Origin of the sequence: Polynucleobacter sp. es-EL-1, assembly GCF_018687975.1 — a bacterium.
Classification (GTDB): domain Bacteria; phylum Pseudomonadota; class Gammaproteobacteria; order Burkholderiales; family Burkholderiaceae; genus Polynucleobacter.
In genome coordinates this window covers 576,048-633,718 of sequence record NZ_CP061310.1, presented here as the reverse complement: position 1 = coordinate 633,718, position 57,671 = coordinate 576,048, and the positions used below count along the sequence as shown (strand labels likewise).

The window sequence follows — 57,671 nt, the reverse complement described above, 5'->3', positions numbered from 1 at the left end:
GATGTCAATGCAGTTGTTGCGTCATACGTTTTGCTAGGGCTCGAATTATTACTTACCGTAAGCGCTAATGGAGTGATATTAGCGATACCAGCAACATAAATCACAGGATTAGTTGCGCCCTCAATCGTGGCATTTGATGCACCGGTTGGGGTAAAAGTCTTATTGCCGACATTCAAGAAGTTGCCGCCGCTAAATCCGAGAGTGGCATCTGCAACAACCTTAATATCGTAAGAGTTGGCAGCAGAGTCTGTGGCTACCCATGTTGGCGTTGTTGAGGAGGAGCTTGTAATCTGAGATACGGTAGAAGCAGGAACGGTCATATTCAGGGTAATGATGGTCCCTGAATTGCAGTTGGAGCTCACATTGCAATATTGTGCAACTAAATTAACTGCTGAATTGGCGCTGGAATCGCCTGAAATTGCCCCATAGGTATTACTTGAGTTAGCAGCCGTTACGACAAGCTGATACTGCTGTGCTTCCGTATATGTACCGGTCACAACCATAGGCGTTCCATAGTTGCCCACTAAATTCGATGCCATTACAGCAGATGGCGTTAATGTATTTACGCCTGGAGCACCAGATGCACTTGAGGCAATGCTCACTGAAATACTATCTGAGCCTTTAGCACCTAAAACAGAACCGGTAAATGTCGGTGTTTGACCAGCAAAACCTGCATAGGAATTAGCGCTCACCGTTAATGGTGCAGTAGTAATTGTTCCTGCTCCTGTTGCGCTAGTGGGTAATACGTAGTTTGTGAGCGTGGTGCCTGCATTGGCCGTGAAATGACTCGGTGTTAGTGTTGCTGTAACAGTGCTAGCAGGAGAGTACCCAGTATTGGTGCTTGCATTGACAGAATCAAAAACGCCTTCTGTTTGGGTAATACTGGCACCCTCACCCGCTACAAAATTAGCAATTGAAAAATTATTTGCCGCTAACGTCACGGCAGCTGTAGTGTCATAGACCTTGCTTGGGGTATTGGCAATGGAGGCAGTCAGCACCACAGGATTAATGAGTACGCTGTTGGTACTTGCAGGCAATACATAGTTCGCTGCCAAGCCCCCATTACTGCCATTGCCGAGAGTTAAGCCTGAAGTGGATAAAGAACTCACACCAAGGACATTGGCGTTATCGGCTGTAGCGCTACCGGTAAGGGTGAGTGTTTGAGTGCCGATACCTGTAGTAAGGGTAATTTGGTTGGCGGCAAAGCTTCTAGATCCATCGTAATCCTTCACCGCAGAAATAGACAAGGTAGCAGGCGTAATGACATAAGCATTATTAGCTGCATTGGCAAAACTGACTTCATAGTTTGTATTGCTTGTAGTTCCTACCAAAGATCCCACAGTTAATGCATAGCTATCAGCATTTTGTACGGTAGTGCTTGTGCTGCCATTAAATGCCATTGAGCCAGATAAACTCACTGGAGCATCAGCAGCAACATCCGTATTTTTATATCCAGCAATACCATAGTTGGCTGTATTTGTAGAATAAGTTGTCTTATTTAATGCGTTTCCACTGTAGGTAGTTTCTACTGCATTGGGCGTTAGGGTAAGCGTAGCCTTTCCAACTACTAAATCACCAGCCACATAAGAAATTGCATAATTACTTAATCCCGTGCCCACAGCTGAGCTGGCAATAATTGCAGACGAATAAGTAGCAGCAGCCACAGTAGGCGCCACATTATCGTTACCACTGTAACGTAGAGTCACACTAGTTACCCCATCGCTATTGACCAAACCACTGGTAGCAAAAGAAGAGGTGCCTAAAGATAGTGAGCTTCCATAAGTACTATTTTGAGTGCTAGCAGTTATGGTTAAAGCCTTAGTAGCTACCACTAAATTTCCGGATACGTATGAAATTGCATAGTTGCCAAGACCAGAACCTGAAGCTGCACTAGGCACAATTCCGCCTGTATAAGTTCCAGCGTTGGTGGTGCCAGGAACTGTTGCGGAGCTGGCGTATTTAAGGGTAACGCTACTCACCGCATCTGTATTGACCAAACCATTGGTAGTGAAAGAACTTGTACCTAAACCGAAGGAAGTGCCATAACTAGTATCTTGATTAGAGGCAGTAATTGTCAGGGCACGCTGGGTAATAGCCATTGCCCCATTGGAATATGTAATATTGTAGTTAGCAATTCCACTGCCGCTTGCATTGCTAGGGGTAATGGAAATACCAGTCCCAACTGATGCAGTTGCAGCACCACCAAGACTGCTTAATGTAACCCCGGTAAGGGTGTCGCTACCCAATAAAGAACCTGATGTAATGGAGTAACCGACTCCAGCAGATGCAGAGGCGCTTCCAGAGCTATAAGTGATTCCAGCATTGGTGGTGGTATTGCCATAGACCTTGCTATCAGCTGCAGCACTAATAGTTAAGTCGGCTTTATTGACTGTGTATGCAGTGCCAGTATATGTGATTGAGTAATTAGATAGACCTGAACCTACCGCTGAACTAGGTACCGCATTAAAAGAACCATTTTGCGCGGTTCCAGAAACTGCTGATCCTGACCCTACGGTTGAACCAGACTTTGTCGTTTGTGTCACTGATGAAACAGCATCTGTAACTGCTACTCCACCAATGGAAGTCACTAAACCAGTAACTGTATAGCCTGAACTAGAAACCAGACCAGCGTAGGTACTAGCCCCATCATATGTAGTGGTACTCGAATTATTGGCAATCGTTAGAGATTTTGTAGTGATCGTATAAGTGCGTGAACTACCCGATAAAGAAACGCCCTGCCCGCTTCCAGTCGATATATTAGCTGCAATGATCGTTGTACCCGCTTGCACTACATTGGCACTAATAGCTGCAGTACCGATAGTGCTATTCCACACCAAACCTGCCTTGACGCCAGCAGCTGAAACACCAAATGGCGTTGCACTTAAAGTGACAGTGGCGTTATTGCGCAACCAAGTTAAAGCGCTAGAGTCGGTATAGGCCGTTCCATAAGCAGCTGAATAATTAGCCCCGAGCGAAACGGTTACGGTATAGCTGGTTGCTCCAGCGCGGTAGTCAATGTAATTACCAGAGCTATACGATGTTGGTGTTGTAAAGTTACCGCCCTGCACGCTATAACGAATATTGGCATCCGATGCATTTGAAGTCGTGATACCAATCTTGCCTTCAATGTCATATGAATTCGAAGAACGTGGACTTGCCATAGACAACGCAACAACCCCACCACCTGAGTTGGTAACAGTGCCCAAAGCAGTAATAGTTCCGCCTGTCGTAGTACCAGCAGCAATTCCATTACCACCCGTAATCCGAATTCCATCTGCCCCAGAGTTTGTCACTGCACCAATGCTAGCATTACCAACCGCATTGATAATGATGCCACCCGTTGTGCCAGTATTACGAATAAGACCAACCGTAGTAACAGAACCTGAAGTGCCTCGACCATAAATTGCTACACCAGTTTCACCAGTGACAGTTCCCGAGGTATCTAAATAAGTTGCATAACTACTGGTTGATGCTCCATTGATGGTGACTGATCCTGCAGTAGATTGAATGACGGAGTTACTGTAAATGCCATACCCACCATTCGATGTACCAGCAATTGAAATATCTCCGGCTGCCTTATATCCAGCATAGGTAATGCCACCATACGCTAGACTTGCTGAGGAACGAAGATCAACAGCAAAGAAAGACATTGATGATCCAGCTGCTACTGCTGTTCCCGGATTAGCTAGAGCAATACCACTTGTAACAGTAGCGCCCTGAATCGTAAAGTCACCACCAGAATTAATCACCACACCTGCCGTATAGAAGATTTGACTAACGGCGCCGTTACTATTTACACCACCTCTTGCTGATAGGGTGATATCCCCGGAAGCGGTTCTCATTAATATATTTTGAATATTCAACGCAGAACTATAGGTTGTGCTGTAACCAATCAAATCAATATTCCCGGAGGCAATATAGTTCTTTTGAGATCCCACTTGAGCGTAATAAGCCCAACTACTGCTTTTAGCGTAGGCACTTGCCGATATGTTTCCAGCGGCTGCTATCAAGCTACCCATCTGATAGATGCCATGCGCGCCAACGCCAACCAAGGTGATATCACCAGCGTCTGAAGTTAATGTATATGAATTATTTTGAATACCCCAGCTACTTGCCGTAACCCCTTTAACAGTCAAATCATTGCCAGCAGTCAAGACGCCACTAACCAATACACCAGCTGAACCAGTAACATTGGAGGTTGTATTGTTAGTTCCGTTGAAATATCCGCTAGATTTAGTGCCGCTTGCAGAGCCGTATGTATTATCAATATTGATATAGCCAGATACAGCTGCACCAGCTACGGTAATAGCAGATCCAGCTGACTTAACGAGATAGTTAATCGCATAAGTAGATCCGGATGTAGTTGTTACTACACCAGCACCAATAGTAGAGAGTCGATTTCCACTGGTCGCATCATATGTAATGCTAGAAATTGCGTTGGTATTGGCAGCCATCGTAATAGCGCCATTCTGGTCAATAATATTGTTTGAGGTAAAACTAATATCAGAGCCATTAGCAGCGCTAATTGCGCCAGCCTGATAGATACCGTTGTCACTTCCTGCGCTTGTACCAATAGCAGAAATCGTGATATCTCCACCTGTTGCACCCGAATTAATTGTCATGGGACCAAGGTAGGCAATATATGTGGCATCCACAGTCGCCTTAGCATCAATGGTGATGTAATGAGCAGTAATCAGTGATGAAGCGGTATAAACGCCGTAACTGTTATAGGTGGTACCTGTCAACTCCACCCCACCCTCACTAGAATTGATTGCTGCGGTGTACTGCACCCCGTGTGAGGCATAAGAGATGCCCTTAACGCTAATCAACTTGGTGCTGTGTATTGCATTGTTGACCGTAACACCAACACTCGAAGTTGCAAAAGATGAATTATTGCTAGTAGTGATATATCCAGAGGCTGGAGAAACGCCGCCATAGGTATTATCTAAGGTAACCGTACCGGGAAAGCGAACCGAGCTAGTGCCAATTAGATTTGGGTTGATTGCGCTTCCAGCAGATTTGATCAGTAAATTCACATCACTGGTTGATCCAGAAATAATTGCCAGAGATCCTGTAGTAATGTTTGAAGCTTTTGTGCCAGAGGTAGTGTCGTAGGTGATGCTTGCAGAATTGACGGTAGTATTTGCCGCCAAAGTGACAGCTCCAGTTTGGTTAATCAGATTATTGGAAGTGAAGGTAATGTTGCTTCCTGCCACATTGTTGGTGATGGCGCCAGTTTGACTAATACCAGTATTACCGCCGCCAGCTGTATTGTTGGCAGTTACGGAAATATTACCTGACGGGGCATTCAAGGAATAACCAGATCCATTGAGTGACAAATTGGCTGCACCATAGCCAGTAGCAGAGGACGTGGCTGCAACATACTGGTTTGTTCTGCCGCTCCAGATAGTGGCTAAGTTAGTGGTACCTCCAAATACGTTAGCATCACTACCTGAAGCTAACTGTGTTGCCTTGTATCCCGCTAGAGACTCTCTTGCATATATTTTTCCATCACTTAAGGTAAGCACGACCTGCACCATCTTGGTATAGGTCCCATCCCAGAAACCAACTAGGTAGGTAGCTGTTGTTGAAGTTGAACTCTGCAAAATGGCAGCGGTAGCTGAACGCGGTGTGCCAATCGATCCGCCAGTTAAATCTGCCGATGCTATTGTTGGAAGAGTCGAACCAATCAGATCGCCCATCAAGCTACCCGAAGCTCCGGTAGCAGTAGAAATCATGCTTGGGTTAGTGTCATCACCCGAGTAATAACCATAACCCAAAGTCAAAGCGTTTACTGTTGCAATAGTGCCTGCACTTGTGCCAGTTCCAATAATGGTGATTCCGGTATGCGAGGTGACTTCAGCACCCAAATTGACAGCTTGTCCAGTGGTAGACGTTCCGGTGATACTCACAGCACCGGAGGCAGCAGTAATTATTCCGTTGCTATTGGTATAGATGCCGTAATTGGTAGCAATACCAGTCAAAGTAATATCCCCACCAGTTGAGGTAATAGCCGCAACACCATAGATAGAGTAATTACCATTAGAAACACCATTGACAACGATGTTCCCTGTAGCAGTTAATGCGTTGTTAATCGTAACGCCTGCAACGCCGCTTGGGCCTGAGGCAATATTGGAGGCTACGATGTATCCACTAGCGCGCGTGCAACTTGCTCCAGAGCATCCATAGGTGTTATCTAAAGTAATAGTTCCAGGCACATTGATGACGCCTGGATCTAAGTTAGCACCAGCACTCTTTTGAACGTAATTGATTGCACTTGTAGATCCTGAAGTAACAGTGAGATTACCTCCAGTAATCGTTGATGCATTTGTGCCACGTGTAGTGTCATACATTACTGTGGCGGTGTTGCCACTGGTATTGGCTGCCATGGTAATAGCACCAGTTTGATTAATCAGATTGTTTGAGGTGAAGGTGATATTTCCACCGGATGCGTTAGCAGTAATTACGCCAGATTGCGTAATGCCGGTATATCCGCCGCCCGAGGTGTTATTAGCAGTAACGGTGAGGTCTGAACCGCCCGAATTAATTGTTAAAGCACTTAAGGTCACGATCGTTGATGCTGCTGTGCCATTACCAACGATCGTGATGCTATCTCCCGTTACCAGGGCACCAAGATTTACCGCTTGTCCAGTAGTTGAATTGCCTGTAATAGAAACATCGCCCGCTGAAGCGGTGATAAGTCCTGCACTATTGCTATATACACCGTAATTAGTCGCCCTACCCACCAAATTAATGTTTCCAGCAGTAGATGTAACGGCTGCAATTCCATAAATGGAATGGTTACCATTGGATACAGCATTAATAGAAATATCACCAGTAGCTGTCAATGCATTGTTAATAGTGGCGCCAGGAACTCCGTTAGGTGCAAGAGTAATATTAGAGGCAACAATATATGCGCTAGCTGGCGTGCAGTTCGTGCCAGAACAACCATAAGTATTATTTAAAGTAATACTTCCGGGGACATCGATCACTCCAGGATCTAAGTTAGAACCAGCGCTTTTCTGAACATAATTGATTGCACTTGTTGATCCCGAAGTAATGGTGAGATTACCTCCGGTAATCGTTGATGCATTCGTTCCACGAGTAGTGTCATAACTCACGGCTGAATCAGTTCCACTGGTATTGGCTGCTAATGTGATGGCTCCAGTTTGGTTAATTAAATTATTTGAAGTAAACGTGATATTGCTACCGGGGGCATTATTAATAATTGCACCAGATTGAGTGATACCAGTATTGCCACCCCCAGAAGTGTTATTGGCAGTGATGGTGATATTGCCTGATGGGGTATTTTGGATATAGTCCCCACCAGATAAAGTTAAGTTAGCCGCAGCATAGCCCGCTGCCGATGAACTTGCAGCTAAGGTCATTGTTGAAACAGATCCAACCCCGCCGGCACCAGAGCCATTCCACAACGAGAGTAAATTGGTTGTGCCACCCAGCGTATTAGCAGCCGTTCCAGTTGACAATGCCGTGGTGTTGTACCTCGCTAACTTCTCTGTTGCGTAAAGATTATTGTCACTAGTCGTTAATACCAGCTGAACCATTTTGGTATGGGTGCCATTCCAAAAACCAATGACATACGTTGCCGTTGTAGCAGTTGAGCTCTGCAAGCTAGCGGCAGTGATGGAGTATGTTCCTGGTACCGATGTTCCAGTCAGCGAGCCTGAGCTAATAGATGGCAATGTAGAGCCAACTAGAGCCCCCATTAAGCTACCCGAAGCACCACTAGCTGTTGAGATAACCGTTGGATTAGAGTTATCACCGGCGTAATAGCCATAACCCAAGGTAAGCGCGCCAACAGTAGCAATAGTTGATGTGCTGGTGCCATTGGCATCAATGGTGATTCCGGTATGCGCAGTAATAGCACCTGCAAGCTGAACAGCCTGACCAGTTGTAGCCGTTCCAGTAATAGTGACTGCACCTGCAGCAGCTAGAATCGTTCCAGCGCTATTGCTATGTACTGCGTAATTAACACCAGTACCTGTGATTGAAATGGGTCCAGTCGATGTTGCAATAGCTGCTTGCAATGTCACTGAATACCAGCCTGTGAATGAGGCACCTTTAAGAGTAATGCCAGTTCCCGCAGTGATCGCAGAATTAACTAAAACACCAATACTTGCACCAGCGAAGGTGCTGGAATTTGCAGTAGTAATGTATCCAGAAGTTGGGGTTCCTCCTGCTCCAGCAGTTCCACCATAGGTGTTATCCAACAGAACAGATCCTGGAACATTAATTACGCCGGTATCAATGCCTGCACCAAGTGTTTTGACAGTGTAATTGACTCCACTAGTTGAGCCAGAGGTAACTGTGAGCGCACCGGCAGCAATAGTAGTGGTCTTAGCACCGGAAGTTGTGTCATATAAAACAGTAGATTCATTACCACTGGTATTGGCCGTCATTGTGATGGCGCCAGATTGGCTAATAATGTTATTGGAAATAAAGCTAATGCTGCCACCGCTTGCATTACCTGTAATAGCGCCAGTCTGAGTAATACCAGTATTAGCCCCGCCAGAAGTATTCATTGCAGTGACTGAGAGATCAGATCCGCCTGCAACAATCGTCATCGCACCCAAGGAAACAATTGTTGAAGCGGTTGTTGAGGTGCCAGTGATACTAATAGCCTGTGCAGACATTGCACCAGCAAGAGATACAGCAGAACTCTTATTGGATGTACTATCAATCGTAATGGATCCACTATTAGCAGTTAATGTTCCATTTGAGGTACCACTCACTCCAGCATTATTGGTCGCCGTTGTATTGCTTGAGTTGGCTATTAAATTGATATTGCCGGTAGTAGAGGTCAACGCTGAGCTTAGGTAAATTAAGCCATACCCAGAAGTACTTACTCCGTTACTCGTGATATTCAGGTCACCATATGCAGTTATTGGAGAGGTCGTGCCATATGAAGCTACTACAAAACCATAACTGGCGCTGGCACTATTTTGTAGCTGAATATTGACGTCACCACCAATATTCAATGTGGCTGCGTGCGGCTCAAATGAGCCAATACCGCTTGCTTGATTTGCTGAAGCTGCTACAGAATAATGACCGCCTGCCCCACTAGATGCTCCACCGCTCGTAGTCGTATTAATACCTGCATTTAAATAGATTGGGCCATTCAAAATAGAGCCCGGGGTAATGGTTGTGCCACTAATCGCTCCACCAGTGGTGTCCATCACAACGTAGCCACCCTTCGTAGTAATGCTGCCTGAAGTACCATTCACAATACTTGCGCATGCACCAAGACTGCAACTAGTTAAGGTATTGGTTGCATAACTGGTTTGTGCAACAAGATTAATTTTGCCAGTGCTCGTTGCATTAATAGCTCCATTAATTTTGATTTGGCCATTTGAAAAATAATTGAGATTGAGATCTCCAGCGCCTGTATTGGTAGTAGTTCCCGTAAGCGTAATCGCTTGCGCTGTTCCGCTAGTGTTGTCTAAGGTGAAACTCGCACTACTGCCAGAAGCGATTGAGAAAGAGAGGTTTGCTGTTTGGGTAATGGTGCCATCAGCAATAATTTGCACACTAATTCCGCTATTGATAGCCGTCTGAATTTGCGCTGCGCTGATATTGGTTTGATTGGTAAATGAGAGTGGGTCAGTGCCCGTTGAAGTGCCAGCAGTGGTATTAATCGTAACGTTGGTTGGATCCAATAACCACATTCCCCCTCTACCAGCATTGATGCTAGAGAGCATGTTCAGAGTTTGGCCAGAAGTTTCAATAAAGCCGCCTTGCTGGTTGTCAGGGTTGGGGTCTAGCTGGGCAGTATTAAAGCTGGTGTATTGATCTAGGTTGGCCACTAAAGCAAAAGGCAATGTGCCATGCTGTGCATCATTGCCTATTAATATTTGTCCGCCATGGGTATAGCCGCTTGCTTCAAAGGTGCTGCTGTCAGTGCTCACCTCATTGCTGGCTGATACACCAATGCTACCGCCACGGCCTGTTGAGCCGTTAGTTTGGATTAATGCGTTTTGGATAATCAGATCGCCTTGATTGGCAATCAGGGTGATAGCGCCACCATCGGTAGTGCCATTTGCTTGTAAGCGTGCTTGATTAAAGTGTAAGTCGTTTGCTGCAGTCGCGGAAAGTGTGCCTCCCCTGCCATTACCACCATTAGCTTGGATTGTTGCACTACTCCAAAGGGCATCATTAGCTGCTAGCGTGATTACGCCGCCTTCATCACCATTGGCCTGGAGGGTGGCTCCACCTTGGAGAGTAATCGTGTTGGCTGTGAGTTTGATGCTACCGGCTACCCCACTGTTTACTGGGGTGCTGGCTGATAGCCTGCCAGAGACATAAATGGCTTGACCCAATAACTCTATGATATTGCCAAGGGAGCCTGGATTGGCGTTACTCAGATAGCGATTGGTTTGGATGGTACCGGCACTATAGATGGACTGAGCCTGCACGGTGACCTTGCTAGCAGCAATGGTAGTGCCTACATTGAGGTAAGCAATCGAGGATCTGATGATGACATCGAGGCTTTCACCACGGATATCGGCATTGAGGTTAAAGATACCCGAAGCCGATAAGGTTAAGGTCGTCAGATTAGTACCGCTTTTGAGGATATCGGCTCCACTGGCAATCGTCAGACTACCGCTACCATTTTGAGTACAGCTGCCAATGGGGCAAGAGGCCGTATTGGCATTGACTTCAATGGTGACATTGTTATTAGTGAGCGCTGCAGAGATGACATTGGCTGCTCCACTATCAATCGTTAGATCAATTGGGTCTAAGAGCCAAGTACCAGATTTTCCGGTTTTATTATTCCCAGTCGTATTGACACTGACCGTTGGCGCAAGGCTGACATGCCCTCTGGAGCTAGTCTCAATAAAGCCACCATGACCTGATTGTGAGCCGCCCATCGATGTAAGGATGCCAGCGACCGTGGTCTTTACTTCTGACCAGATGGCAATCGTGCCACCATTACCTGCCTTGGTAGCGGAAGCATCAATCAAGGCATTTTCTTGGATGGTGACCGTCTTAGCCATTTGCTTAGCGCTTGAGGCAGCTTGGGCATTTGCTTTGATAACTGCCTCAGCCTGCGTATTGCTGAGTAGGCTTGGGTTTTGAGTATTGACTTGTGCGCCACCAGTCACTTGAGTACTAGCTAAACCCACATTGACTTGACCGCCACCTTGAGCACCAGTTGCAGAAGTTTGGGAGCTTGTGGCAAGCGTAATCTCATTGCCCACAATATTGACCTGGCCACCCTCTTTACTTTGGCTATTGGCTGACACCTTACCTGCTTGGGTGACGGTATTGGCCACCAGTTCAATCACGCCGCCGTTGTTCACTAAGCTATTGGCAGCGATTTTGCCTGTATTTTTAATGACTGAGCCCATTAAGCGATTTGCAGCCCCGGCTGCCATAACCACTAATCCACCATCCACCTCAACAACATGCCGGTTTTCAAGTAAGGCCTTGTAGCTTGGCACATCGACCTTAACGCTAATCAAGGAATTGCCCTTGAAATCGAGTGTAATTTGTTCGCCAGCAGCAACTGCTACTGCACCGCTACCTTTTCTTGCTAGAAGGTAACCCTGATTGCGCACTTCCGGAGCAAGCAAAGCAATGTAACCACCCTCAACATTGGTGGTGATTTTTCCGTCATTAATAATTGCACCTTGACCATTGCCCTTGAATGTAGATTTGCCTTCCATAAATTCTTTATTAGCAATATCTAAAGTAGATGCCACTACACCTGCTGCATCAACTTGCGACCCCTTACCAAAAGTTACACCATTTTGATTCACCAAAATGACTTGGCCATTTGCTTTTACTGCACCTTCAATCACAGATGAATTTGATCCGGTTACGCGATTCAAAATAACTGCATTTTGATTTGGTTGATTGAAGTTCACTTGGGCATTTTTTCCAACGTTAAAACTATCCCAATTAATCACTGCACGTTGTGAAGTTTGATTCACATTCATCGTTGCAGAATTAGCAGTTGATGTTTGAGAAATTGTTGCTTGTCCAGCGACAACTTGTCCACCAGTTGGAAGAGCATTTACCGCTGGTGAATTTGAAGTTGCTGGTGATGTTTGCGCATGCGCCAATTGAAAATTGAGCAATGAAAATGCAGAAAATACGAATGCAAAAGTCCTTGCAGAAAATACTTCTGCAAAGAAATTTTTCTTAGAAATAATGGATGCTGGGAGTGACCCAACACCAAGACGTTTTTGCACTAACTTCTCTTCTTACCCTAGGGAAGAGGATTATGTCAAAAATGGTGTTTTTTCTGAATTAGCCCAAGGGTGAATACTCGGAAAAGCTTGAAGTAAAAGGGCTTTTTAGAGCCTTTTTTGGATCGTCAGAATTAAAAGTTATAACTCGCTGAAATCCACCCTCTTGGTTGGGTGGTTGTGCCATCGGTATTAACAGGCTGACCCGTGTAGCTATAGAGTGGATTTTGCCCCACCTTCCATGCAACAGATGCATTGATATTCCAACCCTCATACCCCCACTGTAAACCAACACCAGCACCCATGAGTGAGTAAGTATTATTCGCATTAGTTGCGCCCTGCCAATCTGGATAGAGGTTCTTGTATTGCTGCACAACACCCACGTCAAAGAATGATGAGATCATCAATTTCTCTTTCAGTTGATGACGTAATTCCACTGTAAATATTCCACCTTGAGAGCCGCCAGATTGTGCAACTGGATATGCACGAACTCCATATGGTCCACCCAAATAAAACTGCTCAGCAGAGTTTAGATTTGTCGATGCAAATTGACCAGAAATTGCGCTGTATAGAGTGGTGCTTCCATCTTCAACAATTTGCTGATTTCGGTTCGCAGAAAATGTCATTTTTGCAAAGTTTGATGGTGTAATGTATTGATATGTTGCCGGATCAGAATCTGGCACGTAATACATGCTGTAATAAGCCTGACTCGTTGAAGAAATATCGAGGTGTCCGAGCACTAAAGTTACTGATCCTGAATTGATAGCTCCATAACCTAAACTATCAATAAAATTTCCGGATAAACCAGCAGATAGATTATTAATGTTGTATGCACTGGTAACAGTATTGGTCGCCATATTTCTGTTGGTATAACTTTTGATGTCGTAATTGACTGTTCCGTTCAAATTGGCACCTTGACTTCGCACCAAGGGGTAGGCTGCACTTAGCCCCGTTGTCCATGCATCACCAGTGCCACCGTTATAGGTGTAATTACTCACGTTTTTGTAGTTTAGGAAGGTCCCAGCAATACCTAATCTCAAACCACTGGGTGAGACCGGCAAAGAATAGGCTCCCTGAATGTACTGCGATCCCTCTGAAGCGATGCCATTAACTGATACTGAATCCCCATATCCCATTGGATTATTCAAAGTCAGGGCGAATACCCCCTGATTGGCTCCAGTAGTTCTACTACCGTAGTTATTTGCTTCAACACGGCCCTGAAGCATGCTTGGCTGAGTCAGTTGTAATCGAACATCTACCTCGCCATCATTTTGACCTTGCTCCAATTGACTGGAAACCATAACCCCTGGAGTTTCGTTGAGTATCACTATGGCATGCTCAAGATGATGCATATTCAATGGCTGACCAGGCACATTAGCATAAGTAATGTAGGCGGCTGCACGCTCCTTAGTAAAGCGAGTCTCGCCTTGAGGGGTATCGACAGTGACCTTGCCCAGCTTTGCTTCAGTAATGATAATTTTTACCTTACCATCAGCAATCTTTTGCGGTGGCAGGATAGCTTGAACGGTATAACCTCTTTTTTGATAAAGACTCTGAATGGCATCACACGCACTCTGTAGATCATTAAAGGTAACCGGTCTACCAACCCAGGCTTTCAGCAAATCCTGAATTTCTTTTTCAGGGAGAAGCTTGACACCCTCCAGCTGAAATTGACGCACTGTAAAACGGACCTCACCCTCTTTGGTCTCCCCCGAAGGCCCCGTCGCATTGCGCTCTGGTTCTGGAAGAGCCAAGGGAGACGGCAATGGGAGCTGTCTCTCTAAACCCTGTTGCAAGGCGCCGGCATCGATGGGTGGCGGGGCACTAACTTGAGAAACTGCATTTGATGTATAAATCACGCTTGAAATTGCCAAAATCAAGGATGATATTTTTAAAGGGTGAAGATTAGTTGCTGAACTCACAGGAAATTTCCAGATAGAAGCATTGCCTTAAAAGGGAATGCCATTCAAAATATCTTGTAAATTTAATGGTTTACAGTACATTTTCCCATTAGCTCTAGAGTGAATACCGCCTCACCTTTGCGTCACCCTAAGAGGTATAAATAAGAAGGCTAAAATTGCGCATGACCTTTAACGCTAGCGCCCCGATTGCTTTTGACTACCCACAGCAAAATGCTGCTGGACTCACCTGTACTGCACAGGCGTGGGCCAAAACACCTCCTCCGCTGCATGGAAGTGAAAAAACCTTGGTTATTGAACGCATTAAACAACTTCTACTTGAAAAAGATGCTGCCTTAGTGGCCCACTACTATGTAGATGGGGATATTCAAGATCTTGCGCTAGAGACTGGTGGCTTTGTGTCTGACTCATTAGAAATGGCGCGCTTTGGCAAAAACCACTCTGCTAAAAACCTGATTGTTGCCGGTGTGCGTTTTATGGGAGAGACTGCAAAGATTCTCAGTCCTGAAAAAAGAGTCTTTATGCCCGATCTTGAGGCAACTTGCTCTTTAGACTTAGGTTGTAATGCCGCTGACTTTGCTGCATTTAGAGCCATGCACCCAGATCGCACAGTAGTGGTCTATGCCAATACGAGCGCTGCAGTAAAAGCCCAAGCAGATTGGATGGTGACGAGTTCTTGTGCGCTAGCAATCGTGCATCAACTCAATCTTGAAGGTAAAAAAATTCTGTGGGCACCAGATCGTCATTTGGGTCGCTACATTCAAGAACAAACTGGCGCAGATATGCTGCTTTGGAATGGCGCCTGCATTGTTCATGATGAATTTAAAGCCGTTGAGTTAGAAATGCTCATGGCCGCCCACCCTGATGCCATGGTGTTAGTGCACCCTGAGTCTCCCCAAGGGGTAGTGGATTTAGCAGACGTTGTTGGCTCTACTTCTGCCATGATTAAAGCGGTCGTTGAAGGTAAAGCCTCTGAATATATTATCGCTACCGATAAAGGCATTTTGCATCGCATTGCCCAGCTTGCCCCCAATAAAACATTGATTGAAGCGCCTACCGCTGGAGATAGCGCCACCTGTAAGAGTTGTGCGCATTGCCCTTGGATGGCGATGAATGGTCTACAAGGAATTTTGGATTGTCTTGAAAATGCCTCTGGCGAAATCTTCATCGATGAACCTGTTCGCACCAAAGCACTGGGCTGTATTGAACGCATGCTTGATTTCACCCAAAACCATCCGGAGTTATTAGCGAAAGCCCAGCATGGTTTCATCAAGCACATCGGTGCTGCTTAATTTTTTGCCCCCATTTGGATTAACCATTTTGCATGTTTGAATACAACGAAACCTTAGAGCAAGCGCGAGCACGCAACATTCATGATGCTCTCATGGAGGACATTGGCACGTGTGATTGGACGGCGCAATTAGTGCCTAGTAAGCCAGTACATGCGCAACTCATTGTTCGTCAAGAGGCAGTTCTTTGTGGGGTAGATTGGTTTGAAGGCACGCTGCTTCAGTTAGATCCAAAAGCGACAGTCACTTGGCATTACCGTGAGGGCGAGCTCATGAAAGCAAACACTACGGTTTGCGATATTTCGGCAGACTCTCGCGCCCTGCTCTCGGCAGAGCGTCCTTGCATCAATTTCTTGCAAACACTCTCTTGGACGGCAACAATTGCTCGTCAACATGTTGATGCTATAGCTGGTGTGAGCCCAAACCCAAAGGGCTGTGCCGTTCTAGATACGCGTAAGACCATTCCCGGTTTACGTCGCGCACAGAAATATGCCGTGCTAGTAGGTGGCGGACAAAATCAACGCCTTGCTCTTTGGCATGGCATCCTCATTAAAGAGAATCATATCGCTGCCGCTGGCGGTGTTGCTGCTGCCATTAAAGCTGCACAAGACCTTAACTCGGGAGTAGATATTCAGGTAGAGGTTGAAAGCCTTGCTGAATTAGAGGAAGCCTTAAATGCTGGCGCAAAAAGCATCTTGATTGATAACTTCACTACCGAACAGATGAAGGAAGCAGTTGTCTTTACCAAGGGCCGCGCCCTACTTGAGGCATCTGGCGGTATCAATCTAGATCAGATGCGTGCCATTGCTGCGACTGGAGTTGATCGCATCTCCTTAGGCAAGCTGACGAAAGATATTCAGGCGGTGGATTTCTCAATGAGAATATCCGCCTAAGGCACCCTTAGGTATCAGGGCCTTCAGAATTACCTTCAGCCTGAGGCGTCAGAATAGTCGGATAAGAAACAGCCCAGGTACCAGGGTAATCACGGCTGTAATGCAAGCCCCTGCTCTCTCTGCGCATCAGTGCTGATCTCACAATCAACTCTGCACATTCCAATAGATTGCGTAGCTCAATGAGGTCGCGCGTCACTTTAAAGTTGGCGTAATACTCTTGCACTTCGTATCGCAGTAATTTAATTCTATGTAATGCACGCTCTAGTCGACGATTAGTTCTCACAATGCCCACATAGTTCCACATGAGTGAGCGTAACTCATCCCAGTTATGGGCAATAACCACCTGCTCATCAGCATCTTCAACCTGACTTTCATCCCATAGCGGTAATTTAGGCATGACAATATCTTTCTGCGCGGAAATGTCTTCCGCAGCAGCCTTACCAATCACTACGCACTCCAACAAGGAATTACTTGCCAATCGGTTGGCGCCGTGAAGGCCGGTATAGGTAGCCTCACCAACGGCATATAAGCCTGGCAAGTCCGTTCTACCCTTGAGATCGGTAACAACGCCCCCACAGGTGTAATGCGCTGCAGGCACTACAGGTATCGGCTCTTTAGTGATGTCCAAACCAAGACTCTTGCAACGCGCGTAAATCATGGGGAAATGCTCTTGAATGAATGCTTCACCCAAATGAGTGGCATCGAGATGGACATAATCTAATCCATGCTTTTTCATCTCAAAGTCAATTGCTCTAGCGACTATATCGCGCGGCGCTAATTCATTGCGCTCATCATGCTCAGGCATAAAGCGAGTGCCATTGGGTAATTTGAGCAAACCACCCTCACCACGCATAGCCTCGGTAATTAAGAAGGTTCTATCACTCGGGTGATAAAGGCATGTTGGATGAAACTGAATAAATTCCATATTGCCAACACGGCAACCTGCGCGCCATGCCATGGCAATACCATCACCAGTAGCAGTGTCAGGATTACTCGTATATCGGTATACCTTACCCACTCCACCAGTTGCCAATACAACGGATTTGGCCTCAATGGTTTCTACGCGATTGTTATTAATATCGAGTGCATACACCCCGTAACAACGGTTAGGTTTAGAGCGCTGAGTTTTTGCATCCAGGTGTCGATTAGTAATCAGATCGAGTGCAATCCAGTGCTCTAGCAACTGAATATTGGGATGTGATCGCGCTTTGTCGAGCAACACCTCATGAATCGCCTTACCAGTAGCATCCGCTACGTGAGCAATACGGCGCTGACTATGACCGCCTTCGCGTGTCAAATGCAAACCCATAGGTCCAGCTTCATCAGCAGTAAAAGGAACGCCCTGTTCCACCAGCCAACGAATTGCTTCAGCGCTTTCTTCAGCGATATAACGGGCTGTTGCTTCAACCACCAAACCTGCACCAGCATCTAAGGTGTCAGCTACATGAGCATCGATACTATCCAACTCTTTATCCACGACCCCCACAATCCCGCCCTGCGCCCAAGCGGTAGCAGCCTCACCAAGACCTCGCTTAGCCATCACAATGACGGGCTGAGTTTTGGCCATATGCAGGGCCACAGTTAAGCCCGCTAGCCCGGCACCGATAATCAGTACAGGGAGTTCTGCCTTTGCATCAGCTGAAGGTATAGAGGGTTTAGAACTTGCCATGGAGTCTTCATTCTAAAGGGCAAATGCTGTTAGGGTAATTTTAGAGTCACATAGGAACAAAACCCCTATAACAGGGGCTTTGTTAGAACAGCACTTTCAGAGAAAGCTTATCAGTTTGCCGCCGCCTTTTGCCTTTGCGGATCATTCGTGCCATAGCCCATGACCGCAGCGGCTTGACCACCTTTAGCCAACTTCACGGCACAGTACTTAAACTCCGGAATCTTGCCGACAGGATCTAAGGCTGAGTTGGTGATGAGGTTAGCAGCAGCCTCATAGTACGCAAAAGGAATAAAGATCACACCACGTGGTGTCCCATCATCCCTGCGGACATGAATGCCCACTTCACCACGACGGGATTGAACAGTAATGACATCTCCTGCAGAAACACCTAACTGCGTCATATCTTCACCATTCATGGAAACAGTAGCCATCGGCTCAATTGCATCCAAAATGGTTGCACGACGCGTCATACTGCCAGTATGCCAATGTTCTAACTGACGACCTGTAATCAACACAAATGGGTACTGTGCATCGGGGCGCTCATTCGCGGGAATAATATCGGCAGGTACTAACTTGACTTTTCCGTCTGGAGTAGCAAAGCAGTCATCAAATACGATTGGACGACCTGGATCTTCAGCAGATAAGCATGGGTAAGTCACGCTGGATTCTTTTTCGAGACGCTCCCAAGTAATACCATTAATTGCTGCATGCATTGCTTGACGCATCTCGTCATAAACTGCTGCAACGCCATGATCTGGCCCTTGGTAATTCCAGTTAAGCCCCATATGCTTAGCAATTTGCTGAATGATCCACAAATCAGGCTTAGCATCCCCAGGAGGGTTAATTGCCTTCTTGCCCATCTGCACCATACGGTCAGTATTGCTTGCAGTACCCACTTTCTCTGGCCATGCGCTTGCAGGCAACACCACATCCGCTAACAATGCTGTCTCAGTCATAAAGATGTCCTGTACAACCAAGAGATCTAATGAGGCCAAAGCATGGCGAGCATGATTCAAATCGGGATCACTCATCGCAGGGTTCTCGCCCTCAACATACATGCCACGAATCTTGTCGGGGTCACTATCTGGTGCGGTGATCTTATGCATGATCTCTACTACGGTATAACCCGGCTTCTTATCTAATGGGGTATCCCAGAACTTCTCAAACCACGCATGCGCCTCTGGATTATCGACACGCTGGTAGTTCGGGAACATCATCGGAATCAATCCTGCATCACTAGCACCCTGTACGTTGTTCTGCCCGCGTAATGGATGCAAACCAGAACCCGGCTTACCAATTTGACCGGTGATGCTGACCAAAGCAATTAAGCAACGGGCATTATCAGTACCGTGAACGTGCTGACTTACACCCATGCCCCACAGAATCATTGCGGACTTCGTAGTGGCGAACTCGCGCGCTACTTCGCGTAAAGTCTCCGCAGGAATACCACAGATTGGTGCCATTGCTTCTGGACTATATCCCTTGATATTTTCTTTAAGGGCTTCAAAGTTATTCGCACGATTGGCAATAAATTCTTTATCAGCAAGACCTTCTTCAATGACCGTATAGATCATGGCATTGAGCATCGCCACATCCGTATCTGGCTTGAACTGCATCGTACGCCAAGCATGTTTAGCAATATCGGTCATGCGAGGATCGCACAACACAATTTTCGCGCCCCGCTTAGCGGCGTTCTTAAACCAAGTGGCTGCTACTGGATGATTGGCTGTTGGATTTGATCCAATTAACAAAATCAAACTGGAGTGCTCTACATCATTCACTTGATTACTTACTGCGCCTGATCCAACGCCCTCTAATAGCGCAGCAACAGATGATGCGTGGCACAGACGTGTGCAATGGTCTACATTATTGCTACCAAAACCAGTGCGTACCAGTTTTTGGAACAAATAAGCCTCTTCATTACTACCCTTGGCAGAACCAAAACCTGCCAGCACTTTATTGCCGTATTGATCCTTCAGTTTCTTCAGACCACCACCAGCAACTTCAAGCGCCTCTTCCCACGTTGCCTCACGGAAAATGTCAGACCAATCTTGCTTACCTTCAAGCAAAGCTTCATCTTTAGGTACGCCTGCTTTACGAATGAGTGGCTTAGTCAGGCGCTGTGGATTATGAATGTAATCCATACCAAAACGACCCTTAACGCACAGTCGATTGTGATTAGCGGGGCCGTTACGACCTTCAACACTCACAATCTTCTCGTCTTTGACGTTGTAAGTAATTTGGCAACCTACTCCACAGAACGGACACACAGAATCCACTTTGCGATCGACTGTTTGTGAGCCAATGAGCCCTTTAGGCATCAATGCGCCAGTGGGACATGCTTGCACGCACTCACCACAAGCTACGCAAGTGCTCTCTCCCATTGGATCATTAAGATCAAAAACAATTTCACTATGGGCGCCACGCATGGCATAGCCAATCACATCATTGACCTGCTCTTCACGACAAGCACGCACACAACGATTGCATTGAATACAGGCATCCAAATTAACTGCCATCGCTGGATGCGAGATATCGCTCGCCACTTTTTCACGGCGCAATGCCTTTAACTCTGGACGAACAGTCACATCCATGCGCGAAGCCCAAGTGCTGAGCTCCCCATGTTGGTTTTTAAGCTCTTCTTCTTTGCTATCGCCTACCCATTTAAATCCTTCATCAGGCATATCGGAAAGCAACATTTCGAGAACCAATTTCTGACTTTTTAGAGCGCGCTGACTATTGGCTTTCACTTCCATACCAGGCGTAGCACTTCTGCAGCAACTCGGCGCTAAGGTGCGTTCACCGTTAATTTCCACTACGCAAGCACGGCAATTTCCATCAGGGCGATAACCATCCTTAAAGCAAAGGTGAGGAATATCAATACCGTGCCGTTTAGCGGCCTTCAGAATCGTCTCCCCTTCATAGGAAATAATGGTTTGCCCATCAAGTTTGAACTCAACGGTTTGCAACTCAAGTTCTTTTGGATTTACTGGTGCGTTCATTTTTGTCTCGTCTTGCTCTTAGCTAATTTTGGCTTGTTGATTAAGCAATTTCTTGTGGGAAGTATTTTGCGATACAACGAATAGGATTGGGCGCTGCTTGGCCTAGACCGCAGATAGAGGCATCAACCATTACCGTGGCTAAATCCTCAAGCGTCTCTTTGTCCCATGATTTTGATTGCATCAATTGGGCTGCTTTGCTAGTTCCTACGCGACATGGCGTGCATTGGCCACAACTCTCATGCTCAAAGAAATGCATCACATTCAAAGCCATATCTCGCGCTTTATCCTGATGACCAAATACCATCACGGCTGCAGAACCAATGAAGCAGCCGTATGGTTGCAAGGTATCAAAGTCCAGTGGAATGTCATTCATGGTTGCCGGCAAAATGCCACCGGAGGCACCCCCCGGTAAGTAGCCATAGAACTGATGGCCATCTTGCATACCACCGCAATACTCATCGATCAATTCTTGAATCGTAATACCCGCTGGCGCTAATTTAACGCCTGGATTTTTAACGCGCCCACTAACGCTATAACTACGCAGACCTTTACGATCATGTCGGCCAAAAGAACTAAACCACTCTGGACCACGCGCAACAATATCGCGCACCCAATAGAGCGTTTCAAAATTGTGCTCAAGAGTTGGTCGTCCAAATAATCCCACTTGGGCAATATAGGGAGGACGCATCCGTGGCTCACCACGCTTACCCTCAATACTTTCAATCATGGCGGACTCTTCACCACAAATATAAGCCCCGGCTCCACGACGCAATTCGATCAATGGTAATTTAAATGGCGGATTGGCTTGAAGCTTAGCTAGCTCTACCTCTAATAACTCACGACAACCATGGTATTCATCGCGCAGGTAGATGTAACAAGCATCAATCCCCACCACATTGGCTGCTATCAATAAGCCTTCCAAGAAACGATGGGGGTCACGCTCTAAATATGTCCGGTCTTTAAATGTACCCGGCTCGCCTTCGTCAATATTTACCGCCATTAATTTTGGCGCCACTTGATCTTTGACAATGCGCCACTTGCGCCCTGCTGGGAAGCCTGCACCACCTAAACCGCGCAAACCTGAATTTTCCATTGCCTTAATGATGCTTTCGGCATCACGCTTACCTTCTGCAATTTCTTTTGCTAGAGCATAACCGCCCTGAGCACAATAAGATTCATAGCCCACATATTCCGGTGAGACTGGCTGATTGTTACCTTGAGGAGAAACTCCTTTTTCTGCTAATGCCGCAGGATCAAATACTGCACTGTCGACTGCCATTGGATGAGTTGTTAAATTATTTTTGACTGCAGCTGCAACCTTGTCAGTAGTAGCAAATAACACAGGGTATTGGTGCACTACTGCGACAGGAGCTTGCTCACAGCGACCCACACAGGGCGCTGCAATGACCTTGACATTGGGAATTCCTAAAATTGCTGGAAGCTTTTCAAGCAAACCCTGGGCGCCTGCTAACTCACAAGCGACGCCATCACAAACACGGACAGTAATATCAGCGACTGGATCATTACCACGCACTACTTCGAAATGATGATAGAAAGTAGCAACCTCATACACCTCAGCCATCGGCAAATTCATTTCTTTTGCTAAGGCTACTAAATGGCGGTCATGCAAAGCACGATACTCATCATTCAGTTTGTGCAAATTTTCAATTAATAAATCACGACGGTGTGGGGCTGCACCAATTAATGCACGCACCTCTGCTAGAGAAGCATCATCAGCTTGACGCCCTTTAAGCTTACTTTTACGCCGAATGGTTTCCCTTAAATCATCTGCGGTTGCAACTGCAACTGCCTGGATCTCATCTGAGGGCTTTGGGTGATTCATAGTATGTAGTCTCTAAATTTTTAGTCACAATCATGACTGCTGTTTTTATATACAAAATCTATTTTGAGAATGCCAGAAATAAGGCAATTGTGTTTTTGCTAGTTATAGGCAATTCCCAAAATCTCGATCGATTTTGGGTTATTTCTACCCCCAAGTCCTTGACGGCGCTCAAGGGAATCTACATAAGGGTAAACCCTAGTATTTTAGAGAAGGGATGGGGACGGCTTATCGCCTGGAGGTAAGGAGTAGTCTAGCTTGCGCTCATAGACCCTAGCCTTGAAGCAATCTTCGTAGCCCTTTGTACCAATTTGCCAGCCAATTGAAGTGCAGTCATCCTGGGCTGCAGACTCAATACTCCCACAGCCAGTAAGGCCAAGGACTACTGTCAATATGAGGAATAAAGAAGAGCGCAATTTAGATAAATTCATCCCTCAAGTCTACTTGATTCTGACTTCAACTTCGAGAGGCGCCCCTTCTTTTGGTGCATTAGCAACTTTCACCTCAGTCAGACGAATGCGCTCTTTAAGGCCTGGATTATTTTTGGTCATGATTTCCAATGCCAATTTTGCACGCTGGTTAGCCAGTACTTTGAGTTCACTTTCTGTGATGAGCATGCTAGCTATGAGTTCAGTGCGCAATTGCTCATTGCGGGCCGCATCATCTGGCAAAGTTAAAAGACGCTGGGCCAATTTAATTCTTCCAACCGATTGAGCATAAGCCGATTTCAAGCCCTCCCGGATACGGGGATCCGTAAAGTCAGGATTTGGTACCGATTCATTGGGCAACAAGGTAATGCCCGCCGCTTTCAGAATGGCTGCATCAGCATTGGCTCGAGCCAATGCCGGCTGATCTTGGCCTGGATCATAGGTTGCTGTGAGATCCAAAGTTGCATGAGGCTTCTTATCCAAAAACCCACCAAATTTTTCTAGGCGATCTTGATCGGCGGGTAAATACACCGCTTGACCAAAAACGGCATAAATACCCTCATCACTACCCATACCCAATAAAGCTCCAAGAGCCCTAAACGGTGCGGTGGCTACATTCGTTAAGACATTGGAGATTGCCTGCCACACTAAACCACTCGCACTAAATTCAGGGGCATCCACGTTGCCAGCAATATTGATGGTGACATCAATGGTGTCATCAGAATCTTCTAGCAAGGCAATTGCTAAACCCAGCGGCAGTTTCTTGCCTTGAAAATCTGGCACTTCATCACCGAGCTCCACCTTCTTAATCACAATCTGATTACTACCCTTTAACTCCCCATCCTTTGCTTGGTAATGCAAATTGAGATTGAGTCGCCCACCAGTAATTTGATGGCCAGCAAATGTCATTGCTGCCGGATTAAAGGCATTTAGGGGAAGATCTTTAAAATTCAAAGTTAAATCGTTGTTACGACGGGGGTCATCGAAAGAAGCTTGCCCTTTTGCCCGCATGGAGCCCGATTTAGCAACCACACCATCAATATCAATACTGGAAGATTTTCCAGGAGCATTGCTGACACCGCGTAAAGTAGCATTAAACCTTCGAATATCCACATGAAATTGTGGACGCATTGCTAAATCCGCAAAAAGCACTTCTCCATCGCGAAGCTTTATTGTCTTCATATCCATCTGAAACCGGGCTGGCGATGAAGATGGTAACTCCTCTTGATCCCCTGCTTGCGTAACTTCAGAGTTAGCTGCCTTTGAAAATAGTCTTCTGAAATTTGAGAAACCCTTCTCATCAATTTCAAAACGGAGCACAGGCTGACTCACGACCAACTCTTCCACACCAAGTTTGGAGCCTAAGGCCTTAGAGTGACTGAAGGTGAGCTGATTCACATCTGCAGCTCTCCAAGTTAAAAGAGCTTGCTGTTGTCCAGCCTCCCAAACGTCAAGATCATTGAGGTGTAAATCTCCAGCGATCGAAAACGCATCACCCTTGATTTCAATTACCGACTCAGACTGAACGGAGCCACTTTTGGCCCGCAATTCATGATTTGCTGGCAACAATGGAATGAATGGCTCAAGCGCAAGATTTTCAATCCGAATTTTTCCAGAGATAGATTTGTCGGCACGCAAGTCCCAATGCGTAAAGATACGACCATCATCTAACTCAAAATCAACCTGCGCCCCCAGGGACTCAGCGCCTGAATTATCTAAAGCACCCTTGACTGCCACTTGCTTAAAACTGATTCTCTTATTTAAGCCTGGCAATCTAAATTGAATCGCTCCTAAGTTCAGTCCGTATTGCCCAACCACACCATTAACCTCGCCCGACTTGTCGTAGTTAGCGACATTAGCAAACTGAATTGAAAATGACTTTAATTCTTCTTGGATTTTTGAACCCACATCCGATAGAGATAATGAAGCGTTACGGATAATGAACTTCTGTACCGAGACTTTGAGTGGATTGGTTTGTTTTTCTGGTTGCGGTGGCGGCAGAGATTGATTCACACTTGCTATGAATGCTTGCCAGTTCCATTGACTCTCACTACTTTTGGCTATGGGCTTAACCAGATAAAGCTTTGGCTCCTCAAGTAAGATCTCCGCAAAACCGAGCTCACCCAATACCAACTGCGACCAATTCAGCATAAGGACTGCACTACCCAACTCCAACAGTTTGGCTTTATTGTTATCAGCTAAAACAAGGCCATTGATTTCTAAACGCAAGCGGAGTGGTGATATGCGTAAATCTTGATAAGCAATGTGATAGCCGATTTTTTTACCATAGGACTGAACTTCATTTTGAATCAATCCAGGAAGAAATATATGGATAGCCGCCCATAGCGACAATATGAGCGCAGATATCAGCCCCACCAATGAAATCATCCAAAGCTTGAGTGACGCAGATTTAAAAAACGGCATATTACGGATCACTTGGTTCTTAATATTTATTTTTGGCTGAAATAGTAATGCTAAGAAAACTAGGTCATTTCATTTTAATTGCCAGGAGACTTTGCTACCCCCAAAAAGAAAAAACCACCCGAAGGTGGTTTTTCATGAAGCGTTTAAGACTAATTAAGCAGCTTTGCGGCTTTTAGCTGCTGGCTTAGCAACAGCGTATTGACCTTGCATATTTGCAAATGCTGTATCAAAACTCTTTTCAAAGTTTGCAAATGCGTCAGTTGCAGAAGCGCGAACTTGATCAAACTGTTGGAGTGAAGTTTCAAATGCAGTTTTGAATGCAGAAACAAATGCCTCAGATCCAGCAGGAGCAGTTTTAGTAGCTTCTTTAACAAACTTAACCAAGTCATCACGTGCGTCATCGATTGAAGCATCAACAACTTGAGCAACTTCTTTGTTGCTGTTACGAACTACTTTGCTTACTTTAGCTTGATAAGCAGCTGCATACTTAGCAGCTTCTTGAGCAGCTTCAGGCTGAGCCAATTTAGCCAATTGCTGAGCGTCTTTGATTGCTAACAATTGAGCGCTAGCGTCTTGAGCAACAACTAAAGCATCTTTAGCAGCAGCTTGGTTGATTTCAGCTAATTCTTTAGCGCTTTCAACAGCTACTTGAGCCAAATGTTTTGCTGTTTCTACAGCTTTAGCTTGTGCAGTTGCCAATTGGTCGTTTAATTGAGTTTGAAACATGATGAATTCCTTATATTTAGGTGAATAAAAATTTATTGCGATGCACCATTCTAAGAAGAATTTTGTTGCAATGCAAGAAATATTTGCGGCAACGCAACAAATATTTACTTAATCAATTTTATTTATATAAATCAATGCGTTACAAAGTATAAGTAGCTTAAAAACAGGGTGGAAAGTACCCAATAGCTAAATTTAGACAATAAAAAACCACCCGAAGGTGGCTTTTCTACTACTGGCGGAAGGGGCGGGATTCGAACCCGCGGTAGGCTATAAACCTACGCACGCTTTCCAGGCGTGTGACTTAAACCGCTCATCCACCCTTCCGTACAGCCGACAATTATACGTTTGCCGAAAGGGTTTGCCCCCAAAAGCCTATTTAACCAATTACACAGACTCTTTGAGTTGCTCCAAAATTGCTGGATTTTCAAGGGTAGATGTGTCCTGAGTAATTTCTTCACCCTTAGCGATCACGCGAAGCAAGCGACGCATGATTTTGCCAGAACGAGTCTTAGGCAAGTTATCACCAAAGCGCACGTCCTTAGGTTTAGCAATCGGGCCAATTTCTTTGCCGACCCAATTACGCAACTCAGTAGCAACCTTCTTGGCCTCTTCGCCTGTTGGACGGCCACCTTTAAGAACCACGAATACGCAAATAGCTTCACCAGTGAGTTCATCTGGGCGACCTACCACTGCAGCCTCAGCAACCAATGGGTTAGCAACTAAGCAAGACTCAATCTCCATAGTGCCCATACGGTGACCAGAAACGTTCAAGACGTCATCGATACGACCTGTAATGGTGAAGTAACCAGTTTCTTTATTACGAATTGCGCCGTCACCTGCTAAATACAAAGTGCCACCCAACTCTTCTGGGAAATACGATTTCACGAAACGATCAGGATCACCCCAAATTGTCCGAATCATGGAAGGCCATGGACGCTTTACAACCAAGATGCCGCCATTGCCATTTGGTACATCAACACCAGCCTCATCCACAATCGCTGCCATGATGCCAGGCAAAGGTAATGTGCAAGAACCTGGAATCATTGGGGTAGCACCCGGCATAGGTGAAATCATGTGACCGCCAGTTTCTGTTTGCCAGAACGTATCGACGATTGGGCAACGTGAACCACCAACATTCTCGTAATACCACATCCAAGCTTCTGGATTGATTGGCTCGCCAACTGAACCTAAGAGGCGTAAGGAAGATAAATCATAGCTCTTTGGATGCACTGCTTGATCGTTGCTTGAAGCTTTAATCAATGAACGAATTGCTGTTGGAGCTGTGTAGAAAATAGTTGCTTTGTGCTTGGCAATCATGTCCCAGAAGCGGCCAGCATTTGGATAAGTCGGCACACCTTCAAATACGATCTCAGTTGCGCCAACAGCCAATGGGCCATAGGTGATATAGGAGTGACCTGTCACCCAGCCAATGTCGGCAGTACACCAGAACACATCGTTAGGTTTGATATCGAAGGTCCACTTCATTGTGAGAATGGCCCACAACAAGTAACCACCAGTTGAATGCTGAACGCCTTTTGGCTTTCCAGTTGAACCAGAGGTGTAAAGAATAAATAAAGGGTGCTCAGCACTAACCCACTCTGGCTCACAAGTAGTTGCTTCATTCGCAACAATTTCTTGCATCCATACATCGCGACCCGCTGTCATTGTGACATCTAAACCGGTACGCTTATTAACGATGACATGCTTGACCTTAGGGCACTCGCCTGTGGAAAGCGCTTCATCGCAAATTGCCTTTAATGGCAATGCTTTACCACCACGGAACTGTCCATCAGCAGTAATTACAGCTACTGCGCCGACGTCAACAATACGATCACGCAATGCTTGAGCAGAGAATCCGCCGAACACTACAGAGTGAATTGCACCAATACGAGCACATGCTTGCATTGCCACGATACCTTCGATGGTCATCGCCATATAAATAATGACGCTATCACCCGACTTAATGCCCATCTTGCGAAGTGCATTTGCCATCTTGCAAACGCGCTCGAGTAATTCTTTATAAGTTACCTTAGTAACTGAGCCATCATCTGCTTCAAAAATGAGGGCAATCTTGTCGCCAAGACCGTTTTCAACTTGACGATCCAAACAGTTGTAAGAAGCGTTGGTGGTGCCATCTTCGAACCATTTATAAAAAGGTGCTTTTGACTCATCAAGAACTTTAGTGAAAGGCTTCTTCCAAAAAATATTTTCTTTAGCAAGGCGACCCCAAAAACCCTCATAGTCCTTACCGGCTTCAGCACACAGCTTGTTATACGCATCCATTCCAGGAATGGCAGCCCCCTTAACAAAGTCTGCTGGTGGGTTAAATACGCGGTTTTCTTGCATTAATGGTTCCATGCTTCACAGCCCTTCTATTGAATATTCAGTCATCTTATTCTGCAAAAATACCGCAGAATCAGGGGAACGTATTCCCAAGAGCTAATAAGATAAGTGAAAACACGCAGTAATTGCTCTATGGCAAACCCTTAAAATAGAAGAAACCTTACAAAATAAGCCCCAAACCATGACCAATATCAAACAAAACGACCTTATTCAAAGCGTTGCTGACGCATTTCAGTTCATCTCCTATTACCACCCTAAGGACTTCATTTCCGCCATGGGTAATGCCTACGAGCTAGAACAAGGTGCTGCAGCCAAAGATGCCATTGCCCAAATTTTGACCAATAGCCGTATGTGCGCCGAAGGTCATCGCCCACTTTGCCAAGATACCGGTATTGCGGTGGTATTTCTCAAAATTGGCATGAATGTGCAGTGGTCAGATGCCACCATGAGCGTTTCTGAGATGGTGAATGAAGGCGTAAGACGCGCCTATATGAATCCAGATAACCCATTGCGTGCCTCAGTTTTGACGGATCCAGCCGGAAAACGCAAAAATTCAGGGGATAACACCCCGGCAGTTATCCATTATGAAATCGTTCCAGGTGATGATGTTGAGGTGATCTGTGCCGCAAAAGGCGGCGGCTCTGAGAACAAAGCCAAAATGGTCATGCTCAACCCTTCTGACTCCATCGTTGACTGGGTGCTGAAAACCGTTCCCACCATGGGTGCAGGTTGGTGCCCTCCCGGCATCTTGGGCATCGGCATTGGCGGTACCCCAGAAAAAGCCATGCTCATGGCTAAAGAGTCTTTAATGGGCCCTGTTGACATTCAAGAGCTCATTGCTCGCGGACCACAAAATCGGATTGAAGAGTTGCGTTTGGAAATCTTTGAAAAAGTAAACCAGCTTGGCATTGGCGCTCAAGGTTTGGGTGGCTTAGCGACCGTGCTCGATATCAAGATCATGGACTACCCAACTCATGCAGCCTCTCTACCAGTGGCGATGATCCCTAACTGCGCGGCGACCCGTCACGTGCATTTCCATCTACATGGTGATGGACCAGCAAAACTGGAGATTCCATCTTTATCCGATTGGCCAGATGTGACTTGGACACCAGATACCAAGAAATCTAAGCGCGTGAACTTAGATACCTTGACCGCTGAAGAGGTAGCCAGTTGGAAGGAAGGTGAAACGCTGCTGTTAAATGGAAAAATTTTGACTGGTCGCGATGCAGCGCATAAGCGTATTCAAGATATGCTTGCCAAGGGTGAAGAGCTGCCTGTCAGCTTTAAGAATCGTGTGATTTATTACGTCGGTCCCGTTGATCCAGTTGGCAGTGAAGCAGTTGGTCCAGCTGGCCCGACAACCTCCACACGCATGGATAAGTTCACCGAGATGATGTTAGCCAAAACCGGTTTGATTTCGATGATTGGCAAAGCAGAGCGTGGTCCTGCCGCTATTGAAGCGATCAAGAAACACAAATCGGCTTATCTCATGGCTGTTGGTGGCGCCGCCTACCTCGTGTCCAAGGCGATTCAGACAGCCAAAGTGGTTGGCTTCGCTGATTTGGGAATGGAAGCCATTTATGAGTTTGATGTGAAAGATATGCCAGTGACTGTCGCAGTGAGCTCCGATGGAACCTCCATGCATGACATCGGCCCCAAAGAGTGGCAAATGAAGATTGGGAAGATTCCAGTCGTAGTTGCTTAAGTTTTTAACTCAATATTTTTTATTAAGCGATCAGCCACTTGGCACTCATCGGGGTATTTGATTCTGGCGTTGGAGGCTTATCCATCTTGGATGAGGCTCTGCGCCAACTACCTGAACATGATTACATTTATTTAGCTGACTCTATTCATGCGCCCTATGGGGAAAGATCAAGCGAGTGGATTGCTGCTCGTAGCTTAGAGCTCTGTCGATTTCTGGCCTCGCAAGGTTGCAACGCGATTGTTGTTGCCTGCAATACTGCGACAGCTCAGGCAATTGCCCATATTCGCTCAGAGCTCATTGATATTCCGATTATTGGTGTGGAGCCTGGCATTAAACCAGCTGCGCTGCAGTCTTCTAAAGGCATCGTTGGCGTATTGGCAACTGAAGCTACATTGAAGAGCGATAAATTCAATGATTTGCTAGGCACACTGCCAAGCAGCTGCCAATTCATTAAACAAGCAGGCGCTGGATTAGTACCGCTTATAGAGTCAGGCCAAGCCAATAGTGAAGAAACGCTTGAGCTCCTCGCCAAACATTTGGAGCCGATTCAAGATGCAGGTGCAGACACCCTAGTATTAGGCTGCACTCACTACCCCTTCTTGAGAAAATCGATCCGAAAGTTGCTCGGTGACTCCATTAATCTCATCGATACGAGTGATGCAGTGGTTCGGCAACTAAAGCGCAAATTAGAAACTTTGCATCCAGATGCTGATAGTGATCGTTATGGCAGCATCAAGTTCATTAGTAGCAAAGATGCAAAAGCCTTATTAAACATGTCACAAGAATTAATGCAATCCAATCTGAGTCAACATGCTCTCGAATGGCAATTGGAGCTCAGCTTTAAATGAGGACGATTTTTAGCCGTATGAATGCATTTCTGCCATTCAATAAGACTGAGCGCATCATCCTTGCCATTGTCATTGGTCTACATCTACTCTTCTTGATAGGCTTTCAAAGCAGTATGAAGCCAGATCACGATAATGATCTAGACGAGACGAGGGTCATGGCTAATCTGGTTAGCCCAGAGGCAGCGCAAACACCCCCGGCACCACCACCTGCCGCCCCTCCTCCCAAGCCAAAGCAAGAGAAAAAGAAGGCTGTCAAGGAAAAAGTATCGCAGACACCCGCGCCCACTAAGGCCCAACAAGCCGCCGAAAGCCCACCAACACCTCAGCAGTCTAGTAGTGAAGCACAAACACAAAGCGCGGCCGTTGCCCCTTCTACTAGCTCCGGAGCCAGTGGTACACCGATTCAGACTGACATTGGTAAACTCATTGTCGTATACCAGCCAGATGCAGATGCCTACTATCCATCTTTTTCCAAGCGCTCAGGAGAGCAAGGTGAGGTAGTAGTAAAGCTGATTATTGATGAGGGTGGAAATGTTGAAGATATTGCATTAATGCGATCAAGCTCTTTTCCACGCCTTGATCGAGCAGCAACTGAAATTGGCAAACGCTATCGTTTTAAACCGTATGTAGTGAACGGCTCACCCACCAGAATTTCTACTAACCTATTAATTAAATTTAATTTAAAGAATTAATCAATATGAATACACCATTTGGTTTGGCTAATTTATGGCTTGAAGGCGATGCTGTAACTCGCTTTGTTGCGCTGACCCTATTAACCTGCTCAGTAGTGACCTGGGTAATCCTACTATCACGCATTTGGGATTTGAGAAGACTACGCAAACTCACAGCAGAGCTCGATCAATTTTGGCGAGCAACTTCTTATGAGCAGGGGCTCAGTGCATTTACAAATTCAGTGAGCAATCCTTTTTATCAAATTGCTAAAGCAGCAAGCACTGCATCTATTCACCATCAGAGTCAGTCTAGCAATCACCGTGAACTCCTGCAAACCTTGAACTATTCTGAGTGGATGTCAAGAAGCATCAAGAACAGTATCGACAGTGTTGCTGCAAGTCTGCAAAAGGGACTAACTTTTCTAGGGTCGACTGGTGCTATCACTCCATTTATTGGCCTATTCGGAACTGTCTGGGGCATCTACCATGCCCTCATCGCCATCAGTAGCTCTGGCAGCGCGCAAATTGATCAGGTAGCTGGCCCTATTGGTGAAGCACTCATCATGACTGCGCTTGGCTTAGCAGTCGCGATTCCAGCGGTTCTCAGCTTTAATGCTTTAAACAGAGCTAATAAATTATTTGTTGCAGACCTCAATCGTTTCGGCAATGACTTACTGGCATATTTTGTCACTGGTGCGCGAGTAAAGTCTGGAGAATAAGAATGTCTTTTAACCTACAAGACAATCAAAGTGATGATGCCATCATGGCAGAAATCAACATGACTCCCATGGTGGATGTCATGTTGGTGCTCCTCATTATTTTTATCATTACCCTACCAGTGATTCAGCAGGCCGTGAAAGTAGAATTACCCAAGGCAAATAGCGTACGTAATGAAGTTAAGCCAGAGTCAGTTCAACTTTCCATCGATGCTCAAGGTCAAATTTTTTGGAATAGCACACCGATTGATTTAAAGACTTTCGATGGCTATGCCGAGAAAGCTGCTCAGAAAGAACCACAGCCAGAAATTAATCTACGGGCTGATAAATCGGTGAAGTATGAATATGTTGCTCAAGTACTCGCAGCATCACGGCGTGCGGGACTCACTAAACTAGGATTTGTTACTGAGCCGAATTAGTTTTTTGTATTAGCTGCTGGAATACATTTTTCCTCATACAACTTCGTGCCTTCACCTAAGCTGGCGGACAGAATTCCGCCTTTAATCGTCTCCGCTTTTCTCAATCGACCAGTGGCACGATTAATCGTGATCGCTGTGATGACTGAACCAGCCCCATACTGAACTCCGTCAAAGCTCTCTGGTGGAAAGTGCGCCTCAATTGAAATCAGCACTGTGGATTCAGTGATCAGGACGTTCTTAACTATTTGTCGACCAAGTTCATCTGATTGATCTAAGTCTCGATCATCAACAAGGACTTTTGCCTTTTGATTTTTTGACGCAGGAATCAGCTTGAGATCGTAGGTCTCGGTGTAATTCTTTTCTGTACGCTCACAAGTAAAAACCAGAGGCTCTACCGCCAAACAGGGAGTGGCAAATAGTAATAGTAGAAGAATAGAGAAGTATTTCAAGGATGCCTGAAATCAATCGATTGGTGCCCGAGGCCGGAATCGAACCGGCACGACTTTTTTGAGTCGGCAGATTTTAAATCTGCTGTGTCTACCGATTTCACCACTCGGGCCCGCGCGAGCAATGAAGCCACGCTAAATAAATCAAGACAAACAAAATTTTAGCATGCGCAGACCTCAGAGGGTCTCAAGACTGGGTTGGCTAGGGTTTATCGATTGACAAACCAAACCAACTAAACTATTCCTATGAAAATATCCCATACCAATATTGGCCTCAAAACCCTCCTAAAAGGGATTTTCTGGATTGGCTCTGGGGTACTTCTCTGCCTTGCAATTGCTGTGATGACATACTTATTCTCAGCAAAGACAAGTCCTTCTGGCAAGCGGGTAACGAAGAGCTTAGGTGATGCGGTCGTCATTACTTTTGATGCAAGCGATATCCCACATATAAAAGCGAAAACGTCAACAGATGCACTTTTTGCCTTAGGCTATCTTCATGCCAGTGAGCGCTCATGGCAATTGGAGATTAATCGACGCCTTGCCAGCGGCCGCCTCTCAGAAATTTTAGGCAAGGAAACAATTTCCATTGACCGTTTCATTCGAAGCTTAGGCATTAAACATGCCGCAGAAAAACAGTTTGATCGTTACCCCATAGCTACAAAAAGATTACTGCAATCTTATGCGGATGGCGTGAATGCTGGTAACGCTCATTTGGGTTGGGCCTTACCTGTGGAGTATTTTTTAACAGGCTCCAAACCAGGTCACTGGTCTCCAAGCGATAGTGTTGCGTGGATGCTCATGATGGCTCTTGATCTTGGTGGCAATTGGCATAAAGAATTACAGCGCTTGGAGCTATCGCAATTTCTCTCAACCAAGGAAGTCTGGGAAGTTATGCCTCCCTATTCACCTGGGGAAATGGTAAGCAACCTGGATTTTGCAAAAATGTACCGCGATATTCAGGTGTTTAATCCGCAGCCTGTTACTCGCCAACAAAAGTCTAAAAAATTACCCTCAACTGAATTAACCTTCATTGATGCACCCGGCGGTAAAGATGGCATTGGCTCTAATAATTGGGCGCTTAATGGCAAGCTCACTATTTCTGGAAAGCCATTACTCGCTAATGATCCCCATCTTGGATTGTCAGCACCTGCTATTTGGTACTTTGCACACCTAGATGCTCCTGGCCTGAATGTAATCGGCGGCACTCTCCCTGGCATACCAGGAGTGGTTTTAGGAAGGACGGATAAATTTGCGTGGAGCTTTACCAACACCGGCCCCGACGTCCAAGATCTCTACATTGAACAACTAGACCCCAAAAATCCTGGCTCCTACCGAGGGCCAGATGGACCTTTGCACTTTAAAGTTCGCCAAGAAATCATTGACATTAAAGGTGAACCACCTTTACGTTTTTTGGTAAAAGAATCACGTCATGGGCCCATTATTTCTGAGTCCTATGCTCGTGCTAAGCGAGTCATTGACACCGATCGATTTGCATTGGCACTACGCTGGACAGCTTTGGATATAGAGAATCAGTCTGTTGCCGGATTGCTCGAAATGAATCACGCAAAAGATTTGGATGGTTTTAAACAAGCATTACGCAAAAATTATGCGCCCATGCAAAACGTTGTCATGGCTGATATTGATGGGAATATTGCATTTCAGGCAGCAGGCGTTGCTCCTAAGCGCACCCTACACCAGGGCCTTTATGGCCTAGCTCCTGCGCTTGGCTGGGAAAAGCAGTATGACTGGTCAGGCTACGTTCCATTTGATCAGCTTCCAAGCAGCAATAATCCTGAGAGCCACTGGATTGCTACAGCAAACCAAAAAGTAGTTTCTAGTAATAATCCCAATCCTTTGACTGGTGACTGGGATCTACCTACCCGCTATGATCGCATTGTTGAGCTGATTCAAGCTAAGCCGACCCATGATCTGGCCTCGATGAAGGTGATGCAGGCAGATACCCTATCTTTAGGCGCTACACCTTTACTCAAGCTTTTTAAGTCTTCGCAGTCAACACATGCTTTGGCCAATCAAGCATCGGAGTTCAGTAAAAATTTTGATGGCAATATGAAGGTGGACAGTATTGGTGCGCTCATCTTCAATGCATGGGCAGACCAACTCACCCGCCACCTTTTTTCTCGCTTGAGCTATCTCTTTACTGAAAATTACGGTGCGCGCCATTTTAGGCAAGCCCTCACTTTGCAACTCGAGAATCCCAATAGTCCATGGTGCGATGATCCTAAGACCAATCAAGCAGAGACGTGCGCCATTGCAGCCAATCTTGCGCTTGATAAAGCATTAGAGCAACTGAGTAAGCAATTTGGTAGCAACCCTCAAAATTGGGTCTGGGGTAACGCGCATACCGCCGTCTCTGAACACCGGCCCTTTAGCAAGGTTCCTTTATTGGGGAGTCTTTTCAACTTAAGCCAACCTTTTCCGGGTGATAGCTTTAGCGTGAATGTTGGACGTCTTGAACTCTTGAGAGCCGATAACCCCTTTGAAACAAAACAAGCACCGAGCTTGAGAACGGTTTATGACCTTGCTGACCTAGAGCAGTCCCTCTTTATTTACCAGTCTGGTCAATCTGGCTGGGTACAGAGTAAGCTTTATCGCAATATGAGCCCACTGTGGGCTAAAAATGAATATTTACCACTACAAATGAAAGCAGCGAGCACCGGCCGCCAACTTGAGCTTAATCTGAAGTAAATGAATCCGGTCGGTTTAAAATGAATCTATATCAATTAACACGATAAGCCCCATGAAAAAAATATATTCTTTCACCCTCTTTACTGCTTTATGTGTACTCCCGATTGCCCATAGCTCTGCCGCCTGGAAAGAATTAGGATCAAATGCACTTATGGTGGTGTACGTTGATCTGGATACGATTAGTGATGTTGGCGAAAAAGCCCAAATCATGTCTATGCTGGACTTTAAAAAGCCTGGCGTAAACCCAAAAACCAAACAGCCCGTCAATTCTATTATTGGCATTAATGAATACAACTGCCCTGCAGTGAGCTATCGCCCTATCGAATACAAAGAGTTTTCCGGCAACAAAGGTACGGGCGATGTCGTCTCAGACAATAAAACTCCCGATAGCCAATTCGAGCCCGTTGTGAACGAATCCTGGGCCGCTGGAGTATTTAACGTTGTCTGTCAGCGTAAGTAAGTTCACTCGAATCCTAGCTATTGTGGGCAGATCACAAGCTTCGCTTGGGTCTGCTTTTTTATTGCGCGGCCTAAGCATTGCCGTTCTCATTAGTACCACAGGCTGTGCGGCGCCATTAATGGCGCTTGGTAGTAGCACTACAGCAGTTGCCAGTTCAGCCGGCACCGCGGCAGCCTCGGTCGCGGTAGCGAACCCCAGCACTGCGGTCAGCGCAGTCTCTACCGTAACCACCGGAAAATCCCCTCTTGAACATGCTGCTTCAGCAGCAACCAAACAAGATTGCAATTTTCTCAATGCCCTAGGGTCTAAGCCGATTTGCACAGATATCCCCATCCCCCAAATCAAGGACATGAGTGAACCCTATCCTGGGCCTGCTGACCTACCCACCCTCGATAAGCAAAAATAGTCATTGAACTAGCAACAGTTATACGGAAATCGGCATAAGCAGTCTAAAATTGAGGGTAACAATATTCCATCAAAATAATTGAGCAATGACAACTGAAAACTACTATCTCACACTGACCTGCCCCAATCGCCCTGGCATTGTTGCTGCAGTTTCTACCTATATTTTTGAATTGGGTGGCGACATCGAGGAGGCGCAGCAGTTTGATGACAAAGCATCAAAACGGTTTTTTATGCGCGTTAGCTTTAGTTGCGCCGCTGATGCAAAGACACTACGCGACGGCTTTGTAGACATTGCGAAACGCTTTGATCTCACGTGGAATTTACGTGCAGTGAAAGAATTAAAGCGCGTACTCATCATGGCATCAAAATTGGATCACTGCCTAGTAGACCTACTCTACCGTTGGCGCATTGGTGAACTGCCGATGATAATTTGCGGCATCGTATCGAATCATCCACGTGATGTGTATGCCAGCATTGATTTTGCGGATATTCCGTTTTATCACTTGCCAGTAACCCCAGAAACAAAAGCGACTCAAGAAGCAAAGCTACTGGAAATCATTGCGGACTCAAAAGTCGATATGGTCATTTTGGCGCGCTACATGCAGATTCTTTCAGATAACTTATCGACTCAATTATCTGGACGCTGTATTAACGTCCATCACTCCTTCTTACCTAGCTTTAAGGGTGCTAAACCCTACCACCAGGCCCATGCCCGCGGTATCAAGCTCATTGGCGCAACCGCTCACTTTGTTACTAGCGACCTAGATGAAGGCCCAATCATCGAGCAAGATGTCACCCGAGTTACCCACGGCGATACCCCAGATGATTTGGTGCGTAAGGGTCGCGATTTAGAGCGTACTGTTTTATCTCGCGCCCTACGCTACTACCTACATGATCGCGTTCTCATCAATGGCGCCACTTCGGTTGTTTTCTCAGACTAAAACACATCACGAGGCTCATATCCGATGATCTCTGGCCTCGTTCAAATTCTGCTGTTTCAAAGTCTAGGCGAATTAGTTTCCAAATTTGCCCTGCCAACGCTTCCAGGCCCAGTGATTGGTTTGGTCATGTTGATTGTCTGGCTTGTCCTGCGCAAAGGGATTAATGCAGAATTGGCTATGGTCGCCGATGGGTTTAGTCAGTACCTAGGATTACTATTTGTTCCAGCAGCAGTGGGTGTCGTGCTCTTTCTTCCCCAATTACAAGAAAATGCGCTGGCAATTATTAGCGCCTTGGTTGGCAGCGTCATCCTGACCATTGCCACAACTGCAGTGGTTGCCAGGTTCTTAAGCCCCAAATCCGATGGAGAGGGCTAATGGGCGAAAAACACTCTATCGTTGAAATTTGGGTTTACCTCTCGGGAAGTCCATTATTCGCGCTCTTTATTACTTTAGCCGCTTACCAAATTGGTCTATGGGTTTATAAAAGTAGTAAACAAAATCCACTTGCTAATCCTGTAGCGATTGCCATTATTTTGGTTGCGAGCATTATTCAGTTACTCAAGATGCCTTATGCCACCTACTTTGAAGGTGCACAGTTTATCCACTTTCTGCTGGGCTCTGCGACAGTATCGTTGGCAATTCCGATTTACAGAGGCTTGAGTAGTTTGAAGGGTCGCTCCCTTCCATTGCTAGCCTCACTAGTTGCGGGCGGTCTAGTGTCAATCATCAGCGCTGTGAATATCGCTAAATTATTTGGGGCTGACAGCAGCATTACTGGGGCTATGTACCCCAAATCAGTTACAGCACCGATTGCGATGGGTATTGCTGAACGCATTAGTGTTTCACCAACTTTGACTGCAATCTTTGCTGTCACCACTGGAATATTAGGCGCCATTTTGGCTCCATTTATTCTGAATGCGCTTGGTATGAAAGCTTGGTGGCAGCGTGGATTTGCTATTGGCATTGGTGCCCATGGTATTGGCACCTCACGCGCCTTTAGCATTCATCCTGAAGCGGGTACTTATGCCAGTCTTGCAATGGGCATGAATGGTGTTATCAGTGCAGTTGCCATACCTATTCTTTATCACCTCTTTAACTAAAACCAAATAAAACTATGTTGATCTCCCCTCCTTACGGTGGTGGCCGCGCACCCGTACTAGCAAAAAATGTGGTTGCCAGCTCTCAACCTCTTGCCACTCAAGCAGGTATCGAGGTCCTGCAAAATGGTGGTAACGCAGTCGATGCTGCACTGGCAACGGCAATCACGCTTACTGTAGTTGAGCCCACCATGAATGGCCTGGGGGGCGATGGATTTGCCTTAGTGTGGGATGGCAAAAAGCTCCATGGTATGAATGCCTCTGGAAGAGCGCCAGCTGCTTGGACGCCAGAATACTTTGTCGGGAAATCAGCCATGGATCCGATTGGCTGGAATACGGTAACGGTTCCGGGCGTAGTTTCTGGATGGATTAATCTTTCTCGAAAATTTGGCAAGCTCCCTTTTGCACAGCTTTTTAAAAGGGCTATCGACTATGCAGAAAATGGCTTCCCTGTTTCACCAGTGATTGCGCGTCAATGGCGAGAGGCAATCCCTATTCTCAAAGATCAACCAGGTTTTGCTCAAGCATTTTTAATTGATGGGAAAGCACCAACTGCAGGACAAATTTGGCGCAATATGGCGCAAGCAAACACCTTACGTGAGATTGCCAATACCGAGGGTGAATCTTTCTACTCCGGCGCCCTGGCTAAGAGCATGGTCGAGTTTTCCCAAAGCACCGGAGGCTGTTTTACGCTTGCTGATTTTGCTGCTAATAAAACCGATTGGGTCGAGCCATTAGCGTTTGATTATGGCGAATACACTTTGCATGAAATCCCACCCAATGGCTCTGGCATTGTTGCGCAAATGACCTTAGGAATTCTGGAAGCGGCCAATGTGAAGCAATATCCTGCGAACTCAGCGCAGCGTATTCATTTACAAGTTGAGGCGATGCGCATGGCTTTTGCTGATGCTTATGCTTACGTATCTGATGCCAAGACAATGAATATGTCGCCTAGCGCACTCTTAGATCGTGAGTACTTAGCTAGTCGCGCCGCCTTAATAAATCACCAGCAAGCGGGAAGCTATGGCCCTGGAGATCCGCACTCTGGAGGCACAGTCTATCTTTGTGCTGCTGATAGCTCGGGCATGATGATTTCTTATATTCAATCGAACTTTAGAGGATTTGGTTCTGGGGTAGTTGCTCCCGGAGGTATCGCCTTTCATAATCGTGGCATGAGTTTTAGCTTAGTCGAGGGCCATCCTAATCAGGTTGCCCCAGGCAAGCGACCCTTTCACACTATCATCCCTGCATTTTTAAGTAAAGGTAATCAGCCTGCCATGGCATTTGGTGTCATGGGTGGCAATATGCAACCCCAAGGACATGTGCAGTTCGTCATGCGCTTTGTTGATGAGTACCTTAACCCACAATCTTGCTCTGATGCCCCGCGCTGGAGAATTGACGATCTTGGCAAACTCACGGTGGAGTCTTCAATGCCGACCGCAGTTGTAGATGGCTTAAAAGCCCTGGGTCACGACGTGATGATCATGCCAGCAAACAGCCTAGATTTCGGTAGCGCTCAAGCAATTGCACTATTAGGCGATCAAACTCAAGATGCTTATATTGCCGGAAGCGATCATCGGCGAGATGGTTTGGCTGCAGGGTTTTAAAGATTTATTAAGCTGGCAAGCAGTTCAAGTAAAAGCGCTTTACCTCTTGATCGCAACTCACATCCTTTGGCTGTATTGGGCGCTCTAGCGTAATACCCTCAATGGATGTGCAGCGACTTAAAGCAACGTAGACTTGCCCCGATGCAAATGCCCCCGAAGACAAATCGACCTTAATTTTGTCGAGTGTTTTTCCTTGGCTTTTATGAATCGTCACCGCCCAAGCCAACATCAAAGGAATTTGCACAAAGGTGCCAATAATATTGGGTGAGATTTTTCCAGACATCATGTCGTGGTCGTAACGATAGGACTCCCACTGGTGACCTTTAACTTCAACCGTATTGGCATAGGGTCCATTTTGAACTACCACCTTGACGCTATTGGGAAGCAATTCACGGACAACGCCGATCGTACCGTTCACCCAGCGTTTCGGAAAGTTACTATCTGTAGCGGTAAACATCACCTTTGCCCCAACCTTCAGCGTAAGGTGATTCGGTGATGGCAAATTACGATCATCCACGTTGAACTTACCCGTAGTATTGCCCGTATAAACCTTAGCCTCGGTATCCAAAGCGCGCAATCCAGCATGATTAATTTGATCAGCGCGTGCGTTTGTTGTCGTTAGAGTAATCGTTTGCTCATCAGCAGGCGCGGCATTGTGATAGCACTGATCATTGAGCACATTAAGAGCCTGAGCAATATCTTGATTAATGCGAATTTGATTCAATAAGCCCGCAAAGTGAGCATCTTTTTGGCGAAAGATTTTCGATAGCTCCACCATAGTCACATCTTTACGGTGCAATGCCATGGCGCAAAAGAAATACGGCCCCTCGTAGCCACGCTCAGCAAGCACTTGCATATCAGCATTCGATACTACTGGCGGCAATTGAAATAAATCGCCCACAAACATCACTTGAATTCCACCAAAAGGCTGGCTCTTGTGCGGTCCATTAGCACGCAAAAATAGATCCATAGCATCTACTACATCTGCCCTGACCATCGAAATCTCATCAATAATGAGTAGACGAATATCTTTGTAGAGACGCTTATCTTTTAAAGGCTTGATATCCTCTTCTGGAAATATCAAACGGGGAGGCAGTCGAAAGAAAGAGTGAATTGTCACCCCCTTCACTTGCAGTGCAGCCACACCAGTAGGCGCTACCACCACTACGTTACCAGGGATGTTCTCACGCAGATAGCCAATTAAAGTGGTTTTACCCGTACCTGCTTTACCACTTACAAAAATGTAAGGATCATGACGCTCAATAGCATCGATGACCTCCTGATACTCAGGGGTGATTTCAATTGAATTTGCATCAGGAATGGTTGTTGTCATTCCCTATTGTTTCATGGGATTAACTAACGCAACGAAAGCCAATATAGACCACAGCAATATCGCCTGATTTTGACTCTACATCGGACTCTTTTTGTCGCTCTGGTCCATACCACCATGAGGCGCCGCGAGTGATGTACCCACTACCCTGCTCTGTAGAGGTCCACTCCCAAACATTGCCACCCATATCAACTAAGCCGTTAACACCAGGCTTTGTAGTCCCAGCAGCTACATGCCCGGTACCGCGATTTAAGGCTCCGGCAGGGGCTAAGCCCTTGTAATTACCGCAACCACTTAGGCAATGTGAAACCGAGGGATTGGCGCCCCCTGGAAAGGGATAACGCTCGCCCCTGACGTAACCTGCAGATGGATTGGTACGTTGCTCTAAAAATGCGGCTGATGTCCACTCTGCATCAGTTGGCAAACGTTTTCCATAAAAGCGACAGATAGAGGCTGCTTCTGCTTGATTGAGATGTACAGCTGGCTCAGTATCTTGAGCAGGCACGCCATAAGGTGTTTTCCAAGTCCAGCCCGGCTTTTTAACAAAGCCTGCCTCATAAGATAAGCCACCGCCATTCTTTTCCGCCTGGCTAACAAACCCAGTCGCGTTGGCAAAAGTTTTGACATCGGCAATCGTCATCTCAGTTTGATCCCAAGAGAGATTGCCAACTTTGACAGTGGGAATTGTTGATACAGGAGCGCTATCGGCAGGAGCAGACCTCAACATAAAATAGCCTGCGATGATCGACAGTACAACACCAAAGAGGATGGGGAGAATATCGAATTTTTTCATCAAACTAATCTCAAAATAAAAGGCTCCGCACTGGGAGCCTTAGGATAATGCAATATTCGGTGGGGCGAACGACGGGGCTCGAACCCGCGACAACCAGAATCACAATCTGGGACTCTACCAACTGAGCTACGTCCGCCACTGAAGACATAGATTATAGCTTTTGGGCCAAAACCCTGTCAAAAAAGCCTTAGATGAAGGGTTTAGGCGGCCTCAAACTCAAATGCAGCCCAATCTCCAAGGGTAAGACTGGCATCTAAGAAAAAATCAGCAATGGCAGCTTTGCTCTGTACTTTAGCTAGTGTATGGTGATCAGATAGACGCTGACGCCAATATCTTGAGCCCGCCCTACCGTGCGCGAGACCCAAAATATGCCTAGTGAATGCCCCAATATAAAAAGGCTTCTGTTTTGCCTGGCACTCGTCAAACCAAGCTTGGACCTGCTTAACCAATGCGATCTGAATACGATGCCACTCCGTCTCACTAAAGAGATAACCGGCAGCTTCGCCATCACTATCAATCAAATCATCCCAGCCAAGTAGCATCGCCGGAAAATGATAGGCCGCCCTACCCACCATAAATCCATCAAAGTCATTCCAATGCGCTGCAATTTGCTCGTTATTTTCTAATCCGCCGTTGAGTAACACTTTGAGATGGGGATATTGCTTTTGCGCATCCAAGCGAAGCTTTGCTGCCACTTCATAATGCAAGGGCGGTTTACTACGATTTTCTTTGGGAGATAAACCTTTGAGCACAGCATTGCGTGCATGGATAGTAACTTGGCTAGCACCTGCATCAGCTACAGACAGGATGAAGTTCAAGGCAAATTGATAATCTTTTTCAGAGCCAGCAGCATCCATATTGTCCAAACCAAGACGATGCTTTACAGAGACTGGAATATCAACCGAAGCTTTCATCGCCTTGACACAACTAGCAACCAAATCAGGCTCAGCCATCAAACAGGCTCCGAATGCTCCCCGCTGCACACGCTCTGAGGGGCAGCCGCAATTGAGATCAATCTCATCGTACTTCCATTGCTGCGCAAGCTCTGCAGCCTTAGCAAGATCAGATGGCTCAGAGCCACCTAACTGCAACACCACAGGATGTTGATCTTGAGAATAATCTAAATGGCGTGGAACATCCCCATGAATGAGTGCGCCCGTTGTCACCATCTCGCTATAAAGCACTGCATTTTTAGTCAGAGCACGATGAAAGGAGCGGCAATGGCGATCCGTCCATTCCATCATGGGGGCAACGGCCAATCTTTTTTGTGAGGCAGGCGTATTTTGTTCAGTTGTCATTCAAATGCTAGATACAGTCCTGACGTGAGAGATCTGTATGAATAAATTAATAGCATCATTATCTCGCAATCCTGAAGCTGCGCCCTGTTAGTAGGTAGCTTCTCGAGCATTTTTCAGCAGATGGACCCGATGTTTATGGCTACCACTTAATGCTTTTTTAATAATTTTGTAAATATCTAAATCAAATTCCACCTCACCAGAAGCCGCAAGCTCATATAGCTCTGACTCATTCATGGCTGTACCTAGATAGCACCATTTATCAACTACGATCATGGCCTTACCCTCTTGAATCGCTATTGGACCCTCATAGGGCCATACCTGAACCCGATAGGACTCAAACACTGATTTCAGGGATAGGTTGTGAAGCGCTATCGGACTTGATCCAATGCATGCACCACCGCATTGCTTTACCTGAAAGCCAAAACAGGGTTTGCCCTCAATCCGCTTTTCTAGGCCAAGCAAAGCCTCACAGAGTCGATATTTTTTGGCTACGGCCTTTAAGTAAGAATGAGCCTCACGTTTGCTATAAAACAGACCATAGAGATTGTCTTGCAATCCAGGAGATAAATCCTGATGACCAACTAAAGTTGGCAGCAAAAGGCCAAACTCATCCTCAACTAAACTCCATGCACAAAGGTCTTTAGAGCGCCGCAGCTTAATGTTCATGCTAGGCATACGCTCTTTGATTAATTGAGACTCTAAAAGCAAGGCGCTTAGCTCTCCAGCAGTATCAATCCAATCAATATCTCTAATCTGCAGAGAAAGCTTCATCTCCTTGCGCTGAGTTAATGCGCTCTGAAAATGACTCATGACTCTGCTGCGCAATGAAATACTTTTACCAATATACAGCGGGGTTTTATTTTCACCATAAAAGATATAACACCCAGGAGTATCAGGAATAGAATCGACAAGGGCCTGATCAATATTGGGAGGTAAGCTGGCATTACCAACTAGTTGATTTACCGCCTGAAGTAAACGCTCTAGCCCCACCAACCTTTCACAGACACTCCAAAACTGGAGCAACAAGTCTGCATCTCCCAATGCGCGGTGCCGTGCACTGACATGAAGACCGTGAGCATGAATGATGGAATCGAGATTATGTCTTGCTTGATTGGGAAAAAGCAATCTGGAAAGTTTGACGGTACAAAGCACCTTAGGCTTGAAATCCATACCCATACGCTTAAATGATGCCTTAATAAAGCCATAATCAAAACGCGCATTATGGGCAACAAAAATCTTTCCCTCTAACTGCTCTTTGAGTTGCTTTGCAATATCAGGAAAGACAGGCTGATCAGCAACCATCTCAGGATAGATGCCCGTCAATTTCTGAATATTTTGTGGAATAAATACCTGTGGGTTGATAAGCTGTTCCCAAACACTTACCTCACCACTCACTAAAGACTTGATACCAATTTCGGTAATGCGATCGCGCTCAAAGTGAGAGCCCGTAGTTTCGATATCAACAAATGCCAGAGGAGGAAAAGCCAATGAGGGTGTTGTCACAACAATCCGCTACCGTACTGTCGATGAATAACTAGGAAGGTTTACCGTTTAAATAGTTCGCAAAATTGAAGATAGAGTTGGGGCCTAAGGCCACTTCCTCCATTTTCTTAAACTGTGCTCTAACCACCTTCTGCGCCTCGCCCTTTAATATTTTTTGCTTTGGCTCAATAGGCGGAGTAAACACAATTCGCTCTGGCGCAGTCTTGATTTCACTAAACTTCGGAATGTAATCGCGAATGGTTGAAGCCAAGGTCATGGTCGAAAGATAGCCAATCATATAAGCCTCCAAAGATTGATATAAATCTTTGGCGAGATCGGAAACCTCAACCTTGCGCTTTTTGATGTGATTCATCGCTAATACGATGTCCTTAATCATCAGAACTTGGGGATCCTTCAGTAATAGATACCCGCCATTACGGCCCTTCGTTCCTTTAACAATTCCAGCAACACGCAATGCGCTTAGCAAAAGTTCAATACGGCTAATCGATAAACGCTGTCTTTTAGCCAGTTCAGGCACTGGTACTGGCTGACCATCCGCTGAATGACAGGCAATATCTACTAAGGTATTTAGTGCAGCTTTAGCGGCAATAGTAATTTCCATAATGAGTAGATGTGGTGAATATTTTAGTAAGTGATAGTTAAAAAATCAGGGATTGCCGTGGGTTACTGGGCCTTACAGCGCTGCTCGGCTTTAGCTAAACGATCGGCACTGCGCTGCTGAAAATCGACCATATTGTGATAACCCATCTGGTAACAGGGACAATGCTTTCCCAGAATCCAGCGGGCAAGCTTGATACGAAGCATTTGAATCATGTCGATCTCCAAAAGGTATGTCAGTAATGTATCTGAGAATTTCTAAGTCTGCAGGACACCATATTGAGAAAGGCTCAGCGGTCTATTACAGGCAACAAGCAAGAAATTTTGAATTCCTTTACATTAAATACATGACAAATACATCAGCCTCCACGAGACAAATTCCGCTATTTCCTTTGGGCACCGTTCTTTTCCCCGATGGCGTAATTGCTTTGAAAATTTTTGAGGCACGTTATCTCGATATGATTAAGCGTTGCCTGCGTGAAAATACTCAATTTGGCGTCATCAGCATTATTAAAGGATCTGAAACTCAATCAGAACAAGGTTTAGAGACCACTTTTTCGAGCATTGGCACCTTAGCGAAGATTGAGGATTTTGATCCAGTACAGCCTGCACTGTATATGACCAGATCATTTGGTACGCAGCGTTTCAAGCTAATTCATGCCGAACAAGAATCGAGCGGATTATGGTTGGGTGAAATTGAGCTCCTTGAGAATGATCCCCTCATCCCCGTGCCGCAAGAACATCAAAAGGTTGTCAAATTATTAAACGAGATCATTTCCGTAATCCGCAGTGAAGATTTGTTGGGGGATGCACCCTTTAAAGAACCACACAAGTTAGATGATTGTGGTTGGGTCTCAAATCGACTCGCTGAATTACTACCCTTATCGCTAGCTCAGAAAAATCATTTGCTTGCACAAGAAAATCCCCGCATACGCCTAGATTTAATTACCGAGCTGATTGAAGATGACAACCTCAGAAACACCATGATTCATTAAAGCTATGCTCAATGAATTTATTCGCAAGGGCATTCGAGAGATGGTTGGGGGTGGTGGGCCACCCGTCGCCTTTCTGACGCCACCGGGCGATCGCGGACTTCTCGGCCCAGAATCGATTGCCTGGAAAGTCCATGCGGATTTTATTTCAATGATGATTGGCGGAATTAGCTCACTCATCATGCAAGCCCTACACCCCCAAGCTTTAGCAGGGGTATGGGATCACTCTAGCTTTCGTCAAGATCTCAAAGGCAGATTGGGTAGAACAGCCTTCTTTATTGCCGCGACTACTTATGGGTCTAGGGATATGGCCCTGCAGATAATTGACAAAGTTAATCGCATTCACACTCAAATTACTGGCTTTGATGAGTTTGGTAAACCTTACGCAGCAACAGATCCACACCTATTAGCCTGGGTTCACCTCACAGAAACGCGAAGTTTTATGAGCGCTTTTGAATCCCATCGAGTAGAAAAAATAAGTTCTGCCGCTAAAGACCAATATTTTTCTGAAATGAAAATGCTTGGCGAGAAGATGGGTGCCATGAACTTACCGACAAGCTATAGCGGAACAAATCAGGCAATCGAGCAATACATCCCTGAACTGCATTACGGTGAGCGTGCCAAAACCATCATTCAATTACTAGATCAGTTTCCGAGCAATCTCACCGCCAAGCCCTTTGTAAAGCTAATTACGCGTGCTGGTTTTTTAAACCTACCAGATTGGGTGCATCCCCTCATTGGTCGAAGCAAGCCAAGTGATATCGAGCGCTTCACCATTAATAAAAGTATTGATTTGATAGCTATACCAGTTCGACAGGCATTACAGGATGGGGTTGCCGCCCACTCACTCCGTAGAGTTTACGGAACAGCTACATAGGAGAACATCATGAGATATTTACAGATCATTACCGCAGTAATGATTGCAATGAGTCAACAGAATTTAGCGCTTGCGCAAGATAAGAGCTATCAAGATAGATGCATACAAGCTCAGATTAATTTACATGAGCAACATAAAAACATTGCCCCCAATGATTTTCGGGCTTTTTGTGAATGCACAGAAAAACAACTGAGGAGCACTTTAAGTCCGTCGCAGTTCACTGAAATGCTTGGGAAAGGCCAAAAACCTGCATGGCTGAAATCAGCCCAAGCTGCGGCTGCCAAAGCGTGTTTAAAGCCCGAGCCTAAGATTGAGGCTTAGAGTCCTGATTATCAGCATTGTCAATCATGCTAGAGGGAGTAAGAGGTTTGAGAATCGCGGGAGCCATCTTCTCCCCATCCCAAACTTGACCACACCAACACTCGCCATCCTCATTAATGATGCAAACACCTGATCCACAACAGTAGTTTTTGGGAGCTTTCAAAAATGATCCTTAGAGAAAATGAAATTGGCCACTAGGGCTTATTTTAGAGATTTAATGCAATCTTTGCTGCTCCGAGTGAATTCATGAAAATGCAAATTCCTTTGTTTGAGCCTGACGATACCCAGGCTCCCCCTAACTTATTACGTAAGGATGGTTATGCGCAGTATTTTGCGAAGGTATTTAGCTCTGCAAACTGCGAAACCCTATTGAATACCCTCTTGCAGACCCTTGATTGGCAGCCTGATCACCTCACCATGTTTGGAAAGCAGGTTATCACCAAGCGAAAAGTAGTTTGGATTGGCGATGAGGGATGCTCATACGCCTATTCGGGTCAGAAAAAGGATCCACAATCATGGACACCCGAGTTACTCATCATCAAAGAACAGTTAGAGGATCTTGCTGCATGGAAATTTAATTCTTGCCTGCTCAATCTATATCACGATGGCAATGAGGCAATGGGCTGGCATAGTGATAATGAAGCAGAACTCAATCCCTTGGCACCCATTGCATCATTAAGCTTAGGGGGAGAACGTAAGTTCGCTTTTAGGCATCGAGAAGATAAAGAGAGCAATTCAATATTGCTTGAGAATGGCAGCGTTTTAATAATGCACTCACCCACTCAAGAGTTTTGGCAGCATAGCCTACTCAAAACAACGCTACCGATTAAGCCGAGAATTAATTTAACCTTCAGGGATATTCTCTAAAAATTATTTGCAATAACTTTTATAGAGTACGCCCAGCACCTCTAAGACGGCATTGCTAGAAAGGGAGTAATAAATTTGCTTACCCTCTCTGCGAGTTTGCACTAGACCCTCATTGCGCAAGACAGTGAGTTGTTGAGATAGGGTTGGCTGACGAATTCCTAGGGTACTTTCTAGATCGCCAACGCATTTCTCACCCTGACTCATTTGGCAGAGCAATAGCAATCTATCGGTATTTCCCAATGTTTTTAATAACTTACAGGCCTCATTGGCCGATTCCTGCATTCTGTCTAGCTCTATTGCCAACGCCATAGCGTTCACCTTCATTATCGAATGGACTTCATTGTATATCAGTTTACTTTATTATATAATATTATCCAATAAATCATTTAAGTAGGCACCATTCGATGGAAAAGAAACTTGGGATATCGGGACGTATTGCGGCTTTCTTTCAGAATGCCCAAATTACACCTTTACTAGCAATCTTAGCCTTGTTGCTAGGTCTATTTGCCATCATTGTCACCCCCAAAGAAGAAGAACCTCAAATCAATGTCACGATGGCCAATGTCATCATCCCTTTTCCAGGCGCCAGCGCTAAAAATGTGGAGGAAATGGTTTCAATCCCAGCAGAGCAGGTGCTTTCGCAGATTGCCGGTATCGAGCATGTGATGTCCATGTCCCAGACGGGCCTCTCAGTGATTACAGTGCAGTTCAAGGTGGGTGTACCGAGAACTGAAGCATTAGTGAGACTGCATGACACAGTTGCCGCTAATTCGGATTGGCTGCCCAAAGGCTTAGGCGTAATGCCTGCCATCATCAAACCTAAGGGCATTGATGATGTGCCCATTTTGTCTCTGACACTCTTTTCTAAAAATCCTGCAGTTACAGCCTACGATTTAGAGAAAGTTGCCAATCAAATTGAAATCGATCTCAAAAGAGTAAAAGGTACGCGTGAAGTTGCTACCCTTGGAGGCCCAAAGCGCGCTATTCGTATTGAAATTAGTCCCGAGGCCATGGCCACTAAAGGGATTACGATTCCCGATATTCGATTGGCTTTGGACACTGCGAATTTAGGGATGCCAGTTGGCGACTTGATCACCGAGCAAGGCACTGTTGCAATTGAAACCGGTCCTTTTCTGAAAAATCTTCAGGATGTAGAGGGTATTGCCCTAGGAGTACGTCAAGGCAATCCCATCTTCATTAAAGATGTCGCTAAGGTCGTTGAAGGCCCAGTTCAAAATCAGCGCCTGGTTTGGCATGCACAAGCAAATGACCAATCTGCTTCCGAACATCCTGCAGTGACCATCGCCATTACTAAAAAACCTGGTGAGAATGCTGTTGATGTATCTGACCGGGTATTAGAGCAACTCAATTCACTTAAGTCCTCATTAATACCCAAGGATATTGAAATTGCAGTTGCCAGAAACTACGGAGAAACAGCCAATGAAAAAGCTAATAAGCTCATTCAGAAACTGATCTTCGCAACCTTATCCGTAGTTGCTTTAATTTTCTTTGCTTTAGGGCGAAGAGAGGCAGTCATTGTTGGCTCTGCAGTAGTGCTGACTCTAGCCGCTACCCTATTTGCTTCCTGGGCCTGGGGATTTACGATCAACCGCGTCTCCCTCTTTGCGCTGATATTTTCTATCGGGATCTTGGTGGATGACGCCATTGTGGTGGTAGAAAATATTCACCGACATCAACTTCTTTTCCCTCATAAGAGTTTGCGAGAAATTATTCCCGGTGCAGTTGATGAAGTAGGTGGGCCGACTATCTTGGCAACATTGACCGTGATCGCCGCCCTTCTACCGATGGCATTTATTAGCGGCCTAATGGGGCCTTATATGAGCCCTATTCCAATTAACTCCAGCATGGGTATGTTGCTATCTCTTGCAATCGCTTTCATGATTACGCCTTGGATGGCCAGAATCTGGCTGGCACAACATTCTGAGCAGCAAAAGAATCACTTTAATCTTGCGCAGTGGATTAGCCCAAAGTTCAAAAAGATCTTCAACCCACTCCTTAGCGACCAGACCGGCAAGCGCAACCGCAGGCTGTTAGGCGTTGGTGTGATTGGCGCTATTTTGATCTCGCTAGCGCTACCGGTAACGGGGCTCGTCGTTCTGAAAATGCTGCCATTTGATAACAAGTCCGAGTTTCAGGTGATATTAGATATGCCGCCCAATACTCGGGTTGAAAAGACTTCAGACGTACTAAAGGAAATGGGTGCAGCCTTGGCTAAGGTACCAGAGGTAAGTAGCTATCAAATTTATGCTGGTACAGCAGCTCCCATTAACTTTAATGGTCTAGTTCGTCAGTATTACTTTAGACAAAGTCCAGCTTTGGGTGACATCCAGGTCAATCTCGTTGATAAACATCATCGCTCTGACCAGAGTCACACGATTGCAAGTCGTGTTCGCCCAGTCTTGCAAGACATTGCTAAAAAATATCAAGCCAATGTCAAAGTTGTTGAGGTACCACCTGGGCCGCCAGTACTCTCCCCTATTGTTGCTGAGATCTATGGGCCAACTTCACAAGGCAGGCTAGCGGTGAGCAAATCCGTTCGGGAGGCCTTTGAGAAGACTCCCGGCATTGTCGATATTGATGATAGTAGTGTTGCTAAGGCTCCCAAACAATTTCTCGTAATAGATCGTCGTAAAGCCAGCTTGATGGGTGTGTCTCAACAAGCTATTGTGACCACCTTGAGGGCCGGTCTTACTGGTGAAAATGCAGCCTACATCCATGATCAGTCAAAGTACCCTGCACCTACCCAAATCAGATTACCGGAAAATAAACAAGACTCGCTCAATGAGCTACTGAAATTAACCGTAAGAAACTCACAGCGTGAAGCTGTCCCCTTAAGTCAGCTTGTCACCATTGTTGATGCTGATCGGGAGCAGGTTATTTATCGCAAAGATTTACTACCAGTGAGCTATGTGATCGCGGACACTGCTGGAAAAGTCGATAGTCCTTTATATGGTCTATTTATGGCGCGCGGACTGACTAAAGACATAAAAGCTCCAGATGGTAAATCAGTAGAAGAGTTTTTCACCTCAGCTCCTAGTGACCCATATCAGGATTACGCGATTAAGTGGGATGGGGAATGGCAGGTGACTTATGAGACATTCCGAGATATGGGTGCAGCCTATGCGGTAGGTCTAGTGCTAATCTACCTCTTGGTAGTTGCCCATTTTGGCTCTTACCTAACCCCTTTAGTCATCATGGCTCCAATCCCCTTGACCATCATAGGGGTCATGCCTGGACACGCCTTATTGGGCGCCCAATTTACTGCCACTTCCATGATTGGCATGATTGCACTTGCAGGCATCATTGTTCGCAACTCCATCTTATTGGTGGACTTCATCAATCTACAAGTGCGTGCGGGGGTTTCGTTTAAAGATGCAGTAGTAGATGCCGCCATCACAAGAGCTCAACCGATTGCTTTAACTGGCCTTGCTGCAATGATGGGCGCATTCTTTATTTTGGATGACCCCATTTTCAATGGCTTAGCAATCTCACTTATTTTCGGCATTTTAGTATCTACTGCACTTACATTAGTGGTGATTCCCTTGCTGTATTTCTCAGCTTACGCTCACCGCACCGAATCTATTCTTCAATCTGACCATTAATTTTTTAAAGGAAAATAGCATGACAACATGGCAAATCGTACGCGTAATCGCAGGCACTTTCATTCTTCTATCATTGGCATTGGGCGCCCCTGCAAGCCCATGGTTTGTCAATGAGTGGTTTTTAGCGTTTACTGCATTTGTTGGTGCCAATGTTTTACAAAGTGGTCTGACACAGTGGTGCCTCATGGAGAGCATCCTTCGCAAATTGGGCGTTAAAGCAGGCGCTTAAGAAAAAGGCTAACAATGAAACTTTTCGATATCAAACCCGTAGCAGCGGCAGCCATTGCTCTGCTTACTATATCGACCCATTCCGCTCAGGCAACTACCCTCATGGAAGTCTGGCGTGAGGCGCAAAATCGGGATCCGGAGTTCATTGCTAGCCGTTATGAACAAATGGCTGGTGAAAAGCGCCGAGATCAGGGCACCTCATTGTGGCTTCCTAGTGTGAGTGTGACCGCCTTGACTGGCAGTATGAGTTACAACACCTCTACTACTGGTGCACAGTTTTATGCCCCTGGAATGAGGACGGTCAATGGAGCCAACTTTAATACTTCGATTAATAATGGATTTGTTAATCGCTATATGGTATCGGCATCACAGTCGATTTATAACCGTGAACGCCTCTCTCAGAGTCGTCAATTAAATTTATCGGCTGATGCCTCCAATCTTGGCGCGCAGGTTGCCCAGCAAAACCTCATTCTTCTTGTGGCTGAACGCTACTTTGATGTTCTCAGTGCGCAAGAGGCAGTGAGATTGGCTAAGAAACAAGAAGAGGCTATTAACAATACTCGCCAACAGATTGAAAAACGCTATAGATTGGGTGATGCAAGTCAGACGGATTTGCAAGAGGCAGCGGAGAGACTGGACCTCGTTAGAGTCAGAATGCTCGATGCAAGCAATAATCTCACTGTTAAAAAATTAGCGCTACAAGATCTCTTTGGTAATCCAGTGACTGTCGATAAAATGAAGATCGCCCTCAAAACAGATCGTCTGAGCATTGCCTCTCTGGATAGCTATCTCGGAAAATTGAAATCCCAAAACATCCAACTACAGATGCTTTCTGTTCAGGAAAAAGTGGCGAGAGAAGAAGCAGAAAAATATGGTGCTATTGCATCTCCTAAGCTTGATGCCGTAGCCCAATCCTCAAAAGATAGTCTTACTGGCTCGGGTAATTTTGGTCCAGCCAGTAATGTGGCAACCAACAATTACCTCGTAGGTCTTCAGCTATCTATCCCTTTGTACACAGGTGGTTACAGGACAGCAAAGCAAGAGGAGTCTTTACTTTTGGTTGAAAAAACCAAAGCGGAATACACTAAATCAGAACAGGATTTTGAGAGAACCTTACGCTCAATTTGGCATGCTTTAAATAGCACCAAGGACAAGTTAAATGCCTTAACAGCTGCCCAGAAGACTGGTGAAGCACGCTTGAGCTCTACTCGGGCGGGTTATGCCAATGGCTCGCGAACCACCATGGAACTCCTAGGGGCTGAAAGTGATTTGATTGGAACTGACTACGCTTTATATATGGAGAAAGTCAATTACCTATTGAACCGTTTACGCCTAGCTGCACTAACTGGTGAGATTTCAGAGCAAGACCTAACGCTGGCAAATGCCTACATTCAATAAGAGGCTAATGAAGAGCAGTTATTGAGGAACACCATATCCATACTTAGCTAGAATCTCTCTAGCTTTGACAGTCTGCATAAACCGATAAAGGTCAATAGCCTCTTGTGGTGCACCCTTGATAAGCACCATTCTTTGCATGATGGGCTCATACAACTTGTCATTTACTAAAACGTAATTGGTTTGCTTGGCCACCTCCGGGGATTGAGCGAGCGATAAGGCTGTAAATCCAACATCTGCAGCGCCAGTGGCTACAAACATTGTGGCCGCACCAATGTTATCGCCATAGACCAATTTATCTTTAGCCAAATCCCATAAGCCTTCGGCTTTCATAAATTCAATTGCCGCCCTGCCATAAGGAGCCAATTCAGGCTTTGCAATGGCAATCTTATTTGCTTTAGTGATTGCACTAGCTAACTGAGTCTTGTCTTTGCTCAACTCTATTCCTGAGGAATTCTTGGCGATAAATACAATTCTGCCAATGGCATAGACTTTTCCAGCATCCACTGTTTTGCCATTCTTATAGAGCTCGAGTGGGAATTTTTCATCTGCAGAAATGAATAGATTAAACGGCGCGCCATTCATGATCTGGGCTGTAAAGTTTCCCGAGGATCCATACACCACCCTTATCTCAGGCTTACCAGTGGCTTTGAATGCGGCCTGAATTTCTGTAAAAGCATCTTTCATATTGGCAGCAACTGCTACGGATGCGATCTGCCCAAATGAGATCGCAGCGTAGGCAAATAGAAGTAGTCCGAAAGAAAATTTGAGTAAATGTCTAAATCTCAATTGATGCCTTCAACAGAATATTGCCAAAGTAATAGTGTACTCATTCACATTGGCAAACCACTACATATTTAGGTTAAGAATCTTTTCACTGAAAAAATGCCTTTGATTACCCGTAATGGGATCGATAAATGCAATTTCCTTAGCTAGCAACTGCAAAGGCTTAGAAAAATCGAGCTCATACTCTTGATAAGGGGTAAGCGTGGGATAAATTTGATCGTACTTTATCGGAATCCCTAAAGCATTCAGATGGCAACGTAACTGATGCTTCTTGCCGCTGCCAGGCGTAAGACGATATCTGGCCCAGGGCTTACTGATTTCAGTTATTTCTACAAGGGTATCGGTATTGGGCTCCCCTGCAACTTCCTCCATTTGTAAGAAGTGCTCAGATTCTTGCAAGCGACTACGATAAGTGACAGGTAATCTTTTTGCTAATTCCTCTGAGTAAGGCGCAATGGCTTCATATACTTTTTGTACCAGACGATCTCGAAATAAATTTTGATACTGTGCACGCTCATTGGGATTTACTGAAAAAATGACCAGTCCGGCAGTATCACGATCAATCCGATGTATTGGACTTAAAGCCCGAATTCCTGTTTGTTTCTTTAATCGATTCAACGCCGTTTGCTGAAGATAGAGACCGCTTGGGGTCACTGGCAAGAAATGCGGTTTATCCGCCACCACAATATGCTCATCTTGAAACACAATATTGAGCTCAAAAGGGATCTCAGGCTCGCGCTCTAGGCGCCTGAAGTACAGCAGATGACTTCCTGGGCGATAAGCATCATTCGCCGCTACCGGCACCCCCTCAATAGTCATCACCAAACCAGCAGTAAAACGCGCCGCCCATTCTCCGGAGTCAATATGAGGGAACTGCTGAATGAAGAACTCAAGCAAGCTTTCATAATGGGTATCTTGCGGCAGAAATACCCGCGATGAAGATACCCCTTCTGAGTTCACTTTCATAAGCTATCGATGATTGGAAATGGATTGAATGCTAATTATCCACCTTAGCACGTAAGAACTTAAACACCTCTAAAATACCTCTGCATAACATTTAAAACAATAAAAAATGCTTGAACTGTCCATCTTCGATCTGAGTCTACTCTTTACCTGCGCCCTAGTCGCCGGGCTAGTCGACTCTATTATTGGTGGTGGCGGAATGATTCAGGTACCAGCCCTCTTTGCTTTTTTACCCAGCTTTCCACCGGCAACTTTACTCTCAGTTAATAAGTTTGCTTCCAGCGTAGGCACTATTGGCTCAGCGATCCAGTATGCGAGGGCCAACAGAAGCCCTTGGCGTTTAGTGATCATCTCATCAACCGTCGCTTTTTTGGCATCGATCGGTGGCGCCTATCTCGTAACCCAAGTACCGACACAATGGCTCAGGGGTGCATTGCCTTTTTTATTGATAGCCCTACTCATTTTTAATATCAAGTCCAATGCTGGCTTGGTGCATGCCCCTAAACATCAACCCAAAAAACAAAAAGCTGTAGCATCTGCTGGCGCAGGAATCATTGGCTTTTACGATGGATTTTTAGGGCCCGGCGCTGGAGCATTTTATAAACTCTTGTATACACGCATCATGGGCTTTGATTTCTTGCGTGCAGCAGCTCCTGCAAAGTTTCTCAACATCTCTTCCAATTTAGGTGCCTTATGCGTATTTCTGTATATGGGCTTTATTGACTGGAAACTCGGGATTTTGATGGCAATTGCTAACCTGATTGGCGGTCAAATCGGCACCAAGATTGCCATAACGCATGGGAATACCTTCATTCGCAAGGGCTTCTTTATTCTAGTAAGCATTTTGATTGTGAAAACCTTCTACGACGCCTTCTTAAAATAGGCCATTAGATTAGTCAGCTTTTCATGGATTTATGGGGATTTTCATAGTAAATTAGTACATGAAGTTGCAGTTTATTCACTACAAAAAATAGAGGGACAAATGAAAATATTATTACCAGTTGACGGCTCTAAATCTGCGCTCAATGCAGCTAAGTATGTGGGCAAGTTAGCCAAAGATTTGCGCAGCAAGTGCACCGTGACTATCATCAGCATTCATGACGATATTGGCCTTGGTCATGTGAAACAGTTTGTTGCCAATAGTGTGATTGATGACTATCTCAGAGAGATCAGCGAAAAAGATCTCAAAGGCGCACAAAAAGCTTTAGATGCAGCTGGTGTTAAGCACAATATGGTGATTAAACGCGGCAATGTTGCTGGTGAAATCATTGCCTTGGCTAATAAAGAGAAGTTTGATTTAATTGTGATGGGCTCCAAAGGTCGCACCGGCAT

General features: G+C 45.7%; 43 protein-coding genes and 3 tRNA genes (2 of these 46 cut by a window edge). 23 read left to right on the top strand and 23 right to left on the bottom strand.

What is annotated here, in order from left to right; genetic code table 11:
* Both FD974_RS03220 and FD974_RS03215 read right to left on the bottom strand, forming a co-directional pair.
* On the bottom strand, window positions 1-12,215 hold the 5' portion of the coding sequence (locus FD974_RS03220; RefSeq protein WP_215365742.1) for an MBG domain-containing protein. 3,937 nt of this gene lie to the left of the window's left edge; 12,215 of the gene's 16,152 nt are visible here — the first part of the coding sequence; it begins with the start codon at window positions 12,213-12,215; its stop codon lies beyond the left edge, outside the window.
* Window positions 12,216-12,346: 131 nt separating this feature from the next.
* Window positions 12,347-14,134, bottom strand: coding sequence for a ShlB/FhaC/HecB family hemolysin secretion/activation protein (locus FD974_RS03215; protein ID WP_215365740.1), 1,788 nt, complete (start codon window positions 14,132-14,134; stop codon window positions 12,347-12,349).
* 161 nt (window positions 14,135-14,295) lie between these two features.
* Between FD974_RS03215 and nadA the strand changes: the two genes are divergently transcribed.
* Both nadA and nadC read left to right on the top strand, forming a co-directional pair.
* Window positions 14,296-15,423: a quinolinate synthase NadA gene (gene nadA / locus FD974_RS03210; RefSeq protein WP_215365739.1), complete on the top strand. Its 1,128-nt coding sequence runs from the start codon at window positions 14,296-14,298 to the stop codon at window positions 15,421-15,423.
* A 32-nt stretch (window positions 15,424-15,455) separates the two neighbouring features.
* Window positions 15,456-16,313, top strand: coding sequence for a carboxylating nicotinate-nucleotide diphosphorylase (gene nadC / locus FD974_RS03205; RefSeq protein ID WP_215365736.1), 858 nt, complete (start codon window positions 15,456-15,458; stop codon window positions 16,311-16,313).
* 7 nt (window positions 16,314-16,320) lie between these two features.
* Here nadC and nadB read toward each other — a convergent pair whose 3' ends face one another.
* The 8 genes from nadB to acs all read right to left on the bottom strand — a co-directional run bounded on the left by nadB (window position 16,321) and on the right by acs (window position 28,760).
* Window positions 16,321-17,982 (bottom strand): L-aspartate oxidase, encoded by a 1,662-nt coding sequence (gene nadB / locus FD974_RS03200; protein ID WP_215365734.1) that lies wholly within the window; start codon window positions 17,980-17,982, stop codon window positions 16,321-16,323.
* A 110-nt stretch (window positions 17,983-18,092) separates the two neighbouring features.
* Window positions 18,093-20,984, bottom strand: a complete 2,892-nt coding sequence (gene fdhF, locus FD974_RS03195) for a formate dehydrogenase subunit alpha (protein ID WP_215365732.1) — start codon at window positions 20,982-20,984, stop codon at window positions 18,093-18,095.
* Window positions 20,985-21,024: 40 nt separating this feature from the next.
* Window positions 21,025-22,827 (bottom strand): NAD(P)H-dependent oxidoreductase subunit E, encoded by a 1,803-nt coding sequence (locus FD974_RS03190; protein ID WP_215365730.1) that lies wholly within the window; start codon window positions 22,825-22,827, stop codon window positions 21,025-21,027.
* Between the two features lie 203 nt (window positions 22,828-23,030).
* Window positions 23,031-23,255, bottom strand: coding sequence for a hypothetical protein (locus tag FD974_RS03185; protein WP_215365727.1), 225 nt, complete (start codon window positions 23,253-23,255; stop codon window positions 23,031-23,033).
* A 9-nt stretch (window positions 23,256-23,264) separates the two neighbouring features.
* Complete coding sequence (locus FD974_RS03180) at window positions 23,265-25,676, bottom strand: DUF748 domain-containing protein (protein ID WP_215365725.1); 2,412 nt, start codon at window positions 25,674-25,676, stop codon at window positions 23,265-23,267.
* A gap of 153 nt (window positions 25,677-25,829) precedes the next feature.
* Window positions 25,830-26,402: a phasin family protein gene (locus FD974_RS03175; protein WP_215365722.1), complete on the bottom strand. Its 573-nt coding sequence runs from the start codon at window positions 26,400-26,402 to the stop codon at window positions 25,830-25,832.
* Between the two features lie 233 nt (window positions 26,403-26,635).
* Window positions 26,636-26,726: transfer RNA gene (locus FD974_RS03170), tRNA-Ser, on the bottom strand.
* 60 nt (window positions 26,727-26,786) lie between these two features.
* Window positions 26,787-28,760: an acetate--CoA ligase gene (acs, locus tag FD974_RS03165; RefSeq protein ID WP_215365720.1), complete on the bottom strand. Its 1,974-nt coding sequence runs from the start codon at window positions 28,758-28,760 to the stop codon at window positions 26,787-26,789.
* A gap of 166 nt (window positions 28,761-28,926) precedes the next feature.
* On the opposite strand from acs, the gene FD974_RS03160 reads away from it, so the two are divergent.
* The 5 genes from FD974_RS03160 to FD974_RS03140 are packed head-to-tail and all read left to right on the top strand — an operon-like array spanning window position 28,927 to window position 33,104.
* Window positions 28,927-30,450, top strand: a complete 1,524-nt coding sequence (locus tag FD974_RS03160; RefSeq protein WP_215365718.1) for a fumarate hydratase — start codon at window positions 28,927-28,929, stop codon at window positions 30,448-30,450.
* Between the two features lie 38 nt (window positions 30,451-30,488).
* A complete protein-coding gene (gene murI, locus FD974_RS03155) occupies window positions 30,489-31,298 on the top strand; it encodes a glutamate racemase (RefSeq protein ID WP_215365716.1) in 810 nt (269 codons plus the stop codon).
* Window positions 31,299-31,315: 17 nt separating this feature from the next.
* On the top strand, window positions 31,316-31,990 hold the full coding sequence (locus FD974_RS03150; protein WP_251374652.1) for an energy transducer TonB: 675 nt from the start codon (window positions 31,316-31,318) through the stop codon (window positions 31,988-31,990).
* Between the two features lie 5 nt (window positions 31,991-31,995).
* Window positions 31,996-32,688, top strand: coding sequence for a MotA/TolQ/ExbB proton channel family protein (locus FD974_RS03145; RefSeq protein WP_215365712.1), 693 nt, complete (start codon window positions 31,996-31,998; stop codon window positions 32,686-32,688).
* A gap of 2 nt (window positions 32,689-32,690) precedes the next feature.
* Complete coding sequence (locus tag FD974_RS03140) at window positions 32,691-33,104, top strand: biopolymer transporter ExbD (protein WP_215365710.1); 414 nt, start codon at window positions 32,691-32,693, stop codon at window positions 33,102-33,104.
* Here the strand turns inward: FD974_RS03140 and FD974_RS03135 are convergent.
* Window positions 33,101-33,505 (bottom strand): hypothetical protein, encoded by a 405-nt coding sequence (locus FD974_RS03135; RefSeq protein WP_251374651.1) that lies wholly within the window; start codon window positions 33,503-33,505, stop codon window positions 33,101-33,103. The two genes, FD974_RS03140 and FD974_RS03135, sit on opposite strands and share 4 nt — an antisense overlap.
* A 69-nt stretch (window positions 33,506-33,574) precedes the next feature.
* Window positions 33,575-33,663: transfer RNA gene (locus FD974_RS03130), tRNA-Leu, on the bottom strand.
* A 133-nt stretch (window positions 33,664-33,796) separates the two neighbouring features.
* Here FD974_RS03130 and FD974_RS03125 point away from each other — a divergent pair.
* The 7 genes from FD974_RS03125 (at window position 33,797) to FD974_RS03095 (ending at window position 40,766) form a co-directional block, all read left to right on the top strand.
* Window positions 33,797-36,256 carry a penicillin acylase family protein gene (locus FD974_RS03125; protein WP_215365708.1) on the top strand — a complete coding sequence of 820 codons (2,460 nt, stop codon included), beginning with the start codon at window positions 33,797-33,799 and terminating at the stop codon, window positions 36,254-36,256.
* A gap of 52 nt (window positions 36,257-36,308) precedes the next feature.
* Window positions 36,309-36,716: a surface-adhesin E family protein gene (locus FD974_RS03120; protein ID WP_215365706.1), complete on the top strand. Its 408-nt coding sequence runs from the start codon at window positions 36,309-36,311 to the stop codon at window positions 36,714-36,716.
* Window positions 36,697-37,122 carry a hypothetical protein gene (locus tag FD974_RS03115; protein ID WP_215365704.1) on the top strand — a complete coding sequence of 142 codons (426 nt, stop codon included), beginning with the start codon at window positions 36,697-36,699 and terminating at the stop codon, window positions 37,120-37,122. The genes FD974_RS03120 and FD974_RS03115 overlap by 20 nt, the downstream gene beginning before the upstream one ends.
* 85 nt (window positions 37,123-37,207) lie before the next feature.
* Window positions 37,208-38,062 carry a formyltetrahydrofolate deformylase gene (gene purU, locus FD974_RS03110; RefSeq protein ID WP_215365702.1) on the top strand — a complete coding sequence of 285 codons (855 nt, stop codon included), beginning with the start codon at window positions 37,208-37,210 and terminating at the stop codon, window positions 38,060-38,062.
* 24 nt (window positions 38,063-38,086) lie between these two features.
* The gene (locus FD974_RS03105; RefSeq protein WP_215365699.1) at window positions 38,087-38,437 is read left to right on the top strand and encodes a CidA/LrgA family protein; all 351 of its coding nucleotides are present in this window, start codon (window positions 38,087-38,089) and stop codon (window positions 38,435-38,437) included.
* Window positions 38,437-39,162 (top strand): LrgB family protein, encoded by a 726-nt coding sequence (locus FD974_RS03100; protein WP_215365697.1) that lies wholly within the window; start codon window positions 38,437-38,439, stop codon window positions 39,160-39,162. The genes FD974_RS03105 and FD974_RS03100 overlap by 1 nt, the downstream gene beginning before the upstream one ends.
* Window positions 39,163-39,176: 14 nt before the next feature.
* Window positions 39,177-40,766 (top strand): gamma-glutamyltransferase family protein, encoded by a 1,590-nt coding sequence (locus FD974_RS03095; RefSeq protein ID WP_215365695.1) that lies wholly within the window; start codon window positions 39,177-39,179, stop codon window positions 40,764-40,766.
* 7 nt (window positions 40,767-40,773) lie between these two features.
* Here the strand turns inward: FD974_RS03095 and FD974_RS09785 are convergent, their stop codons facing one another.
* The 7 genes from FD974_RS09785 to FD974_RS03060 form a co-directional block, all read right to left on the bottom strand.
* Window positions 40,774-42,099, bottom strand: coding sequence for an ATP-dependent RecD-like DNA helicase (locus FD974_RS09785; protein WP_215365693.1), 1,326 nt, complete (start codon window positions 42,097-42,099; stop codon window positions 40,774-40,776).
* A 19-nt stretch (window positions 42,100-42,118) separates the two neighbouring features.
* Window positions 42,119-42,889 (bottom strand): SUMF1/EgtB/PvdO family nonheme iron enzyme, encoded by a 771-nt coding sequence (locus FD974_RS03085; RefSeq protein ID WP_215365691.1) that lies wholly within the window; start codon window positions 42,887-42,889, stop codon window positions 42,119-42,121.
* 60 nt (window positions 42,890-42,949) lie between these two features.
* Window positions 42,950-43,025: transfer RNA gene (locus FD974_RS03080), tRNA-His, on the bottom strand.
* A 64-nt stretch (window positions 43,026-43,089) separates the two neighbouring features.
* Window positions 43,090-44,187 (bottom strand): tRNA dihydrouridine(20/20a) synthase DusA, encoded by a 1,098-nt coding sequence (gene dusA, locus FD974_RS03075; RefSeq protein WP_215365689.1) that lies wholly within the window; start codon window positions 44,185-44,187, stop codon window positions 43,090-43,092.
* An 87-nt stretch (window positions 44,188-44,274) separates the two neighbouring features.
* Window positions 44,275-45,690, bottom strand: coding sequence for a 3'-5' exonuclease family protein (locus FD974_RS03070; RefSeq protein ID WP_215365687.1), 1,416 nt, complete (start codon window positions 45,688-45,690; stop codon window positions 44,275-44,277).
* 31 nt (window positions 45,691-45,721) lie between these two features.
* Window positions 45,722-46,291 (bottom strand): Rrf2 family transcriptional regulator, encoded by a 570-nt coding sequence (locus FD974_RS03065; protein WP_215365685.1) that lies wholly within the window; start codon window positions 46,289-46,291, stop codon window positions 45,722-45,724.
* A gap of 62 nt (window positions 46,292-46,353) precedes the next feature.
* The gene (locus FD974_RS03060; protein WP_215365684.1) at window positions 46,354-46,503 is read right to left on the bottom strand and encodes a hypothetical protein; all 150 of its coding nucleotides are present in this window, start codon (window positions 46,501-46,503) and stop codon (window positions 46,354-46,356) included.
* 131 nt (window positions 46,504-46,634) lie between these two features.
* Between FD974_RS03060 and FD974_RS03055 the strand changes: the two genes are divergently transcribed.
* The 3 genes from FD974_RS03055 to FD974_RS03045 are packed head-to-tail and all read left to right on the top strand — an operon-like array spanning window position 46,635 to window position 48,477.
* Entirely contained in the window at window positions 46,635-47,282 is a 648-nt protein-coding gene (locus FD974_RS03055) for an LON peptidase substrate-binding domain-containing protein (RefSeq protein ID WP_215365682.1), read from the top strand.
* Window positions 47,283-47,286: 4 nt separating this feature from the next.
* A complete protein-coding gene (locus tag FD974_RS03050) occupies window positions 47,287-48,156 on the top strand; it encodes an oxygenase MpaB family protein (RefSeq protein WP_215365680.1) in 870 nt (289 codons plus the stop codon).
* A gap of 9 nt (window positions 48,157-48,165) precedes the next feature.
* Window positions 48,166-48,477: a hypothetical protein gene (locus FD974_RS03045; protein WP_215365678.1), complete on the top strand. Its 312-nt coding sequence runs from the start codon at window positions 48,166-48,168 to the stop codon at window positions 48,475-48,477.
* On the opposite strand, the gene FD974_RS03040 is transcribed toward FD974_RS03045, so the two are convergent.
* Complete coding sequence (locus FD974_RS03040; protein ID WP_215365676.1) at window positions 48,461-48,640, bottom strand: hypothetical protein; 180 nt, start codon at window positions 48,638-48,640, stop codon at window positions 48,461-48,463. The genes FD974_RS03045 and FD974_RS03040 overlap by 17 nt on opposite strands.
* A gap of 83 nt (window positions 48,641-48,723) precedes the next feature.
* On the opposite strand from FD974_RS03040, the gene FD974_RS03035 reads away from it, so the two are divergent.
* Window positions 48,724-49,344: an alpha-ketoglutarate-dependent dioxygenase AlkB gene (locus FD974_RS03035; protein ID WP_251374650.1), complete on the top strand. Its 621-nt coding sequence runs from the start codon at window positions 48,724-48,726 to the stop codon at window positions 49,342-49,344.
* Between the two features lie 3 nt (window positions 49,345-49,347).
* Here the strand turns inward: FD974_RS03035 and FD974_RS03030 are convergent, their stop codons facing one another.
* A complete protein-coding gene (locus tag FD974_RS03030; RefSeq protein ID WP_251374649.1) occupies window positions 49,348-49,653 on the bottom strand; it encodes a helix-turn-helix transcriptional regulator in 306 nt (101 codons plus the stop codon).
* A 95-nt stretch (window positions 49,654-49,748) separates the two neighbouring features.
* Between FD974_RS03030 and FD974_RS03025 the strand changes: the two genes are divergently transcribed.
* Genes FD974_RS03025 through FD974_RS03015 form a run of 3 tightly spaced genes read left to right on the top strand, consistent with a single transcriptional unit; the run spans window position 49,749 to window position 54,593 of the window.
* Window positions 49,749-52,967 (top strand): efflux RND transporter permease subunit, encoded by a 3,219-nt coding sequence (locus FD974_RS03025; RefSeq protein ID WP_215365672.1) that lies wholly within the window; start codon window positions 49,749-49,751, stop codon window positions 52,965-52,967.
* A gap of 19 nt (window positions 52,968-52,986) precedes the next feature.
* A complete protein-coding gene (locus FD974_RS03020; protein WP_215365671.1) occupies window positions 52,987-53,196 on the top strand; it encodes a DUF2892 domain-containing protein in 210 nt (69 codons plus the stop codon).
* A 14-nt stretch (window positions 53,197-53,210) separates the two neighbouring features.
* Entirely contained in the window at window positions 53,211-54,593 is a 1,383-nt protein-coding gene (locus tag FD974_RS03015; protein WP_215365669.1) for a TolC family protein, read from the top strand.
* Between the two features lie 18 nt (window positions 54,594-54,611).
* Here FD974_RS03015 and modA read toward each other — a convergent pair whose 3' ends face one another.
* Entirely contained in the window at window positions 54,612-55,379 is a 768-nt protein-coding gene (modA, locus tag FD974_RS03010) for a molybdate ABC transporter substrate-binding protein (protein WP_251374648.1), read from the bottom strand.
* 60 nt (window positions 55,380-55,439) lie between these two features.
* Entirely contained in the window at window positions 55,440-56,342 is a 903-nt protein-coding gene (locus FD974_RS03005; RefSeq protein WP_215365667.1) for a pseudouridine synthase, read from the bottom strand.
* 106 nt (window positions 56,343-56,448) lie between these two features.
* Between FD974_RS03005 and FD974_RS03000 the strand changes: the two genes are divergently transcribed.
* Together FD974_RS03000 and FD974_RS02995 are read left to right on the top strand one after the other, a co-directional pair.
* The gene (locus tag FD974_RS03000; protein WP_215365665.1) at window positions 56,449-57,222 is read left to right on the top strand and encodes a TSUP family transporter; all 774 of its coding nucleotides are present in this window, start codon (window positions 56,449-56,451) and stop codon (window positions 57,220-57,222) included.
* A 99-nt stretch (window positions 57,223-57,321) separates the two neighbouring features.
* On the top strand, window positions 57,322-57,671 hold the 5' portion of the coding sequence (locus FD974_RS02995) for a universal stress protein (protein WP_215365663.1). The gene runs 76 nt beyond the window's last position; 350 of the gene's 426 nt are visible here — the first part of the coding sequence; its start codon is at window positions 57,322-57,324; its stop codon lies off the right edge, out of view.

Excerpts from the sequence above, each read along its gene's own strand:
- nadA (WP_215365739.1), top strand. The coding sequence starts at position 14,296 with ATGACCTTTAACGCTAGCGCCCCGATTGCTTTTGACTACCCACAGCAA.
- nadC (WP_215365736.1), top strand. The coding sequence starts at position 15,456 with ATGTTTGAATACAACGAAACCTTAGAGCAAGCGCGAGCACGCAACATT.
- nadB (WP_215365734.1), bottom strand. The coding sequence starts at position 17,982 with ATGGCAAGTTCTAAACCCTCTATACCTTCAGCTGATGCAAAGGCAGAA.
- fdhF (WP_215365732.1), bottom strand. The coding sequence starts at position 20,984 with ATGAACGCACCAGTAAATCCAAAAGAACTTGAGTTGCAAACCGTTGAG.
- FD974_RS03190 (WP_215365730.1), bottom strand. The coding sequence starts at position 22,827 with ATGAATCACCCAAAGCCCTCAGATGAGATCCAGGCAGTTGCAGTTGCA.
- FD974_RS03185 (WP_215365727.1), bottom strand. The coding sequence starts at position 23,255 with ATGAATTTATCTAAATTGCGCTCTTCTTTATTCCTCATATTGACAGTA.
- FD974_RS03180 (WP_215365725.1), bottom strand. The coding sequence starts at position 25,676 with ATGCCGTTTTTTAAATCTGCGTCACTCAAGCTTTGGATGATTTCATTG.
- FD974_RS03175 (WP_215365722.1), bottom strand. The coding sequence starts at position 26,402 with ATGTTTCAAACTCAATTAAACGACCAATTGGCAACTGCACAAGCTAAA.
- acs (WP_215365720.1), bottom strand. The coding sequence starts at position 28,760 with ATGGAACCATTAATGCAAGAAAACCGCGTATTTAACCCACCAGCAGAC.
- FD974_RS03160 (WP_215365718.1), top strand. The coding sequence starts at position 28,927 with ATGACCAATATCAAACAAAACGACCTTATTCAAAGCGTTGCTGACGCA.
- FD974_RS03150 (WP_251374652.1), top strand. The coding sequence starts at position 31,316 with ATGAATGCATTTCTGCCATTCAATAAGACTGAGCGCATCATCCTTGCC.
- FD974_RS03145 (WP_215365712.1), top strand. The coding sequence starts at position 31,996 with ATGAATACACCATTTGGTTTGGCTAATTTATGGCTTGAAGGCGATGCT.
- FD974_RS03140 (WP_215365710.1), top strand. The coding sequence starts at position 32,691 with ATGTCTTTTAACCTACAAGACAATCAAAGTGATGATGCCATCATGGCA.
- FD974_RS03125 (WP_215365708.1), top strand. The coding sequence starts at position 33,797 with ATGAAAATATCCCATACCAATATTGGCCTCAAAACCCTCCTAAAAGGG.
- FD974_RS03120 (WP_215365706.1), top strand. The coding sequence starts at position 36,309 with ATGAAAAAAATATATTCTTTCACCCTCTTTACTGCTTTATGTGTACTC.
- purU (WP_215365702.1), top strand. The coding sequence starts at position 37,208 with ATGACAACTGAAAACTACTATCTCACACTGACCTGCCCCAATCGCCCT.
- FD974_RS03105 (WP_215365699.1), top strand. The coding sequence starts at position 38,087 with ATGATCTCTGGCCTCGTTCAAATTCTGCTGTTTCAAAGTCTAGGCGAA.
- FD974_RS03100 (WP_215365697.1), top strand. The coding sequence starts at position 38,437 with ATGGGCGAAAAACACTCTATCGTTGAAATTTGGGTTTACCTCTCGGGA.
- FD974_RS03095 (WP_215365695.1), top strand. The coding sequence starts at position 39,177 with ATGTTGATCTCCCCTCCTTACGGTGGTGGCCGCGCACCCGTACTAGCA.
- FD974_RS09785 (WP_215365693.1), bottom strand. The coding sequence starts at position 42,099 with ATGACAACAACCATTCCTGATGCAAATTCAATTGAAATCACCCCTGAG.
- FD974_RS03085 (WP_215365691.1), bottom strand. The coding sequence starts at position 42,889 with ATGAAAAAATTCGATATTCTCCCCATCCTCTTTGGTGTTGTACTGTCG.
- dusA (WP_215365689.1), bottom strand. The coding sequence starts at position 44,187 with ATGACAACTGAACAAAATACGCCTGCCTCACAAAAAAGATTGGCCGTT.
- FD974_RS03065 (WP_215365685.1), bottom strand. The coding sequence starts at position 46,291 with ATGGAAATTACTATTGCCGCTAAAGCTGCACTAAATACCTTAGTAGAT.
- FD974_RS03060 (WP_215365684.1), bottom strand. The coding sequence starts at position 46,503 with ATGATTCAAATGCTTCGTATCAAGCTTGCCCGCTGGATTCTGGGAAAG.
- FD974_RS03055 (WP_215365682.1), top strand. The coding sequence starts at position 46,635 with ATGACAAATACATCAGCCTCCACGAGACAAATTCCGCTATTTCCTTTG.
- FD974_RS03050 (WP_215365680.1), top strand. The coding sequence starts at position 47,287 with ATGCTCAATGAATTTATTCGCAAGGGCATTCGAGAGATGGTTGGGGGT.
- FD974_RS03045 (WP_215365678.1), top strand. The coding sequence starts at position 48,166 with ATGAGATATTTACAGATCATTACCGCAGTAATGATTGCAATGAGTCAA.
- FD974_RS03035 (WP_251374650.1), top strand. The coding sequence starts at position 48,724 with ATGAAAATGCAAATTCCTTTGTTTGAGCCTGACGATACCCAGGCTCCC.
- FD974_RS03030 (WP_251374649.1), bottom strand. The coding sequence starts at position 49,653 with ATGGCGTTGGCAATAGAGCTAGACAGAATGCAGGAATCGGCCAATGAG.
- FD974_RS03025 (WP_215365672.1), top strand. The coding sequence starts at position 49,749 with ATGGAAAAGAAACTTGGGATATCGGGACGTATTGCGGCTTTCTTTCAG.
- FD974_RS03020 (WP_215365671.1), top strand. The coding sequence starts at position 52,987 with ATGACAACATGGCAAATCGTACGCGTAATCGCAGGCACTTTCATTCTT.
- FD974_RS03015 (WP_215365669.1), top strand. The coding sequence starts at position 53,211 with ATGAAACTTTTCGATATCAAACCCGTAGCAGCGGCAGCCATTGCTCTG.
- FD974_RS03005 (WP_215365667.1), bottom strand. The coding sequence starts at position 56,342 with ATGAAAGTGAACTCAGAAGGGGTATCTTCATCGCGGGTATTTCTGCCG.
- FD974_RS03000 (WP_215365665.1), top strand. The coding sequence starts at position 56,449 with ATGCTTGAACTGTCCATCTTCGATCTGAGTCTACTCTTTACCTGCGCC.